At 75.0% G+C, this 57,671-nt stretch carries 44 protein-coding genes, 2 tRNA genes and 1 pseudogene (1 of these 47 only partly in view); 19 read left to right on the top strand and 28 right to left on the bottom strand.

Annotated elements, in window-relative coordinates:
- From E4N63_RS22995 to E4N63_RS22985, 3 genes are all read left to right on the top strand, one after another.
- A protein-coding gene (locus E4N63_RS22995) for a hypothetical protein (protein ID WP_228429878.1) crosses the window boundary here: on the top strand, positions 1-141 show its 3' end. 381 nt of this gene lie to the left of the window's left edge; the window shows 141 of its 522 coding nt (coding positions 382-522); the start codon falls outside the window, past its left edge; its stop codon occupies positions 139-141.
- Positions 142-342: 201 nt separating this feature from the next.
- On the top strand, positions 343-1,503 hold the full coding sequence (locus tag E4N63_RS22990) for an acyl-CoA dehydrogenase family protein (RefSeq protein ID WP_125623662.1): 1,161 nt from the start codon (positions 343-345) through the stop codon (positions 1,501-1,503).
- A complete protein-coding gene (locus E4N63_RS22985) occupies positions 1,500-3,569 on the top strand; it encodes a SpoIIE family protein phosphatase (protein ID WP_125623661.1) in 2,070 nt (689 codons plus the stop codon). The genes E4N63_RS22990 and E4N63_RS22985 overlap by 4 nt, the downstream gene beginning before the upstream one ends.
- Positions 3,570-3,669: 100 nt before the next feature.
- Here the strand turns inward: E4N63_RS22985 and E4N63_RS22980 are convergent, their stop codons facing one another.
- The 10 genes from E4N63_RS22980 to E4N63_RS22930 form a co-directional block, all read right to left on the bottom strand.
- A complete protein-coding gene (locus E4N63_RS22980) occupies positions 3,670-4,509 on the bottom strand; it encodes a nitroreductase/quinone reductase family protein (protein WP_230241593.1) in 840 nt (279 codons plus the stop codon).
- A 607-nt stretch (positions 4,510-5,116) separates the two neighbouring features.
- Positions 5,117-6,376 carry an ABC transporter substrate-binding protein gene (locus tag E4N63_RS22975; RefSeq protein WP_125623659.1) on the bottom strand — a complete coding sequence of 420 codons (1,260 nt, stop codon included), beginning with the start codon at positions 6,374-6,376 and terminating at the stop codon, positions 5,117-5,119.
- Positions 6,373-7,437, bottom strand: a complete 1,065-nt coding sequence (locus E4N63_RS22970) for a branched-chain amino acid ABC transporter permease (protein WP_230242608.1) — start codon at positions 7,435-7,437, stop codon at positions 6,373-6,375. Before E4N63_RS22970 ends, E4N63_RS22975 begins: the two co-directional genes overlap by 4 nt.
- 215 nt (positions 7,438-7,652) lie before the next feature.
- Positions 7,653-8,543, bottom strand: coding sequence for a branched-chain amino acid ABC transporter permease (locus E4N63_RS22965; protein ID WP_125623658.1), 891 nt, complete (start codon positions 8,541-8,543; stop codon positions 7,653-7,655).
- Complete coding sequence (locus E4N63_RS22960; protein ID WP_230242607.1) at positions 8,540-9,406, bottom strand: ABC transporter ATP-binding protein; 867 nt, start codon at positions 9,404-9,406, stop codon at positions 8,540-8,542. Before E4N63_RS22960 ends, E4N63_RS22965 begins: the two co-directional genes overlap by 4 nt.
- A 119-nt stretch (positions 9,407-9,525) precedes the next feature.
- On the bottom strand, positions 9,526-10,317 hold the full coding sequence (locus E4N63_RS22955) for an ABC transporter ATP-binding protein (protein ID WP_125623657.1): 792 nt from the start codon (positions 10,315-10,317) through the stop codon (positions 9,526-9,528).
- An 80-nt stretch (positions 10,318-10,397) separates the two neighbouring features.
- A complete protein-coding gene (locus E4N63_RS22950; RefSeq protein ID WP_125623656.1) occupies positions 10,398-12,176 on the bottom strand; it encodes a cation acetate symporter in 1,779 nt (592 codons plus the stop codon).
- Positions 12,177-12,643: 467 nt separating this feature from the next.
- Positions 12,644-13,897: a CdaR family transcriptional regulator gene (locus tag E4N63_RS22945; RefSeq protein WP_125623655.1), complete on the bottom strand. Its 1,254-nt coding sequence runs from the start codon at positions 13,895-13,897 to the stop codon at positions 12,644-12,646.
- A 113-nt stretch (positions 13,898-14,010) separates the two neighbouring features.
- The gene (locus E4N63_RS30740; RefSeq protein WP_268271043.1) at positions 14,011-17,775 is read right to left on the bottom strand and encodes a LuxR family transcriptional regulator; all 3,765 of its coding nucleotides are present in this window, start codon (positions 17,773-17,775) and stop codon (positions 14,011-14,013) included.
- A gap of 198 nt (positions 17,776-17,973) precedes the next feature.
- On the bottom strand, positions 17,974-18,960 hold the full coding sequence (locus E4N63_RS22930) for an NADPH:quinone oxidoreductase family protein (protein ID WP_125623654.1): 987 nt from the start codon (positions 18,958-18,960) through the stop codon (positions 17,974-17,976).
- A 514-nt stretch (positions 18,961-19,474) separates the two neighbouring features.
- Here E4N63_RS22930 and E4N63_RS22925 point away from each other — a divergent pair.
- The 3 genes from E4N63_RS22925 to E4N63_RS22915 all read left to right on the top strand — a co-directional run bounded on the left by E4N63_RS22925 (position 19,475) and on the right by E4N63_RS22915 (position 21,198).
- Positions 19,475-20,314, top strand: coding sequence for an alpha/beta fold hydrolase (locus tag E4N63_RS22925; RefSeq protein ID WP_230241592.1), 840 nt, complete (start codon positions 19,475-19,477; stop codon positions 20,312-20,314).
- A gap of 94 nt (positions 20,315-20,408) precedes the next feature.
- The gene (locus E4N63_RS22920) at positions 20,409-20,873 is read left to right on the top strand and encodes a universal stress protein (protein ID WP_125623652.1); all 465 of its coding nucleotides are present in this window, start codon (positions 20,409-20,411) and stop codon (positions 20,871-20,873) included.
- A 154-nt stretch (positions 20,874-21,027) separates the two neighbouring features.
- A complete protein-coding gene (locus E4N63_RS22915) occupies positions 21,028-21,198 on the top strand; it encodes a DUF5670 family protein (protein ID WP_019709161.1) in 171 nt (56 codons plus the stop codon).
- Positions 21,199-21,663: 465 nt separating this feature from the next.
- On the opposite strand, the gene E4N63_RS22910 is transcribed toward E4N63_RS22915, so the two are convergent.
- Entirely contained in the window at positions 21,664-22,524 is an 861-nt protein-coding gene (locus E4N63_RS22910; RefSeq protein WP_228429884.1) for a SigB/SigF/SigG family RNA polymerase sigma factor, read from the bottom strand.
- A 215-nt stretch (positions 22,525-22,739) separates the two neighbouring features.
- Between E4N63_RS22910 and E4N63_RS22905 the strand changes: the two genes are divergently transcribed.
- Positions 22,740-23,318: a hypothetical protein gene (locus E4N63_RS22905; RefSeq protein WP_125623650.1), complete on the top strand. Its 579-nt coding sequence runs from the start codon at positions 22,740-22,742 to the stop codon at positions 23,316-23,318.
- 349 nt (positions 23,319-23,667) lie between these two features.
- Here the strand turns inward: E4N63_RS22905 and E4N63_RS22900 are convergent, their stop codons facing one another.
- The 4 genes from E4N63_RS22900 to E4N63_RS22885 form a co-directional block, all read right to left on the bottom strand.
- Positions 23,668-24,396: an endonuclease gene (locus E4N63_RS22900; RefSeq protein WP_374112818.1), complete on the bottom strand. Its 729-nt coding sequence runs from the start codon at positions 24,394-24,396 to the stop codon at positions 23,668-23,670.
- Between the two features lie 374 nt (positions 24,397-24,770).
- Positions 24,771-25,640 (bottom strand): hypothetical protein, encoded by an 870-nt coding sequence (locus E4N63_RS22895; protein ID WP_125623649.1) that lies wholly within the window; start codon positions 25,638-25,640, stop codon positions 24,771-24,773.
- Positions 25,640-26,920 carry a VWA domain-containing protein gene (locus E4N63_RS22890; RefSeq protein ID WP_230241591.1) on the bottom strand — a complete coding sequence of 427 codons (1,281 nt, stop codon included), beginning with the start codon at positions 26,918-26,920 and terminating at the stop codon, positions 25,640-25,642. Before E4N63_RS22890 ends, E4N63_RS22895 begins: the two co-directional genes overlap by 1 nt.
- A 122-nt stretch (positions 26,921-27,042) precedes the next feature.
- A complete protein-coding gene (locus tag E4N63_RS22885; protein WP_230241590.1) occupies positions 27,043-27,276 on the bottom strand; it encodes a type II toxin-antitoxin system VapB family antitoxin in 234 nt (77 codons plus the stop codon).
- A 47-nt stretch (positions 27,277-27,323) separates the two neighbouring features.
- Between E4N63_RS22885 and E4N63_RS22880 the strand changes: the two genes are divergently transcribed.
- Complete coding sequence (locus E4N63_RS22880; protein ID WP_230241589.1) at positions 27,324-27,548, top strand: type II toxin-antitoxin system Phd/YefM family antitoxin; 225 nt, start codon at positions 27,324-27,326, stop codon at positions 27,546-27,548.
- 206 nt (positions 27,549-27,754) lie between these two features.
- Here E4N63_RS22880 and E4N63_RS22875 read toward each other — a convergent pair.
- Both E4N63_RS22875 and E4N63_RS22870 read right to left on the bottom strand, forming a co-directional pair.
- A tRNA-Ile gene (locus E4N63_RS22875) sits at positions 27,755-27,828 on the bottom strand.
- A gap of 186 nt (positions 27,829-28,014) precedes the next feature.
- Positions 28,015-28,087, bottom strand: a tRNA-Asn gene (locus tag E4N63_RS22870).
- Positions 28,088-28,246: 159 nt separating this feature from the next.
- Here E4N63_RS22870 and E4N63_RS30735 point away from each other — a divergent pair.
- From E4N63_RS30735 to E4N63_RS22835, 7 genes are all read left to right on the top strand, one after another.
- Positions 28,247-28,552 (top strand): hypothetical protein, encoded by a 306-nt coding sequence (locus E4N63_RS30735; protein WP_019709154.1) that lies wholly within the window; start codon positions 28,247-28,249, stop codon positions 28,550-28,552.
- Between the two features lie 192 nt (positions 28,553-28,744).
- Positions 28,745-30,214: an FGGY family carbohydrate kinase gene (locus E4N63_RS22860; RefSeq protein WP_230241588.1), complete on the top strand. Its 1,470-nt coding sequence runs from the start codon at positions 28,745-28,747 to the stop codon at positions 30,212-30,214.
- 264 nt (positions 30,215-30,478) lie between these two features.
- Positions 30,479-30,643 (top strand): hypothetical protein, encoded by a 165-nt coding sequence (locus tag E4N63_RS22855; protein WP_230241587.1) that lies wholly within the window; start codon positions 30,479-30,481, stop codon positions 30,641-30,643.
- Positions 30,644-30,655: 12 nt separating this feature from the next.
- Entirely contained in the window at positions 30,656-31,567 is a 912-nt protein-coding gene (locus tag E4N63_RS30730; RefSeq protein ID WP_308188733.1) for a DUF6338 family protein, read from the top strand.
- A gap of 10 nt (positions 31,568-31,577) precedes the next feature.
- Positions 31,578-35,117 (top strand): CHAT domain-containing protein, encoded by a 3,540-nt coding sequence (locus tag E4N63_RS31240; RefSeq protein WP_230242606.1) that lies wholly within the window; start codon positions 31,578-31,580, stop codon positions 35,115-35,117.
- Between the two features lie 353 nt (positions 35,118-35,470).
- Positions 35,471-37,234 carry an ABC transporter ATP-binding protein gene (locus E4N63_RS22840; protein WP_230241586.1) on the top strand — a complete coding sequence of 588 codons (1,764 nt, stop codon included), beginning with the start codon at positions 35,471-35,473 and terminating at the stop codon, positions 37,232-37,234.
- 60 nt (positions 37,235-37,294) lie between these two features.
- Positions 37,295-39,229, top strand: coding sequence for an ABC transporter ATP-binding protein (locus E4N63_RS22835; RefSeq protein WP_230241585.1), 1,935 nt, complete (start codon positions 37,295-37,297; stop codon positions 39,227-39,229).
- Positions 39,230-39,290: 61 nt separating this feature from the next.
- On the opposite strand, the gene E4N63_RS22830 is transcribed toward E4N63_RS22835, so the two are convergent.
- From E4N63_RS22830 to E4N63_RS22825, 3 genes are all read right to left on the bottom strand, one after another.
- Positions 39,291-39,878, bottom strand: coding sequence for a hypothetical protein (locus E4N63_RS22830; RefSeq protein ID WP_374112885.1), 588 nt, complete (start codon positions 39,876-39,878; stop codon positions 39,291-39,293).
- Between the two features lie 155 nt (positions 39,879-40,033).
- Complete coding sequence (locus tag E4N63_RS31585) at positions 40,034-40,792, bottom strand: FG-GAP repeat domain-containing protein (protein ID WP_374112817.1); 759 nt, start codon at positions 40,790-40,792, stop codon at positions 40,034-40,036.
- Positions 40,793-40,925: 133 nt separating this feature from the next.
- Positions 40,926-41,762 carry an RNA polymerase sigma factor gene (locus tag E4N63_RS22825; protein WP_374112816.1) on the bottom strand — a complete coding sequence of 279 codons (837 nt, stop codon included), beginning with the start codon at positions 41,760-41,762 and terminating at the stop codon, positions 40,926-40,928.
- 852 nt (positions 41,763-42,614) lie between these two features.
- Here E4N63_RS22825 and E4N63_RS22820 point away from each other — a divergent pair.
- Positions 42,615-43,523: a hypothetical protein gene (locus E4N63_RS22820; RefSeq protein WP_230241583.1), complete on the top strand. Its 909-nt coding sequence runs from the start codon at positions 42,615-42,617 to the stop codon at positions 43,521-43,523.
- Positions 43,524-43,536: 13 nt separating this feature from the next.
- On the opposite strand, the gene dnaG is transcribed toward E4N63_RS22820, so the two are convergent.
- From dnaG to E4N63_RS22795, 5 genes are all read right to left on the bottom strand, one after another.
- Positions 43,537-45,462, bottom strand: a complete 1,926-nt coding sequence (gene dnaG, locus E4N63_RS22815; protein ID WP_125625761.1) for a DNA primase — start codon at positions 45,460-45,462, stop codon at positions 43,537-43,539.
- 134 nt (positions 45,463-45,596) lie between these two features.
- Entirely contained in the window at positions 45,597-46,058 is a 462-nt protein-coding gene (locus E4N63_RS22810; protein ID WP_125625762.1) for a GNAT family N-acetyltransferase, read from the bottom strand.
- 118 nt (positions 46,059-46,176) lie between these two features.
- Positions 46,177-47,454, bottom strand: coding sequence for an FAD-dependent oxidoreductase (locus E4N63_RS22805; protein ID WP_125625763.1), 1,278 nt, complete (start codon positions 47,452-47,454; stop codon positions 46,177-46,179).
- A 220-nt stretch (positions 47,455-47,674) separates the two neighbouring features.
- Positions 47,675-49,102 (bottom strand): deoxyguanosinetriphosphate triphosphohydrolase, encoded by a 1,428-nt coding sequence (locus E4N63_RS22800; protein WP_230241582.1) that lies wholly within the window; start codon positions 49,100-49,102, stop codon positions 47,675-47,677.
- A 145-nt stretch (positions 49,103-49,247) separates the two neighbouring features.
- Positions 49,248-50,291, bottom strand: a complete 1,044-nt coding sequence (locus E4N63_RS22795; protein WP_230241581.1) for a sirohydrochlorin chelatase — start codon at positions 50,289-50,291, stop codon at positions 49,248-49,250.
- A gap of 445 nt (positions 50,292-50,736) precedes the next feature.
- Here E4N63_RS22795 and E4N63_RS22790 point away from each other — a divergent pair, with 445 nt between their 5' ends.
- Both E4N63_RS22790 and E4N63_RS22785 read left to right on the top strand, forming a co-directional pair.
- Complete coding sequence (locus E4N63_RS22790) at positions 50,737-51,366, top strand: ElyC/SanA/YdcF family protein (protein ID WP_230242605.1); 630 nt, start codon at positions 50,737-50,739, stop codon at positions 51,364-51,366.
- A gap of 183 nt (positions 51,367-51,549) precedes the next feature.
- Positions 51,550-53,661 carry a molybdopterin oxidoreductase family protein gene (locus tag E4N63_RS22785; protein WP_230241580.1) on the top strand — a complete coding sequence of 704 codons (2,112 nt, stop codon included), beginning with the start codon at positions 51,550-51,552 and terminating at the stop codon, positions 53,659-53,661.
- A 51-nt stretch (positions 53,662-53,712) separates the two neighbouring features.
- On the opposite strand, the gene E4N63_RS22780 is transcribed toward E4N63_RS22785, so the two are convergent.
- The 3 genes and pseudogenes from E4N63_RS22780 to E4N63_RS22770 form a co-directional block, all read right to left on the bottom strand.
- On the bottom strand, positions 53,713-54,192 hold the full coding sequence (locus E4N63_RS22780) for a gamma-glutamylcyclotransferase family protein (RefSeq protein ID WP_230241579.1): 480 nt from the start codon (positions 54,190-54,192) through the stop codon (positions 53,713-53,715).
- Positions 54,189-54,512, bottom strand: coding sequence for a divalent-cation tolerance protein CutA (cutA, locus tag E4N63_RS22775; protein WP_230241578.1), 324 nt, complete (start codon positions 54,510-54,512; stop codon positions 54,189-54,191). The genes E4N63_RS22780 and cutA overlap by 4 nt, the downstream gene beginning before the upstream one ends.
- Positions 54,513-54,729: 217 nt before the next feature.
- Positions 54,730-55,892 (bottom strand): annotated as a pseudogene (locus E4N63_RS22770) (S8 family peptidase).
- Between the two features lie 406 nt (positions 55,893-56,298).
- Between E4N63_RS22770 and E4N63_RS22760 the strand changes: the two are divergent.
- Positions 56,299-57,501 carry a LuxR C-terminal-related transcriptional regulator gene (locus E4N63_RS22760; protein ID WP_230241575.1) on the top strand — a complete coding sequence of 401 codons (1,203 nt, stop codon included), beginning with the start codon at positions 56,299-56,301 and terminating at the stop codon, positions 57,499-57,501.
- Positions 57,502-57,671: the final 170 nt, after the last annotated feature.

Genomic DNA, 57,671 nt, shown 5'->3' with positions numbered 1-57,671 from the left:
GCCCCGGCCACGCCGATGGAGGGCTCGGCCCCGACCCGCTGGCGGCTGGCGTTCACGGCACCGGACGCGGCGACCGGTGAACGGCGCCGGGTGATCGCCGAGTTCACCTGGGGCCTGCTCCAGCGCCTGCCGGAGCGCTGAGCGAGGGCCCGGGACCTCCGGGGTCTCCGGGGCGGCCGGTGCCGCCGTGCCGGAAGCCCTGGTACCGGTTTCCGCGGAAGCTCGCCTTCCCGTGCGATTTGACTCCGCGGCGGAAGTCGGCGGAAAGTCGGTGGGTTGACAGCCGGAGACGCCCGCCGAAGTCCTTCGACCGGGTCCCGTACACAGAAGGACGGTGCAGCGGTGGCGCGGATCGAGCTGGGCAAGGTGGTGGCCCTGGCACGGGAGGCCGCGGACGAGACCCTGGCTCCCCGTGCGGCGGAGACCGACGCCGGGCAGCGGTGGCCTCAGGAGGGCATGGCCGCGCTGCGGCAGCGGCTGGGCGGGCTGGTGGTGCCCGAGCGGTTCGGCGGACTGGGGCACGGTCTGCTGGCCGTGGCGCAGGTCGGCGAGGTGACGGGCCGGGCCTGCGCGTCGACGTCCATCTGCTTCGGCATGCATCTGGCCGGTTCCGCCGTGATCGCCGCCAAGGCCACCCCGGAGCAGCAGGAGCGGTATCTGCGGCCGATCGCCGCCGGGGAGCATCTGACGACGCTCGCCCTGTCCGAGCCGGCCACCGGCGGCGAGTTCTGGCTGCCGCAGACGCGCATGGAGCACAGCCGTCCCGGCCGGCTGCGGCTGACCGGCACCAAGAGCTTCGTCACCAACGCGGCCCACGCGGACTCCTATGTGCTCTCCGCGGTCGCGGCCGACCCCGGTATCCCGCCGGGCCTGTTCTCCTGCGCCGTGCTCGACGCCGGCACGGCGGGCCAGGTGTGGGGCGAGCCGTGGACCGGGTTCGGCATGCGCGGCAACTCCTCGCGCTCCCTGGAGCTGCGCGGGGTGGACATCCCGCAGTCCCGTCTGCTGGGCGAGGAGGGCGACCAGATCTGGTACGTCTTCAACGTCGTCGCCCCGTTCTTCCTGATGGCCATGGCCGGCACCTACCTGGGCGTCGCCGCCGCCGCTCTGGAGGAGGCCCGCGCCCATCTGCTGCGGCGCCGGCACGCCCACTCCGACCGGGCCCTGGCCTCGCAGCCGGTCGTCCAGCACCGGCTGGGGTCGATGTGGGCCCGGGTGGAGCGCACCCGGCGGCTGATCTTCCACGCGGCCGTCGAGGCGGAGGCCGGCGGCGCGGAGGCGCTGATGGGGCTGGCGTCCGCGAAGGCCGAGGTCGCCGAGGCGGCGGAGCGCGTCATCAACGACGCCCTCACCCTGGTCGGCGGCATCGGCTACGGCCAGGACTCCGCCCTGCACCGGTTGCTGCGCGACGCCCGCGCGGCCCATGTGATGGCCCCGACCACCGACGTGCTGCGCATCTGGACGGGCCGTGCCCTGCTCGACGAACCGCTGCTGGAGGGATGACGGTGCCGCCGGACAGACCCCGCGTCCTCCTCGTCGGCGTACTCCCGGGCGCGGTGTCGGCGCTGCAGGCGGTGCTCGGCCCGGGAGCCGACGTTCTCTTCGTCCCGCCCGAGCAGCTCGCGGACCACACCCAGGGGGTGCGCGGCGAGCGCCGCCCCACGCTGGTGGTGCTCGGCCAGGAGCTGCCGTCCCCGTTCGGCCTCGTCCACGCGGTGCGTCCGCACCCCGCCGACCTGGTGGTGATCGCCGTCTCCACCCCGGAGACCGAGGGTGATCTCGCCGCCCTGCCCCTGCTGTTCTCCGGCGACCGGGCGCGCCACCTTCCCGCCTCGCAGGCGGACCGGCTGCCCGGGGTGGCCCGGGAGATGATGACGGCGCTCGGCCGGCAGCGCGCCTATACGACGGTGCGGGCCGCGGCCCAGTACCGGCTCGGCGCCGGCACGGCGATCAGCCGGCAGATGGGGGACCACCTCTTCGGCGAGTTCCTCACCCAGGCGCCGGTCGGCGCGCTGATGCTGGACGCCTCCGGGGCCATGGCCGCCTGGAACAACAAGGCCGCGGACATCCTGGACCTCGGCGAGCCCGAGTCGCTCGGCCGGCCGCTGGCCTCCCTGTTCCCCGAGACCCTGCACGCCCGGCTGGAGGAGCATCTCGCCTCGTCCGGCGGAGAGCCCGGCGCCGACCCGGGCGCGGTCTTCGAACGTCTCCGCCCGGACGGCGCGGCGCAGGCGCTGCGGCTGGCTCCGCAGCAGGTCCTCGACCCCGAGGGGCGGGAGCGCCGGCTGCTGCTCGTCGAGGACATCACCGAACGGCTGCGCGCCCAGCGCCAGCTCGCCGAGCGGACGAGCCACGCGCTGCTCAGCGCGGAGGTCGCCGCGGCCATGACCGCTCCGGGTCCGCTGCCGGAGCGGCTGGAGCGGTGCGTCAAGGCGGCGGTGAACCGGCTGTCGGCCGTCTTCGCCTGCGTCTGGGCGGTGCGGACGCCCGCCGGTGACCGGCTGGACCACACGGTGTGCGCCGACGGCCCGGCCGACGGGCCGACCCCGGCGCACGTCCGGGTCCGCCGGGCGCTGATGGAACGCGTCGCCGCCGAGCGCCGGCCCGCCCTCGACGAGGTCCCGGGCGAGGACTCCACCGTCTGCGTGGGGTATCCCCTCGTCTCCGGCGGGGAGTTGCTGGGGGTGCTCGCCCTCGGCAGCACCGCCCCGCTGTCGTCCGCCGCCTCCGGCACCCTGGAGGGCATCGCCGACCAGATGGCCGTGGGCATCCAGCAGGACCGCCTGCTGCACCGGCTGCGCGCCACCACCCAGGCACTCGAACACCCCCTGCTGCCGCCCCACCTCCCGGCGCTGCCCGGCTTCGACCTCGCCGCCCGCTACCACCCCCACGGCAGCGGGCTGCACATCGGCGGCGACTTCTACGACGCCTTCGCCGCGGCCGACGGACGGCACGTCCTCGTCCTGGGAGACGTCTGCGGCAAGGGGCCGGCCGCGGCCGCCATCACCGGCCTGGTGCGCCACACCCTGTGGGCCGCGGCCCAGCACACCCCCGACCCGGCGCACGTCCTCGACCTCGTCGACCGGGCCCTCCGCCGTCAGAAGACCCCCTTCTGCACCCTGGCCTACGTCGTCGTCGACACCACCGTGACGCCCACCCGGCTCCACCTCGCCTCGGCGGGCCACCCCGCCCCGCTGCTGCGCCGGGCGAACGGCGGCACGACCGTCCTCGACGTGCGCGGGCCGCTGCTGGGCGCCCTGGGGCAGGTGCACCACCCGGTGACGGAGACCGAGCTGCTGCCCGGCGACACCCTCGTCCTCTACACCGACGGCTTCACCGAGGGCGCGGGCTCGTACCACCAGCGGGAGTCCGAGGACCTCGCCGCCGTCGTCGCCAAGCAGCCGCCCCCGCCCGGCACCGCGCGTCCGGCCGACCACATCACGGCGGTGCTGATGGAGGAGGCCCACGCCTGGTGGGGCGAGCGGCTCCGCGACGACCTGGCCGTCCTGGCGCTCACCGCCCTGCCGCCCGTCCCCGCCGCCGCCCCGGAGGGTTCCGCGGCCGGCTGAGGCCCCGGACGGCCGGGCGGCGGGCGGCGGGCGCCGTGACGCCCGGGCCGGGTGCGCGGGCGTCACGGCGTCTCCCCCGGTGGGCCGGGCGCCCGTGGGGTCAGGTGGTCGCGGCGTCGAGGAGGGGGATCAGGTGCTCCTCCTCGTAGACCAGATGGCTGTCGAGTTCGGCGGTGAGGCGGTCGAACTCGGGGAGGACGGCGGCCGGGTCCGCGTCCCCGGCGGAGACGAGGTCGCGGAGGGTGTCCAGCAGGGCCGCGATCCGCTCGTGCTCCCGGTACAGGCGCTCCGTCACCGGGGCCAGCCCCGGGTTCTGTTCGGCCACGGCCGGGAGCATCCCGGCGTCCTCGTTGGTGTGGTGGCCGTGCAGGTTCTGGCAGAACGTCAGGCAGTTCACGCGGAGCTGGGCGCCCAGCGCGCCCGGCCCCGAGTCCGCGAGTTCCCCGCGGATCAGGGTGAGTTCGCGGCGGAAGGCGTCGTGGACGAGCTTGAGGGCCGCGCCCCAGGACGACGCGTTCGGGCGCGGCGGGCCCGGGAGGGGGGTCAGGGCGACGACCGGCAGGGTCCGTCCCGCCCTGGTCTGGTAGTCGGCCCAGCCCTGGTCGGCCTCGGCCGCACGGGCGAAGAGGTGGTCCCGTTCGGCGCCCTCCAGGACGGCCGCCCCCGCCTCGTAGGTGAAGACGCCGTCCTCGACGGTGACGCGGGGGTGCGCCAGGACGTTGCGGTACCAGTCCGGGTGGTGCGGTGAGCCGCCGGCCGAGGCGATGACCAGCACCCGTTCCCCGTCGGGCAGGCAGCCCAGCGGAGTGGTGTGCTCCCGGCCGGACCGCGCGCCGGTGGTGGTCAGAAGGATGAGCCGGGCGCCCTCGAAGGGGCCGCCGACGCGGCCGCCGGCGGCGCGGAACTCCTCGATGATCTGCTGGTTGAAGTCGTTCGGCATGCTGGGGTGTGTCTCCGGTTCTCCGGCGGGCGCCGCCGCGGGCCGTCGGCGGCCGGACGCGTCCGTGTGCGTCAGGTGCCGGGAGGCGGGCGGTCGCCGCCGGTGAGTGCGTGGGATGAGGGTTGCCGTCCGGCCGGACGGGCCGGTGGCGGAGTCCCGGCCGGGTCCCCGGTGCGGCCGCGCGGTGGAGCGGCCGCGTCGGAGGACGGGCGGGGAGGCGCACCGTTCGGGCGGTGCGGAGGAACGCCGGGCAACGGCGGCGCGGAGTGCGCGTGCGTGCGCGGGTGCGCGTGAGCGCGGTGCACGGCGGCCGCCGGGCGGAGCGGGCAGGCGGGTCTCTGGCCCGCCCCGTCCTCACCTCGTGGCCGGGTGCCTCACTCGTGTGTGGCCCATGGCCGACCCGGTAGTCACGTGGGGCAGTCTCCCCGGAGCGGCACGGCGGAGGCAACGCTTCCGGGCGGTTTTCCCGATGCCGTGCGCCGGCGGGCGCGCATCACGGCCCCGGCGCACGGCGGAACGGCGGTCCGCTCGGCTCCCCGCGATGAGGGGCCGTGCGGACCGCCGTCCGTGTCAGTGCTTCCCGGGCTCCCGGATCCCGGGCAGCGGGTCAGGAGCGGTTCTTGAAGTACTCCCGCGCCTCCGGCAGTTCGTGCGCGTCCTCGACCAGCACCGAGCCGCCGACCTTCTTCGGGTCGGGCTTGGAGATGTACGAGGCGTACGTCGCGGGCTGCGAGGCGTCGCTGAAGTCCTGCGTCACACCGAAGCCCTTGTGCTCGCTCTGCGCGCGGTGCGCCTTGACCAGGCCCTCACGGGTGAGGTCCTTGGCCTCGCAGGCCGCGCGGAGGTCCGCGTCGAGCGCCGTGACGGCGCTGTAGCCGGAGAGGGTGCCGGAGTCGACCAGTTCCTTGGGGTACTTCTTCTGGTAGTCGGCGACCATCTTCTCCAGGTCCGGCAGGTCGTGGCTGACCGGCGGGGTGGCGCTGACGATGTGCAGCATCTTCTCCAGGGCCGGGCCGGCCGGTGTCTTCAGCAGCTGCGGGGCGTAGCCCGGGGCGCTGGTGAGGACGGGGACGGTGAAGCCCTTGGCGGCGGAGACGCCGACGAGCGAAGCCGTCTGGGTGGGTCCGGCGCTGATGAGGACCGCCTTGACCTTGGCCGCGCGCAGGGCGGAGACCTGGGCCGACAGATCGGTGTCGGTGGGCTTGATCTTCTGCTCGACGACGGTCAGGCCCCGCTCCTTCGCGGCGGCCTTGGCGCCCTCCAGGGCGCTCTGCCCGTAGTCGCCCTCGAAGTAGACGTGGCCGATCTTGTCGCCCTTCTTCACCCCGGCCTCGCGGTTGAGGAAGTCCACGGCGTTGATCATGTCGATGTCGTAGGTGGTGCCCAGGACCTGGATGGCGTCCTCACCGAGCAGGGACGCGGCCCACGCCATCGGATAGGTGAGGATCTTGTCCTTCGCCACGCTGTCCTTCAGCGCGGCGACCACCGGCGAGCCGATCACCTGCGGCATGGCCAGCACGTCGGGCGAGACCTCGGTGTAGGCGGAGCGGGCCTTCTGCACGTCGTAGCCGTGGTCCTTGACCACGATCTCGATCTTGCGGTCGCAGATGCCGCCGTCCTTGTTCACGTCCTCGGCCCACATCTTCTGGGCCTGGACGATGCTCTTGCCGAGGGTGGCGTACGGACCGCTGAGGTCGGTCAGCGCGGCGAGCTTGATGGTCTTCCCGGTGACACCCGGACCGGTCTTGACTCCGTCCGCGCCGGCCTTGCCGCCGTCGGACTCCTGGGCCTTGGTGCTGCAGCCGGTCCCGGCGAGGGCCAGGGCGACGACCGCCGCCGCGACGGCGGCTCTCCTGCTGTGCTTCATGAGGTGGGCTCCTGGGTTTCGTTGGTGGTACGGGGACGGACGCCGGTACGGAAGCGGCGGAGCTTGCCGCTGTGCAGCAGGCCGCTCAGCCCGCCGGGGGCGCGGAGGAGGATGAGGACGATGGCCGCGCCGTAGAGGTAGCGGGCGGCGTCTGCGGGGCCGACGGCGTTTCCGGGGGCCCCGGGCGGCTCGATCAGCGGTAGCTGGTCGGCGTAGCGGGCGATGACGAGCGGCAGGGCGCTGACGAAGAGCGCGCCGACGGCGGCGCCTCCGACCGAGCCGAGGCCGCCGATCACGATCATGGCGAGGTAGTCGATGGAGAGCGCCAGGCTGAAGTAGTCGGGCACCACGGTCTGGGAGATCAGGGCGATCAGCGCGCCGGCGAGACCGGCGTACATCGAGGAGACGATGAAGGCGCCGGAGCGGTAGCGGGCGACGGGCACGCCCAGCACGGCGGCGGCCACCTCGCTGTCGCGTACGGCGGTGAGCGCCCGGCCCGAGCGGCCGCGCAGCAGGTTGTGCGCGGTCCACCAGGCGAAGGCGAGCAGCACCAGGGCGAGGTACCAGAGGCGTTCGGTGGCGCCGAAGGGCACGCCCAGCACGGCCAGGTACGGGTCGCTGCCGGTGAAGGAGAAGCCGAAGATCTCCATGGGCGGTACGGAGCGGCCGTTGAAGCCGCCGGTGACCGGCTCGGCGTTCAGCATCACATGGTGGCCGAGGAACACCAGGGCGAGGGTGGCGACGCCCAGGTACATGCCGCGCAGCCGGCCGGCGATGGGGCTGAACAGGCCGCCCGCGAGGCCGGTCAGGGCGACGGCGAGGAGGAGCGCGAGCAGCGGCGGCAGCCCGGGGCCGGGATCGCCGCCGAACCAGGCGTAGCCGTAGGCGCCGACGGCGAGGAAGAAGGCGTGGCCCAGGGAGAGCTGGCCGGTGCTGCCGGTCAGCAGGTTGAGGCCGATGGCGCCGATGGCGGCGGCCATGGCGAACAGGCCGATCTGGAGCCAGGCGGCGTCGAGGTAGAAGGGGAGGACGCAGAGGAGGAGGGCGGCGGCGAGGGGCAGGACGCGGGCGGGGTGATCCGCCGGCCGGCCGGGGCCGGAGCGGCGGCGGCCCGGGGCCACCGCCGGCGCCGTCGCCGGGGCCGCCGGGGGCGGGCCCGGTCGCCGGCTCGGTCGCGGTCGCGGCCTCGGTCACGGTGCCGGCCGCCGCCGGGGCGGGCTCGGCGCGCTCGCCGCCGGCGGTGTCCGCGGTGGCGTCGTGCTTGTCGGTGGTGCGGTCAGACACGGACGGTCTCCTTCGTACCGAGCAGCCCGGTCGGGCGGAACATGAGGACCAGCACCATCACCGCGTACGGTGCGACGTCGCTGAAGCCGGAGCCCAGCGCGGAGAGTTCCGTCTGGTAGCCGGCGCAGAGGGCCTCGGTGACGCCGATGAGCAGGGAGCCGAGCAGGGCGCCCGTCGGTGAGGTCATGCCGCCGAGCACGGCGGCCGGGAAGGCGGCCAGCGCGATGTGCCCGGTGGTGCGCTCCAGTCCGGCGGACGGGAAGGCGGTCAGGAAGACCGCGGCGATGGCGGCCAGGGCCCCGGCGAGGCACCAGGCGAGCATCCGGATGCGTTCCAGCCGGATTCCCATGAGGGCGGCGGCCTCCCGGTCCTCGGCGGCGGCGCGCAGGGACAGGCCCCAGGAGGTGAAGCGGAAGACCGCGAAGACGGCGCCGATGACGAGGACGGCGGCGACGATCGAGGCGAGCCGGCTCTGCGCGACGGTGACGCCGGCGAACTCGACGATGCCGTTGCCCCACGGGTCGCCGAGGCTCAGCAGGTCGCCGCCGATCCGGCGGGCCAGGTCGGTCATCAGAACGATGTCCACACCGATGGTGATGATTGTCAGGGTGTGGGCGGCGTGCGGATCCGTGTTGCGCAGCAGCAGCCGTTCGATGGCGGCGGCCACGGCGGCCGTCGCGACGACGGCGACGGCCAGCGCGGCGGCGAAGCCGAGCCGTTCGTGCAGGACGGCGGTGAGGTAGCCGCCGAGCAGCAGCAGCGATCCGTGGCCGAAGTTGAAGACGGCGGATGCCTTGAAGATGATGACGAAGCCCAGGGAGACCAGGGCGTACACCGAGCCGAGGGCGAGCCCGTTCAGCACGATTTCCGCAGCCGTGCTCATGCGGAGTGCTCCTCTTCCTGTCGTTCCTGTGAGTCCGGGCCCGGGTCCGGGCCGGAGCCCGGCTCCGGGTCCGGATCGGGGTCGGGGTCGGGGTCGGGGTCGGGGACCTCTTCCCTTCCGGTGCCGAGGTAGGCCCGGAGCACGGCGGGGTCGTGGCGGACCTCGCCGGGCGCGCCGCCGGCGATGCGGCGGCCGAAGTCGAGCACCGTCACGGCGTCGGCGAGCCGCATGACCAGGCCCATGTCGTGTTCGACGATGAGCACGGAGAGGCCGAGCTCCTCCCGTACGGCCCGGACGGTCTCGGCGGTGCGCTGCCGCTCCGCGCTGTTCATCCCGGCCACCGGCTCGTCGAGGAGCAGCAGCCGCGGCTCCAGGCAGAGGGCGCGGGCCATCTCGACCCGCTTGCGGTCGCCGTACGAGAGCAGAGCCACCGGGGTGTCGAACAGCCGCCCGAGACCGACGAGTTCGGCGATCTCCCGGGCACGCTCCCGGTGGACCCGCTGCTCCCGTACGGCCGAAGGCAGCCGCAGGGCGGTCGCGGCGAAGCCGGCCCGGGTGAGGACGTGCCGTCCCAGCATCAGGTTGTCGGCGACGGTGCCCGCGGTCATGACGATGTTCTGGAACGTGCGGGCGATACCGAGGGCGGCGATCCGGTGCGGGCGGAGCCGGGTCAGCTCGTGGTCGCCGAAGCGGACGCTGCCGCTCGCCGGGCGGCAGACGCCGGAGAGGACGTTGAAGCAGGTGGACTTGCCGGCGCCGTTGGGCCCGATGAGGGCGTGGATGCTGCCGGGCTCGACGGTGAAGCCGACGCCGTCGAGGGCGGTCAGTCCGGCGAACCGCACCGTGACGTCCTCGACGCGCAGCGGGGGTGTGACGGTGCCGGGGGTGCCGGTACCGGTGGTGCCGGTGGTGCCGGTGGTGCCTTCGGCCCCGGTCGTCTTCCCGGCGGCCGCCGGACTCGTGCTGTGCCGCTTCACCCCGTTCACCGCCCCTTCTCCACGCCCGCCGCGACGGGCTCCTGCCGGGGGGTCTCCTCGCCGAGGTAGAGCCGGCGCACCTCGTCGGTGCGGGCCAGCTCGGCGGCGGGTCCGGACAGCCGGACCTCGCCGACCTCCAGGACGTACGCGTGTTCGGCGAGCTCGAGCGCCATGGCCGCGTTCTGTTCGACGAGGAGCACCGAGGTGCCCTGCCGGTTGATCTCCGTGACCACCTCGCCGATCCGCGCCACCATCTGCGGGGCCAGGCCGAGCGACGGCTCGTCCAGGAGCAGCAGCTTGGGGGCGGCCATCAGGGCGCGGCCGATGGCGAGCATCTGCTGCTCGCCGCCGGAGAGGAGCCCGGCGCGCTGGTTCGTGCGTTCGGCGAGGCGCGGGAAGAGTCCGAAGACCCGGTCGCGGGCGGCGTTGTCGCGGCGGGAGCGGTGCAGCCCGAGGCCGCCGGCGCGGAGGTTCTCGTCGACGGTCAGCGCCCCGAAGACGCGGCGTCCCTCCGGTACCTGGACGACTCCGGCACGGACGGCGGTCACCGGGTCGGAGCCGTTGAGCTTCCGGCCGGCGTACTCCACGCTTCCCGCGGTGATCGCGCCGCGGTGCATCCGCAGAGTGCCGGAGACCGTGCGCAGCAGGGTGCTCTTCCCGGCACCATTGGCGCCGAGCAGGGCGACCACGCTGCCGGCGGGGACGGTGAGGGTCACACCCCGCAGAGCGCGGACGGACTGTCCGTAGGACACGTCGAGGTCCTGGATGTGCAGGGCCTCGGGAGAGACATCGGGCATGGATTCTCCTCGGGGTCCGCGCGGGGGCGGTTCGGGGGAAGTGACGGATACGACAACACGGCGCCGGAGGCGGGTACAGGTCAGTCGGCCAGGTCGGGTCCCACTCCCAAGGGCCGCCCGTACCCGTTGTGCGTCCGCCCAGAGGGGGAGTGCCGCGGACCACGGCGTTCCGCGACGTGCCAGGAGGGAAACCGCTCGTCGGAGCGGCCGGCCGGGAAGGTGGCGAGGCCGTCCTCCTCCGGTTCCGCCGCGCCGTGGCCGCCGTCGTGACCGTCGCCGCCGCCCTCACCGGTGCCGCCGTCGCGCCACTGTCCGGGGCGGGAGAGGACGGAGCCGAGCCAGCCGAGGAGGAAGCCGGCCGGGATGGTGACGATGCCGGGGGTCTGGAGCGGGAACCACGCGAAGTCGCGGTCCGGGAAGATCGACACCGGCAGGCCGGAGACCCCGGGGCAGAAGACCGTCAGCACGGTCAGCAGCACCGTCGCGCCGTAGAGGCTGCCGTACATGCCGACCGTGGTGAAGCCGCGCCAGAAGAAGGTGTAGACGAGGGTCGGCAGCAGCGCGGAGGCGGCGACGCCGAAGGTGTAGACGATCAGCACCTGGGCGTTCCAGCCCTGGGCGGGGATCGCCAGCAGCACCGCCGTGGTGCCGACGCCGAGGACGGCCCAGCGGGCGTACCGGACCTCGCGGCCGCGGGACAGCCGGCCCCGGAAGACGGTCCGGGCGAGGAGGTCGTGGGCGACGGTGGTGGCCGCGGCGAGGGTGATGCCGACGACGGCGGCGAGGACGGTCACGAAGACGGCGCAGGCCACGATCGCGAAGAGCAGGCTCTGGTCGGCGGCGCGCGCCCCGCTGTCCAGGACCCGGGTGAGCGCGAGCAGGGCGGTGCCGCCGGTGTGGTCCTGCCGGTACAGCTCCTTTCCGCCGACCAGGGCGGCGGCGCCCATGCCGAGCACCACGATGGTCACCATGAAGCCGGCGACGGTGCCGACGGCCCACCGCATGGATCTGCGGGCGGCCTCGGCCCCGCGGTGGGTGTAGAGCCGCATCATCACGTGCGGCATACAGGCCACGCCGAGGAGGAGGGTGAGGTCCAGGCTGAGGAGTTCCACCCGGTTCAGCGCGGAGCGGCCGAACTGGACGCCGGTGGTCCAGTAGCCGTCCCCGGCCCCGCTGTTCCGGGCGGCGGTGGTCATCAGCCGGAAGGGGTTCCAGCCGAAGCGGTGCAGGACCATCGCGGCGAGCACGGTGGTCACCAGGGTCACCACCACGATCTTCATGATCTGGACGAGCCCGGTGCCGCGCATGCCGCCGAAGGCGACGTAGCCGACCATCAGCAGGCCGACGAAGACCGTGCTGATCGTGGTGGCGGCCTCGCCGGGCAGGTCGAGCAGGGTGGTCATCATGATTCCGGCGGCGGCGAGCTGCACCAGCAGGATCGGGAAGGTGACGATCAGCGTGACCAGCGCGATGGCGATCCGCGCGGGCCGCTCCCGCAGCCGGCGGGCCAGGATGTCGCCGAGCGTGTAGTGGCGCGGCCCCTCGGCCAGCGGCCCGGCCAGCCGCAGCTTCAGCAGGTAGAGGGAGAGCACCGTGGCGGCGGCGCTGAGCAGGCCGTCGGCGCCGGTGAGGGCGATCGCCCCGGTGGTGGTGAGCACGGTGGCGGCGGAGATGTAGTCACCGGCGATGGCGAGCCCGTTCTGGGCGGGGCTCATCCCGCCGCTGCCCGTGTAGAACTGGGCGGGTTCGTCGGTGTCGGTGGCCGCGAGTACGCAGAGGAGGAACGAGATGGCGACGCAGGCCGAGAAGATCACATAGGCCAGCGTTCCGGCGTCGAGGAAGGCGGAAGCGGAAGTCACCCGCGTCACGACAGCAGCGGGCCCGGCGGCCGTACAGGCGGGGACCGCACCTCGGTGACCGGGCCCAAGAGGGCCGCGCACGGACTGTGCGCTGTCACACCGTGCGCCATCGTCCGATTACGGAATGACTGTTCGGGCGCCGGGGCGAGCGTGCGTACGGGCCGGCGGATGCCGGGCGGAACGGGCGGAGGCCCGGAGCGGCAGGTCGGCGGGGCCCGTGTCCGAGCACGCGGGAGCAGGGAGGCAGGACCCCCGGCCGGACGATCCCGCGTGCCCCGCGCGCCGCGCACGCGCCCCGGGGACGGACGGCACGGACGGCCGTCATCCGGGGCGGCGGCAGCGGGCCGGCCGTACCCGAGGAGCCCGAACGAACTCGTCCGGACCGGGAGTCGCGGGCCGGCGCCGGGCCCCCGGGTCGCGGACGTGCCGGCGGCGGAGCTCCGGGTTCCGCCGCCGGGCGGGCGGCCTCAGACCCGGAGCAGCCGGCGCGCCGTCAGGGCCAGGGAGAGTTCGACCACGTCCTGCGGGCTGCCGAGGGAGCTCCCGGTGAGCTGCTCGTAGCGGCGCAGCCGGTTGAGCACCGTGTTGCGGTGGCAGAACAGCCGGGTCGCGGCGCGCACGGCCGACCCCTGCGCGGCCAGCCACACGGTGAGTGTGTCCAGCATGATGTCCCGGTCGGAGGGCTCCAGTTCGAGGACGGGCCCCAGGACGCGCTCGGTCAGCGCGGCCCCGAGCTCCGGGGAGGAGATGACCAGCGCGGCGGGCAGATGCTCCTCCAGCACCGCCACATCGCCGTCCCCGGCGGCGCAGCGCAGCGCGTTGGCGGCCAGTCTGCGCGCGTCCCCGACGGCGGCGAGGCCGTCGACCACGGAGCTGATCCCGGCCCGGCCGCCCGGGGGCGGTTTGATGCGGGCGGCGAGTGCGGCCGGGCTGCCGTCGCCGACGAGGACGATGCCGTGGTCGGCGTCGGCCCCGGTGTGCCAGACGACGCTCATCCCGTCCGGGACGGACAGCGGCTCCCCTCCCCCGTACGCGGCCCGCCGGCCGCCGGTGACCACGACGACGGCGTACCGGCCGGCCTCGGGCAGACCGAGGGCGGCGGCCACCTCGGGGAGGTCGGAGATGCGGGTGGTGCCGTCGAGCAGGGCCTCGGTCATCAGCCGGCGCCGGTTCTCGCGGCGCCAGGTCAGCTCGCGTTCGACCTGGCGGTAGGCGTCGGACACCAGTCCGCAGTGCTCGTCGACGAAGTTCCACACGTCGGCGGCGACATGGACGAGGAGGTGCGCGTCCTCCGGGTTCCGTTCGCTCGCCGCCTCGACCAGGCCCTGCCAGACGACCGAGCCGCCCAGCCGGAAGGCGTGCAGCACGGCGTCGAGCGGCATGCCCTGCTCGGCGCGCTCGGCCCCGATCCGCCAGGAGCACTGACGGGCCGACTCGCGGGACTCCTTGGGCCGCAGCAGGGAGCCGACGTTGTGACGGAGGGAGCCGTGGACCTCCTGCCAGAGGTCGTCCGGATCCGTGGTGGGGGCACGGTAGGCGGGCTCCTGCTCGCGGAGCAGGGTGACGACACGGTCGGTCAGCAGGGGCAGTTGGTCGATGAGCACGCGGGCGGCGCGGTGCAGCACGGTGACCGCCTCGGCGCTCGCCCGCGACCGGACCGGCTCGTCCGCCGCGGGCAGTCCCGGCAGGGCCCGCACTCGGGCCCGTACGACTGGGTGCATCTCGGTCCTCCACGGGTGCGGGGCCTGGGTGGGGCGGGCCGTGGCGACCGGCCCGCCCCCGGTGTTTCCGGGGTGGTGCGTCCTCTTGCTCCAAGGACATACCGTCCGGTCGGTCATTCGTCCATACCCATGCCCGCAACCGTGTCCGAATTGCGGCCCGGCCGCAGGGCCGCCGCAGTCCGCGACAGCCGCCCCGGCCGGCCCGTCCCCGCCCGGGCCGCACCCCGGTGAGCTGCGGCGGAGCCGGTCCCCGGGCCGGGAGCGGCCGGACTCGCCACCCGGGGGACGGACCGGTCCCCGGGCATGTTTCCGGTCACGGCCCCGGCCGGGCCGCCCGTCCCCGCCCCCGGGCCGTTCGCGGTCCCGGCTCCCGGCCCGGCCGCGGCGAGCAGCCGGGGCAGTTCCACCCGGGATCTGATGCCGAGCGCGGCGAACACATTGCGCAGATGGTGGTCGACGGTGCGCGGGCTGACGGACAGCCGGAGCGCCACCTCGCGGTTGGTCGCCCCCTCCGCCACGCAGCGTGCGATCCGCAGCTGCTGCGGGGTGAGGAGCCCGGCGACGGCGGGGGCCTCGGCGGCCCGGCCGGCCTCGCCGGTGGCCCGCAGCTCGGCCCGCGCCTGCTCGGCCCAGGCTCCGGCGCCGCACCGTTCGAAGGCGACGAGCGCGTCGCGCAGATGGTCCCGGGCCGCTCCGGGGCGGCGCTTGCGACGGAGCATCTTGCCGCGCAGCAGCTGGGTGCGGGCCCGCTGGAAATCACCGCCGGCCAGGTCGTGCAGTTCCAGGGCCCGGGCGAAGAGGGCGTCGGTCCCGGCCTTCGTCACGGCTCCGGTCCCGGCCGCCGTCACGGTTCCCGTCCCGGCCGCCGGGCAGCCGCCGGTCGCGGCCGGACCGGCCGTCTCCCCCGCCCCGGCCGTCCGGCAGGGCTGCGGCGCGGATTCGGCGCCGGGGACGGCGGAGACGGCCACCCGAGCCGCCGGCACCCCGTATCCGGCCGCCGCGACCCCACCGGCCGCACCCCCCGTACCGGTCACACCGGCCGCCGGCGCGCCGGCCGGGACGGCGTGCCGCCCCGTGCGGCCGGGCTCGCCCGCCGCCGGCTCCACGGCCAGCAGCGCGCGGCAGCGGGCGAGCTGCGCCGGGGCCTGCGGATCGGCCGTGTGCGCCGTCCAGATCTCGAACTCCGGCAGCACGGCCCGCGCCACGCCCGGCTCCCCCGCCAGCACCGCGGCCTCCACCAGGTCCGGTACGGCGATCATGCGCAACGCGAAGTGCCCACGCCCGGCGCCGGTGCCCACGAGCGGGCGCAGCCGGACCAGGGCTTCGCGGGGCAGGCCCCGGCCCAGGTCCGCGAGGGCGAGCGCCCACACGGCCAGCGTGGCGGCCACCCCGAGGCCGTGCGGGCCCGCGTTCTCGCCGGCCGCCCGTGCGTGCTCCTCGCAGGCGGCGGCGTCACCGCGGAGGGCGGCGGTCATGGCCAGGGCCGCGTGGTGGTGCGCGGCACAGTTCCGCTGGCCCGCGCGGCCCGCGGCCTTCAGCCCTTCCAGGGCGTGGGCGTGAGCACGGGTGTGGCGGCCCGCGCGCAGCTCCGCGTAGACCAGGTGTTCCAGGGTCTGCGGCACGAGGGTGTCGAGTCCGCGGACGCGGGCGAGGGCCAGGGCACGGGTGTTGATCTCGCAGGCCGCGCCGACCTCGCCGAGCACCAGGGCCGCCACTCCGGCGCGGATGAGGCTCTCGTGCTCCTCGGCGCCCCGGCCCAGCCCGATCACCCGGCGCAGCGGCTCCTTTCCGTCGGTGAACCGTCCGCTCATCACCGCGCGCATCCCGTCGCAGTAGGCGTCGAGGAGGGCGCTCCCGGCCGGACCGTGCGGCTCCGGTCCGCGCCCGGCCAGCGGGGCGGGCGCGCCCGTACGGGCGGGTGGGGCGGCTGCTGTCCGTACGCGGCGGTGGCCGGTGGCTCCGCGGCCCTCGCCGGGGTCGTGCTCACCGCCGTCACCGTCACCGGCGGCACAGGCCGCGGCGGCACGGTCACCGGCCTCACGGCCACCGGCGTCACCGTCACCGGCGGCCGTGCCGCCCGGGCCGGTCAGGGCCGTGGCCCGGCCGATGTCGGAGAGGTAGCCGGTCACGTCGCCGTCGGCCCAGGCCGCCTCCGCCGCGTGCAGCAGGGCACGGCGGGCCGCCGGCCGGTCGTGCGGTTCCAGCAGCCGGGCCGCGTGCAGCAGGACCTCGCGGGCGTCGGTGACCACGCCGTCCCGCAGTTCGAGGATGCCGCGCACCAGTTCGGCCCGGCCCCGTACGGCCTCCCGGGCGGGCAGTTCACGGCCCGCCGCGAGCAGGGAGCGCGCCCGGTGGGGACGGCCCGAGAGCCAGGCGTGCTCGGCCGCGGCGGCGAGCCGGGTGACCCGGGCGTCGGTGGAGACGGTGAGTTCGGCGGCCCGGGCCAGGGCCGGGTCCGGCTGGTCGGTGGCGGCCGCCCGGTGCCGCAGGGCCCGCAGCCGGTACGCCTCGCCGCGCGCGGCCAGCACTTCGGCGAGCAGCGCGTGCGCGGCGCGGCGGCGGGCCAGCGGTTCACCGCCGTAGGCGACGCGGCGCAGCGTCGGGTGGGCGAAGCGGACCCGGTCACCCTCGGTCCGTACGACACCGGCCGTCTCGGCGGGTTCCAGGGCGGCCCCGGCGAGCCCGGCCCGGCGCGCCGCGCCCAGCAGCAGATCGGCGTCGATGCCGGCCCCCGGGCCCGTGCATTCGTGCGCGACGGCGGCCAGCAGGAGCAGCAGCCGGGTGTCGGGCGGCAGCGCCCGGAGCCGCGCGGCTCCGTCGCGCAGCAGCGGCCCGTCCGCGGGCAGCGGCTCCGGCAGCGGGGCGGCCCCGGTCAGCTGGGCCGGGGTCAGGCCGGCCACCAGGTCGGTGAGCAGGCTGGGATTGCCGCAGCCCTCGTGGAGCAGCGCCTCCCGTACGGCGGGCGCGGCGTCACCGGGCAGCAGGTCGTCGAGCAGGGCCAGGGCGTCGGGCTCGGCCAGCGGTGCCGGTGACAGGGCCGGAACACCGGCGAACTCCGGTTCGCCCGCCCGCCCTTGCTCCACGCTCAACAGCAGCGCCACGGGCGGGCCGCCGTCGAGGCGGCGCGCGGTGAACCCCAGGACGGCACGCGAGTCGGGGTCGAGCAGATGGGCGTCGTCGACGCAGACGAGGAGCGGCCCGCGGCGTGTCAGCTCCCCGAGCCGGGCGAGGAGGGCGTCCGCGACGGCACCGGTGCCCGGGCCGGTGCCCGCGGCGGCAGCGGCGGGCCGGCCGGGGCGGAGCCCGGTCGCGCGTGCACCGGCCGGCCCGGCCACCGCCTCCGGCGGCACGGCGGGACGGTTCCCGGCCGCGCCCGGCCGCTCCCCGCCACCCGGCGATCCGCTCGCCGGAACCCGGTCCCCGCCCCGGGCGGACTCCGCGCCCCGGGCCGCCGTCGTGTCCTGCCGGCCCGGGCGGGCCAGGCGCAGCGCCTCGGCGAGGGGCGCGGTGCGCGGCGTGACCGCGGGGAGCAGGGACGCCGCCGGGGTCAGCAGGGCGTGCAGGCCGCTGTAGGGGATGTGCTGTTCCGCGGCCACCGCCCGGATGCGGAGCACCGTGGCCACGCACCCGCCGGCGGGCCCCGGCGCGCGTCCGGGAGCGGGCCGCCCCGACGTCCCCGAGGCGTGCGCCGCCACCCGGTCGAGCAGGGCGCTGCGGCCGAGCCCCGGCTCGCCCACGAGCAGCAGAGCTCCACCGGCCCCTCGCTGTGCCGCTTCCAGCAGCGCGCCCAGGGCCCGGAGTTCGGCCCGCCGTCCGTGCAGGCGCCGCGGCGGTCGTCCCGGTGCCCTGCCGCCGTGCTCTTGGTTCACCGATCTCATCAGGAACTCCTCGTGTGAATCCCCCGGTGCGGATCCCCCCGGTGTGCGTCCCCTGGAACCGGCCGGCCGTTCATGCGTTCCCCTGCCGGCCCCGTTCCCCCGCTCGCGCCGTTCCTCGGCTCCCCCTGCTTCTCTGCTCCTCCGCCGGTCCGGGCGTTCCCGCAGCCCGGTCCGTCCGCTCAGCACGGCCGGTCCCGGTCAGTCCGGCAGCATCACCGCCCGTCCGGCGGTCGTCCCGTCCGCGAGCCGCTGCAAGCCGTCGGCGACGTCCGGCAGCCGCAGCCGCTCCCCGAGGAGCGGGGTCACCACGCCCCGGTCGGCGAGCGCCGTCAGTTCCCGGTGTGCGCGCAGCACCTCGGGGCGGCTCCGCCGGGCGTACAGGCCCCAGTGCAGGCCGAGGATGGTGTAGTTGCCGAGCAGCGCCCGGCTGAGGTTCGGCCGGGGCACGACACCGCTGGCGAAGCCGACGACCACGATGCGCCCCTCGAAGGCCATGCAGCGCGCCGAACCGCTGTACGCGCTGCCGCCCACCGGGTCGTAGACGACGTCCGCGCCGCGCCCGGCGGTGACCTCCAGGGCGACGTCGGCGAAGTCCTCGCGGTGCCGGTCCACGACCACGTCCGCGCCGAGTTGGCGCGCGAGTTCCGCCTTCTCGGGGCCGCCCACCACGCCGATGACGGTCGCCCCGGCGGCCTTGCCGAGCTGGACGGCGGCGCTGCCGACACCGCCCGCCGCGGCGTGCACCAGCAGCGTCTCCCCGGGCTGCAGCGCGGCCCGCCGGTGCAGCCCGAACCAGCCCGTCTGGTAGCTGATGTAGAACGCGGCGGCCGCCGTGTCGTCGAGGGCGGCGGGGGCCGGGAGCGCGGAGTCGGCCTCCATCAGCGTCCGTTCGGCGAAGGCGCCGTGCGGGAGCGCGGAGAGTCCGACGACCCGTTCGCCGACGGCCGGGGTGGTCACGCCCTCGCCGGTCCGGATCACCTCTCCGCAGACCTCCAGGCCGGGGGTGAACGGCAGCGGCGGCTTGAGCTGGTACTGCCCGCGGCACAGCAGGGCGTCGGGGAAGTTGACCGCCGCCGCGAGCACCCGGACGAGGATCCGGCCGGGGCCCGGCACCGGATCCTCGACGTCCTCCAGGCGCAGTGCGGCGACGGGTTCCCCCGGTTCGTGGACCTGCCAGGCACGCAAGGGCCCTCCTCGTATGGCCGGATCGGGCCGTCACGACACCACGGGCGCGGAACCGCGGTCCATGGCCGGGGACGAGATCGGGGCGGGCTCCCAGAAGCGGTACGCGCCCCGTTGTGCGAGCCCACAGCGGGGGCGTGCCGGACCCGCTGCGCGCCGGGCACCCGCCACCGGCCGTACCGGCGTCCCGACCGGCGCCCGGAGCCGCTTCGGGAGCGCCCGGCGGGCCGGCGCCGTCTGGGCGGCCGTCCAGACCGGCCGGCTCCCCGCTGTGCTCCGGCACAAGAGGCTCGCCCCGCCGCGCCGCCCGCGGTTACGGTCGGCCCGGCCGGCGCCCTGGAACTCGCCGGGCGCCCCGGACCGTGGATCCCGGCGGCGGAGCCGGGCCGGGGAACAACCACGACGGCGCCCGCGGGAGCCGACGGCCGCGGCGCCGGTCCCCGGCCCGGAGCCACGGCCCCGGACACCGCCGCCCACACCCATGGCCACACCGACACCGACACGACGGGACGACGGCATGACACAGCAGGCACCGGCCGGCAGCGGAGACCCGGCCGGCCCGGAGGGGTATCCGCGCGGAACCGCCCACCGGTTCACCGGCGCCGACGGCACGCCCCTCACCTACCACGTCTTCGGCGCGGACACCGCCGCCCCGGGCACCCCGCCCGTGGTGCTGCACCACGGCTTCGTCGCGGACACCTTCGTCAACTGGGTGGTGCCGGGCATCGTCGGCGAGCTCACCGCCCGGGGCCACCGCGTCGTGGGCATCGACGCCCGTGGCCACGGGCGGTCCGGCAAGCCGCACGACCCGGCCGCCTACGGCGAGGCCGTGATGGCCCACGACCTCCGCAGACTCCTCGACCTCCTGGGCGCCGAGCGCGTGCACCTCGCCGGCTACTCGATGGGCGCCGTCGTCTCCCTGCTCGCGGCCGCCGGGGACGAGCGCGTGACACGCCTGGTGGTGGGCGGCGTGGGGGCCGGGGTCGTGGAGGTCGGCGGCCTGGACACCCGCGCCCTGCCGACGGGTTCGGTGATCGCCGCGCTCACCGCGGAGGACCCCTCCACCGTGGCGGCGGAGGCCGCCGGCTTCCGCGCCCTGGCCGACGCGGTCGGCGCGGACCGCGCTGCCCTCGCCGCCCACGCCGCCGCCATCCACCGGGCACCGATGCCCCTCACCGAGGTCACGGCCTCTACGCTGGTGATCGCCGGGGACGAGGACCCGCTGGCCGTACGGCCGGCGGTGCTGGCGGACGCCATACCGGACGCCCGGCTCCACACCGTCCCCGGAGACCATCTGACGGCCGTCCGCGACCCGGGATTCGTCTCGGCCATCGCCGGCTTCTTCGCCGGGAACTGACGGGGCCGGACGGGGCGGCGGGCGGCATGGACGGCCAGTGAAACGGTCATACGGAACAAGACAGACGCCTTACCCAGAGCCCAGGAGGCAGCCAGTGGCGGACCGGACGGAAAACCGGATCGTGGTGGGAGTGGACGGCTCGGAGCCCTCCCGGGAGGCCCTGCGCTGGGCCGTCCGGCAGGCGGAGCTCACGGGCGCCGAGGTGGACGCGATCACGTCCTGGGAGTGGCCGGGCTATGTCACCTGGGGCGGGATGATGCCGCCGACCGCCCCCACGGACGCGACCCTGGAGGAGAGCGCGCAGCAGACCCTGCTGACCGCCGTCGAGGAGACGGTCGGGAAGGAACCGCCGGTGCGGGTCCGCGCGCTCACCCAGGCGGGCGGCCCGGTACAGGTGCTCCTGGAGGCGGCCCGCGGCGCGTCGCTGCTGGTGGTCGGCAGCCGCGGGCTGGGCGGCTTCAAGGGCGCCCTGCTCGGTTCGGTGAGCCAGCACGTCACCCACCACGCTCCGTGCACGGTCGTGATCGTGCGGGCGCCCTCCGACGACCGCGAGGACTGAGCTCCGGCGGATCCCCGTTCCAGGAATTCCGCCGACCGGGTGGCGAGCGGAGAAAAAGGGGCGCCAGGATTCCCCCGAACCCGGAAAACTAACCGGAATGCGGCCGTGTGTACGGGAACCCCAGGGGCACAAGCTTCCATGGAGGTTGATAAACATGGTTCCGCTTCTACTCGTTCTACTCCTGGCCCTGATCCTTTTCGGGGCGGGATTCGCGCTCGAAGCACTGTGGTGGATCGCGGTGATCGTGCTGGTTCTCTGGCTCGTGGGCTTCTTCGTCCGGCCCGCGGGTGCGGGCGGCCGGCGAGGCCGCTGGTACCGCTGGTAGAACCGGGGTTCACCTCGGCTGAGAAGAATCAGGGGATGGCTCAGGGGGCCGGCCGGATGTTCCGGTCGGCCCCCTCGTCGTGCCCGTCGCGGCCCTCGTGCCCGTCCTGCTCGTCGTGCCCGGCTCGTCCGCGGAGGGTCGCCGCGGCCCGCCTCCGGCGCGTCCTTCCCCCTTGTCCCTGACCGGCTGACCGGGTCAACAGGACTCAACAGAACGGCGGACAGCGCCCGTTGCGGTGCCCGACGCGCGGCACCGCACCCGTCCATCCCTTCCCCTTTTCCCCGTTCACTCCTCGCCCGTTTCTCTTTTCCCAGCCCTTTCCGGCCGGCTCCGGGGCATGGGGAAACGGCGGTGCCGACCGGATCGATCCGGTCGGCACCGCCGCGAAGGAAAAGAAGGAAAGAAGAAGGAAAAGGAGCCACGAAACCCGGCCGGTCCGTTCACCGGCCGGGCAACGGGATCGGGTCAGGCCTGGTTCGGGACGAGCCCGGCGCGCAGCTCACGGAGCGTGCGGGAGAGCAGCCGTGAGACGTGCATCTGCGAGATGCCCAGCTCGGCGCCGATCTCCGACTGCGTCATCTCCTGGCCGAAGCGCAGTTCCAGGATGGTGCGGTCGCGCTCGCCCAGGTTCTCCAGCAGCGGCTTCAGGGCGTGCAGGTTTTCGATGGTCTCCAGCGCGGGGTCCACGTCACCGAGCAGGTCGGCCAGGGTGTTCCCGCGGGAGTTCTCTCCGCCGTCCTCGACCGGCATGTCCAGCGAGCCGGCGGCGTAGCCGTTGCTCGCGACGATGCCCTCGAGCACCTCGTCGACAGTCCGGTCCAGGTGCTTGGCCAGCTCGTCGGGGGTCGGGGAGCGGTCCAGCCGCTGCGACAGTTCGTCATTGGCCTTCGCCAGCTCGATCCGCAGCTCCTGCAGCCGGCGCGGAACGTGCACGGACCAGCTGGTGTCGCGGAAGAACCGCTTGATCTCGCCGACGATGTAGGGCACGGCGAAGGTGGTGAACTCGACCTCACGGCTCAGGTCGAACCGGTCGATCGCCTTGATCAGCCCGATGGTGCCGACCTGGACGATGTCCTCCATCTCGTCCGAGCGGTTGCGGAAGCGGCGGGCGGCGAACCGGACCAGGGAGAGGTTCAGCTCGATCAGGGAGTTGCGCGCGTACTGGTACTCGTGGGTTCCCTCTTCCAGCTCGGCGAGCCGGTCGAAGAACAGCTTGGAGAGCTCCCGGGCGTCCTGGGGCGCGACCTTCGTGGGGTCCTCGATCCAGGGCAGCTCCCCCACGGTCGCCGCGGCGCCGGACTCCGACTCGATCTCCGAGACCGCCATCGAAACCGTGCTTGCCGTGGTGTCCATAGTGGCCTCCATGCTCGTCTTGTCTCGTCCATCCGGGGGTGAAGGGGCGTCTACCCCGGCCCATTCGTCCTACACACCCGCACTCCTGCCCTTCTTTCCGGATCTCATGACAGGCCCGGGAAAGCGGGCGCCGGAGGTCCCGGGACAGCCACGCGTTTGTCGCTCTGGGTAGCGGTAAGGCGGAGGCCATGGCTGAGAACAAGGACGTATCCAACCAGAACGGCAAGAAGACGAACGCGGGCGGACGGGCGGGAGGCGCCAAATCCGCCGCGGCGACCACGACCGAGAAGGCGGGAACGCAGGCCACGAACGCCGCGAACGGTACGCAGACCGCCGCGACCAGCACCGAGAAGGCGGGCAAGGCCGCCCGGGACAACGCCGGGCAGGCCACCGACAAGACGGGTGAGCAAGCCCGCTCCGGTGCCAACGGCATGGTGAAGATGGCCGACAGCCCCGCCGCCAAGGCCGCTGCCGCGAAGGCGGCCGCGGCGAAAACCGCGGTCGGCGGTCTCGCCACCAAGACCGCGCAGGTGACCTCCGAGAAGGCAACCGCCACCGGGCAGGCCATGGCCGGTGTGCCCAAGAAGGCCGCGGCGGTGGCCGGTACGGCCTGGCTCGCCGTCAAGGCCCGCAAGGCGATCGCCGCCGGGGCGGCCGGGGCCGGTGCCGCCGCGGTGGCCGGTGCCGGGGTGCTCGTCGCGCGCCGTCGCGCGGCCCGCAGGCGCGGCCCGCTGGCCCGGCTGACCGGCGGCCGGCTGGGTGCCTGAGCGCGCCCCGCCCGCCTGCCGACCGCCCCGAGCCGGCCCCGGCCCGCTCTTCCGCGGCCCGGGGCCGGTTTTCGTCTCCGGGGCCGGTCCCTCCGGGGCCCGGTCGGGCCGGGCCGTGCGGCTCACCGGGGCGTGCTGCTCGCCGGGGCGCCGGGAGTTGCGAGGCGTGGGCGCGTGCTCGTCGGCGGCCGGGACGGTTGCCACCGGAGGACGGCGAGGACTCCTCTTTCTGCAGCCCTGCGGCGTAACCCTGCCGCCCGCCGCCGCTCCGGTCTCCGTCACGGAACGTCACAAGCGAAGTGACCGCCGAAGTGACCGGCTCACCCGCGCCCCGGGCCCGTAACAGGGATCACACGCCGGCCGCCTCCCGCACCCGCTCGGCCGCGCCCTTGTCGAGCGCGACACGCACCAGGCCCGCCGCGAGCCTCGGCAGGTCCTCCTCGCCGACGAGGCGCGCGAGGGCACCGGGCGAGTCCGGCAGGCCGAGCCGCGCGGCGCCGTCCAGCGCCTTGCCGTCGATATGGGGCCGGACCTCGGGCCAGACGCCCTGCACCTCCCGGAGGAAGATGTCCGCCCCGGCCGGGCCGATGCCGGGGGCCTCCTGCAGCAGTTCCCTCTCGGCCGCCGTCTCGTCCGCCCCGTCGCCGTCCGCCCGCCGCCGCGCCTCCTCGCGCATCCGCCGCAGGTCCCCGCGGTACTTCTCCAGCACCAGTCCGGCGCCGTCGCCGAGCTGGGTGGCCGTCCGCTCGTCATAGCGCCGGTAGTGGCCCTTGCCGAGCGCGTCCACCCGCTCCTGCCAGCTCGCTTCCGCCATCCGGCGCGGGGTGCGCATCCCGTCCTCGAAGAGCGCGCGGGCGGCGGCCACCGCGACATCGGCGCGGATCCGCGCCGACAGCAGATGGGACAGCACCATCAGCTGGTAGAGCGGCTGGGGCGTGTCCTTCAGCCGGACCCCGGCCTCCTCCGCGTATGTCCGCCCCTCCTCCTGCATCAGGGCCCGGACCAGCGCCTTCTCCCGTCCGCGCCGCCCGCGCCCGGCCTTGCCGCTCTCCCCCGCCTTTCCGTTCGCACCGCTCATGCCGGCATCACCGTCCACTCCTTGTCCGAGCGCGGCCCGGAGGCTGCCCCGCCTCGCCTGCCTCGCTTGCCCGCACGAGTGCCCACGACCGCGCGGGCCACGCCCCCGGCCGTCCGTCCTCCGCCGGGTGCTCACGGCGCGGTGGCGGATGCGGCCGGGGCAGGGGCGACGCAGGCGGTTCCAGTGGCGGCCCGGCGGAGGCGGTGACGGAGCCCTCCCGGCGACCCGGGAGGCCGGCTGTCCCCAGTGCTCACGGGTGCCCGCACGGCGGGGTGCCCGCGTTCCCGGAGGGAGGGGCACCCCGCCCTCCGGGCCCGTACGGCACCGGCCGGCGGCATCGCCGCCACCCCCGCCGTACGGGCCGGACCGGGGCGTCAGGCCCGGGGCGGGGTGCTCGGCCGACGGCCGGGACCACGGGCCAGGGAGTATCCGGCCGCGGTGGTGAACGCCGCGACCAGGCCCCCGGCGGCGGTCCAGATCCAGCGGTCCGTCCACCAGCCGGAGGACCAGCCGCCCTCGGGCGCGCCGGCGGCCTGCGCCGTCTCCTCCTGCTCCTGTTCCTCCTGCTCCTCCTGCTCCTCCTGTGCGGAGTCCCGGTCCTCCCGTTCCGGCCCGGTGACGGTCAGCGGGACGAGCGGCGTGGAGAGCCTCCCGTCCACGGCATGTGCGCCGCCCGCCTCCACCGAGGTGGCCTCGATCTCCGCCCGCACCGGCAGTCCGAGGTCCCGCTGCGGCAGATCGACAACCGTCAGCCGGATGTAGTAGCTGCCCGGCAGGGGGGCGTCGCCCCAAGGCTCCGCCCACGCCCGCACGGTCCGCAGGGTGCAGGCCAGCTGCACCGAGGCGGCGTCCGCCGGCACCGACCTGGTCTGGCTGCCGTGGACGCACGCCTGGCGGCGGCGCAGCCCGTCGTGGACGTCGATCCGCCAGCGGGACGCACCCTGGCGGTCGGCGGACTCGGGCAGCTTCACGGTGGCTGTCACGGTGACCCGCTGCCCGGCGTCGGCGGGGAAGACCCAGTAGAAGTAGTCACCCGCCGATCCCTCGGCCGCGGCCCGCTCGCCCTGCCGGATCGCCGTCGCCAGCCGGAAGGTGGTGCCCGCCGCCGTCGGCGCCCCGTCCTCACCGCCGGTGCCCGGACTCGCGGACGGGTCGTCGGCCGTGGCCGTCCCCGCCGTGGCGAGGAGGGCGGCCCCGGTCAGTACGGCACCGGCCAGGGCGCGCAGCGCTCTCGTCCTCCGCATCAGCTGCTCCTCCCGAGGTCGGTACGGCGGCGTGCGACCAGTCCCCACAGCAGCCCGGCGGCCAGGCCGGTGAGCGCGAGAACGCCCAGCAGCCACGGCCCCCGGCCGAGGCCGAAGGCGGCGGGGTCGGCCGCCTCGTCGGGACCGTCCACGAGATCGACGGTCAGTTCGAGGGGCAGGCCCGGTGTGGTCTTCACCGAGGCGGGCGCCGAGAAGGAGTTGCTGACCCGCAGGCAGACGGTCTCACTCGCCGGCTTGCCGTCCCCGTCTGCGTCCCCGTCCTCCGGGATGGTCGTGGGGTAGCGCAGCCCGGCCGAGATGACGTCCGTGCGCCCGTCGCCCGCTTCCGAGCCCCGGACGATCTCCCTGCCGTGCACGGTCACGGCCCGCAGCAGCACGCCGTAGTCGTTGTCGACCGCCCGGTCGGCGCCGATGCTCACCGAGGCGCGCAGCTCGCGGCCGGCCGGGACCTCCACCCGGTACCAGCGGTGCTCGCCGAACTCCTCGCGGTCGGTGTAGAGGCCCGGTTCGAGCGTGGGCGCCTTGGCGCACTCGTCCGCGCCCTCGGTGGGCTCGGGGGTGACGACGGGGGCGGCCGCGCGGTCCACCAGCTGTTTCACCCGGCCGGACAGCTCCTCGGTGTGCTGGACGGAGGTGTAGGTGCCGCCGGTGGCCTCGGCGATGCAGACGAGCTGCCGGCGGGTCTTGGCGTCGGGGACCAGGCCGAGGGTGTCGATGGTGAGGCCGATGCCCTTCGCCGCCAGCTCGCGCGCGACCTCGCAGGGGTCGAGCGGGGCGCAGGTGTCCTCGCCGTCGGTGATGAGCACGATCCGGCGGGTGGCGTCACCGCCCTCCAGATCGTCGGCGGCCTTCAGCAGCGCGGGGCCGATCGGCGTCCAGCCGGTGGGCGCCAGCGTGGCCACCGCGGTCTTCGCCTCGGTGCGGTCGAGGGGACCGACGGGGTAGAGCAGCTCGGTGTCCTTGCAGCCGGTGCGCCGGTCGTCGCCGGGGTAGTTGGCGCCGAGGGTGCGTATGCCGAGCCGCACCTCGTCCGGGACCGCGTCCAGCACCTCGCCGAACGCCTGTTTCGCCGCCGCCATGCGGGACCGGCCGTCGATGTCGCGTTCGCGCATGGAGCCGCTGACATCGAGCACCAGCTCGACCTTGGGGGCTTCTTTCTCCGCCGGTTCGTCCGCCGCCGCACCGGCCGGGACGAGCCCGGCGGCCAGGGCGGCGAGCACCCCGCACACCACGGCCGCCGGCCATCTTCTTCTGATCATCGCCGGATCCTATGGGGCGACGATCTTCACCCCCAACTCGGGTGCGCCGGAAGCCGGTTGTGCACCACGCACCCTCCGGGCACTCTGTCGTCGAGCAGCGGACGTGCCGAGGAGGTACGTGATCACTCGAAGGCTGCCCGACGGGCGCGCTTCGCGGCGGCATACGCCGCGGCCACAGCCGCGAACTCGCCCCGCTCACCCCGCGCGGCCGGCTTCTCGGCAGCCTCAAGCCTCTTGATGCGCGCCACATGGTCCCGCAGCGCCCCTTTGGCGGTCTCCTTCTTCGTCGGGGCGCCCATGAGTCGCATGGCCTCGGCCAGCACCTCGTCATCAAGATCGATCCGGGTAACGGACATGCCAGCCACTCCTCGCCCCGAGTCCACGATGCGCAAACATGTACTGCATGGAGAGCACTGCTCGCGAGTTCAACCGGAAGTGCTCCCAGATCCTCGCCGCCGCGGCCCGGGGTGAGACCGTCACCGTCACGAAGAACGGCACCCCCATCTCCAAAGGAGAGCTGCGGCCCGGGATGCGGATTCCTGGCGAGCTGGATCTCGCCGCGTTCTGGCGTAGCGAGGATGACGGCCGCCCGTGCGGTAACGGGAACCGAGGGAACGCGGACTCGTGATCACCGTGCGCGGCAAGGGCACGTTCGTGGTGGAGCAGCCACCCTCGAACGACGAGGAGTGGACACACCGCACCCAGGTCCGGATCAGACCGTCCCACAGTTCCGAGGCACCCACTCCACCTCGTCCGGAAGGGGGCCGGAGGGGATTCGGAGGGTCCCTCCCGAGGCCGGGAACCGGGCGGGAGTGTTCTCGCTGGTTCGCCGAGTGGGGCGGGTGGGACTCGAACCCACGACCGACGGATTATGAGTCCGCTGCTCTAACCGGCTGAGCTACCGCCCCTCACGGCGCGTCGCGCACATGTGTGCGCGCCGTCTGCCGCAGCATAGCCGCTCATACGATCTGCCGCCCGTACGGGCTGTGCTGGGCTGCCTGTGAGGACGATCTACGCCGCGCGGCGGTTCCACCCGCGTACGGCACAAGAAAAAGGGCCCCGAACCGGGGCCCTCCTGCTGTGCTCGTACAGTGCTCCCCCGACTGGACTCGAACCAGTAACCTGCCGGTTAACAGCCGGCTGCTCTGCCAATTGAGCTACAGGGGACTGCTCTGCTCGGTCCCGCCCGGACGGTTCTCCCGGGGGCGTTCCCTCGCCGCGAGCAATACATTAGCGCATGGCAGGGCGTGCTCCGAAATCCGTATTCGCATCAGCTCCCGGCGGCCGGGGCAGGAGCCCAGTACGCATCGAAGGAAGGTGGAAGCCATGCGGTACCGGCTCACGTTCATGACCGGACTGGCCGTCGGTTACGTCCTCGGCTCCCGGGCCGGTAGGGAGCGCTACGAACAGCTGCGCAGGATGGCGCGGCAGGCGGCGCAGAACCCGGCAGTCCGCAACGCGGCCGAGTCCGCCGCCCAGAGCGGCCGCCAGGCCGCCTCCAAGGCGGCCGTGACGGTCGACAGCAAGTTCGGCGACCGCCTGCCGGGCCCGGTCTCGGAGCGGGTGCGCTCGCTCCGGGAGCAGCGGGGCGGGACGGCGGCTTCGGCGGTGGAGGACGGCTGGGGCACCTGACCCCTCACCGGGGCGGCCGCTGCCGCGCGGGGCGGACTCCTCCGCCTCGCGCGGTGGCGGCCTTTCTTCTGGTCCGCTCTTCTTGCCCGCCCCTCCCCCGCCGGCGCCGCGCGGGTGCGTGCCGGGCCGGGGGCGGCGGGCCGGGTGGCGCCGACAGGTGGTGGTCACAGCGGTAGGGCATCATCTGGAGCCATGGGGATCGTTGCCGGATTGGACAGTTCGTCCGACTACACACGGATCGTCGTCTGCGACAGCGGCACCGGTGCCGTCATCAGACAGGGGTACGCGCCGCATCCCGGTGACGGATACGCCGGGGCCGGCGGGAAGCGGACCGAGATCGATCCCCAGTCCTGGCTGGTGTCGCTGGGCGAGGCGGCGGCGGGCGGTGTGCTCGAAGGCGTCCAGGCCATCGGGGTCTCCGCCCAGCAGCACACCCTTCTGACACTGGACGCCGCCGGCGAGCTCGTCCGGCCGGCTCTGCTCGGCAACGACAGGCGCGCCCAGGCCGCGGCCGCCGATCTGGTGGACGCGCTCGGCGGCCGCGCCGCGTGGGCGGAGGCCGTCGGCTCCGTACCGGAGGCGGCGCAGCCCGTGGCGAAGCTGCGCTGGCTGGCGCGGAACGAACCGGAGTCCGCGGCCCGGACGGCCACCATTCTCCAGCCGCACGACTGGCTGGTCTGGCAGCTGATGGGGCGGCCGCCGCGCAAGACGACCGACCGGGGCGGCGCCTCCGGCACCGGCTACTGGTCGGCCGCCACCGGCGCCTACCGGCCGGACCTGGTGGAACTGGCGCTCAGACGGCAGGTCGAACTGCCGGACGTCCTGGGCCCGGCCGAAGCCGCCGGCTACACCCCCGAAGGGCTGCTGATCTCCCCCGGGACGGGCGAGACGATGGCGGCGTCGTTCGGGCTGGGCGTCGGCCTCGGGGACGCGGTGGTGTCCCTGGGGGCCTCCGGGTCGATCTTCGCCGTCCACCACGAGGCGCTGGTGGACCCCACGGGGACGATCACCTCCTTCGCCGACGCGACGGGGATGCATCTCCCGGTGGTGCACGTCTCGAACGCCGCCCGCGTCCTGCGCGGCACCGCCGAGCTGCTGGGCACCGACCCCGAGCGACTCTCCCTGCTGGCGCTGAAGTCGACGCCCGGCTCGCACGGACTGGTGCTGCTGCCGTATCTGGAGGGCGAGCGCACACCGTATCTTCCGCACACCGCCGGCACGTTGTCCGGGCTGCGCCGGGAGAGCATGAAGCCGGAGCATCTGGCGCGCGCCGCGTTCGAGGGGATGCTCTGCGGGATCTCCGACGCGCTGGACGTGCTGCGCGGGCGGGGCGTCCAGGTACGGCGGGTGTTCCTGCTCGGCTCCGCCGCCGCGCTGCCCGCCGTCCAGGCCATGGCCCCGGCGCTGCTGGGGGCCCGGATCGTCATACCGCAGCCGGCGGACTACGCGGCGCTGGGCGCGGCCCGGCAGGCGGCCTGGGCGCTCGGGGTGGCGCAGGGCACGCTGTCGCCGCAGGAGCCGCCGCAGTGGCAGGGCGCCGCGGCGGAGGTGCTCGACCCGGGCGACGACCTCGCGGTCGGCCAGGCCGTGCGGCAGCAGTACGCGGCGGTGCGGGAGCAGACCTATCCGGGAGCGTTCGGCCCGTCCGGGCCCGCGTACTGATGCCCGTCCGGGAGCGGCGGGCCGGGGTGGGGCTGCCGTGGCGGACAGGGGCGGCCGGCCGCTCGCCGGGGAGTCGCACGCACTGCGCGCTGAGGGTGCGTCTTCCGCCGCCCGGTGCCGCTGACCGCCTGTCGCTCACCGCTCGCCGCACCGGGGCCCGGCCGCGGTGATCGGGTTGTCCGGGGTTGGGCGGGGTGGGTATGTTCCGGGCCTCTGGTGGACCGCGCGCGGCTGGCGCGTGGTCGGGCGGGCGGGAGGACGAGCGTGGCATCCGGGACTCCGGCCGGGGATCGGCCCGGCGACAGCGAGGACGACTTCTACGGCGACGGGGACGACCTCGACGGCGGCATTCGCGAGAAGGGCCCGGCGGACACCTCGGGCGAGATCGATGACACCGGCACCCCGGACGTCCCCGACAGCGGCGAGTAGCGGCGGATCCCCGTGACGGTCTTCACCGCCTCGGTGGCGGTCGTGGTGTTCGTCCTGCTGGTGATTCCCGGGATGGTCCACGAGTTCGCCCGGGAGCGGGGCGGCCGGTCCTACCCGGAAACCGCGTTCCGCGAGGCCTCCAGAATCCTGGTGGCCGGTGCCTTCTTCACCACGGTCTCGCTGTGCCTGCTCGCCCTGCTGGGCAGTGCCCGGCAGGGGCTGCTGCCGGACGCGGGTGCGTGGCTCGCCCGTCCGGCCGGACCGGACGGCTACCCCGCCCGGCATCTCCCCGTCATCGCCCGGACGGTGCTCCTCCATGTGGCGCTGGCGTGCGTGCTGGCCTGGGCGGCGGGGCGGTTGGGGGACCGGCCGTCCCGCTCGCGCTACCACCCGGTGCACCCCTGGCGGCTGGTGTTCGACAAGGACCTGCCGGAGGACCGGGTCCCCTATGTGTCCGTCCGGCTGCAGGACGGCACCCGGGTGTCGGGCTACGTCCGGCACTGGCCGGCCGCCTCGGCCGATCCGGCGGACGCCGTGCTGGTGCTGTGGAAGCCCAGACTGACGGTCAAGCCCAAGGGGGGCGCGGTGATTCCGCTGGACGACTGGGACCGGGTGGTCGTACGGCTCGATCAGTCGGCGTATCTGCAGGTCGCCTACCGGCCGGTGGCCGTGTCCCTCTCGGCGGCGGCCGGTTCTCCGCCGGTCCGGCCGCCCACCGCCGGGCCGTCCGGGCCTCCCCCACGGGCGTTACCGCCGCCTCCCGCGGCGCCACCCCGCCTCCCGCCGCACCGCCCCGGCCGTCCGCCGCACCGCCGGCCGTGCCGGCTCCCCGCCGTCCCACCGCGCCCCGCCGTCCCGCCGCGCCCCGCCGCTCCGCCCCGGGCCGGTGAGCCGCCCGCCGCGACCGCGGAGGCGGGACCGTGACGGGGCAGGGGTGACGCCCGGCGAGGCTGGGGCCTTCCTCGACCGGGTGTACGCCGCACCGGACTGGCCCGCCACCTGCCGCCTGGCCGCCTCCGACGGCATCCCCGTGCTGGAGGCGGCGGTCACGCTGCTGGACCGGTGGCTGGCCGACCCCGGACTGGCCGAGCGCCAGCGGCACTTCGAGCACCACCACGTCCTCGGCCGGGTCCTCGCCGTCAGTGCCGGCGAGGCGGCCCGCGAGACCGAGGCCTTCAATCCGGTGGGGCACTTCGCCATCGCGGACCTCACACGCCGCCTGGAGGAAGCCGCGTCGGCGGGTGACCGGGTGGTGTACGCCTCGGACCTCGGCGGATGGCTCGTCCAGCGTTTCGACGCGCTCGGTGACGGCGCCGACCTCGACCGGGCGCGGCGGGTCCTCACCGCCGTCCGCGACGCCGCTCCGGCCGCCCCGCACGCGGCCGGGGACCTGCTGCGCGCCCTGGCCCGTACCGAGATCCGGCTCTTCCGGTCGCGCAGGGACCACGACGCGCTCGACCGCGCCATCGGCACGCTCACCGACGCCCTCGCCATCGCTCCCGAGGGGGAGGACCGCGCGGTCACCCTCCTGGCGCGGGGCAACGCGCTCGGAGACCGGTATCCGTGGCGGGGCGATCCGGGGGATCTGCGCGCGGCGGCGGAGGACTACGAAGCTGCGTGGCTCGCGGCGGCCGGCGACCCGGATCTGCGGCACCGCGTTCTGGGCAACCATCTGGTGCTCCTGCACGACCTGTACCGGTTCACGGGGGACGAGACAACGCGGGCCCGCGCGGAGGATCTGAGGGCCCGCACGGAGGCGGAGCCGGCGGACGGGACGGCAGAATCCACCGGGTCGCCGGGCGGAGCGGAGGACGCCGGAAGACCGGAAGACGCCGCCGTCGAGGCGGTGCAGGCCGCGATGACCGAGGAGGACTGCACGCGGGCCGTCACCGTGCTGCGGACCGAGCTCGACCGGCTGCCGCGCCACTGTCCGCGCCGTGCCTCCCACTCCCACGACCTGTCCGTTCTGCTGATGCGCCAGTGGGGGCAGCAGCAGGACCCCGAGCTGATCCACGAGGCCGTGGCGGCGGCCGGCGAGGCCGTACGGGCGGGGGCCGGCACCAGCGACGAGTGGGCCTTCCGCTACCAGTACGCGGAGAGCCTGCGGGAGCGTTCGTACCTCACCGGGGCCCTGGAGGACCTGCGGGAGGGACGGCGGGTGCTGTTCACCGCCTCGGAGACCCTGCCGGAGAGCTCGCCGGAGCGGGCCTCGCTCCTCGGTGCCGTGTCGGGCAGCCATCTGACCGAGTACCAGCGCGGGGGAGACCGGGCCGAGCTGCGCGCGGCCGAGACGGCGGCCCGCACGCAGCTCGGTCTGCTGCCGGAGCGGCACGCCGAGCGCGCCCTGGCGATGGCCTCCCTGGCCAACCTGCTGCGGGCACGGCACCGGGCCACCGACGACCCGGCCGACCTGGAAGCGGCGCTGTCCCTGAACACCGGGGCGCTGGACTTCCCCAACACCGACGAGGACGAACGGGAGCGGATGCTCTCGGACCGCGCCGACATCCTCCTCAGCCTGCACCACCTGGGAGACACCGGGAACGGCAGAACCGGCGGCACCAGCGGGGAGGGCGGCGCCGGGCACCTGTCCCGGGTGGAGGAGATCACGCGGGCCCTGGCGGAGTCCTCCCCGCGCGAGAAGATCCGCCGCTCGGCCCGGATCACGCTGGTGGAGGCGCTGGGCTCCCGGGTCGGGGACGGCGACGAGGCGGCGGCCCGCGAGCTGATCGGGCACGGCCGGGAGCTGCTGCGCTCCGGGCTCGGGGTGATGTGCCTTCCGTCGCTGATGGCGCACATGGCGGCGGCCTGGCTCACCGTCTCGGACGGCGCGGGGACGCGGCGGGCCCGGGTGCGGGCCCGCCGGCGCGGTCACGCGTACTACCGCGACGCCATCCGGCTGGGGCACTCCGTCACCCCGAGCACCGCCTTCCGTGCGGCGCTGGATCTGGCCGTCCGGTCGGCGGAGCGCGGGTCCTGGGAAGCCACCGCCGCCTCCGCGCGGCAGGCGGTGGAGAGCGCCGGCCGGCTGCTGGCGGAGCAGCGGACCGACGCCGACCTGGAGAGCCGGCTCCGCCAGGTGACGGCCGCGTACGGGCTGGCCGGGTACGCGCTGACCCGTCTGGACCGGCCCGCCGAGGCGGCCGCCGTGCTGGAGCGCGGCCGGGCCCTGCGGCTGCGCTCCGCGCTGCTGACGCACGAGAGTGTCGACCGGCGGGCCCGCGCGGCCGGTGCGGCCGGGGCCGCGGACGAGCTGCGGGAGGTGCGGGCGCGGCTCGCCGGCCTCGCGGAGGCCGGAGACGACCCGTTCGCCGGGCTGCGCGGCGCGGAGGAGCACCGCCGGGACCGGGCCCGGCTCGCCGGACTGCTGCGCGAGGTCGGCACGGCCGCCGGTATGCCGCCGCCGGATCCGGGGGCCGGGGGCACCGCGCCGCCGCCCCCGCTTCCCGAGGGCAGCGCACTCGTCCATGTGCAGACCACCGGCTTCGGCACCGCGCTGATCGCCCTCCGCGCGGGGCGGTATACCGCCCGGATCCTGCCGGAGCTCCGTTCCGCCGAGCTGCTGGCCGCGCTGGAGCCCTATGTGGCGGCCTACCGGGACCGCCGCGACGAGCCCGCCGAGGAGTCGCACCGCCGGTGGCGCCGGCAGCTCAACGCGCTCTGCGGATGGGCCGGAAAAGCGCTCGTCGGGCCGCTGGCCGAGCTGGTGGGCGACGCGGCGGAGGTGATCGTGGTGCCCGGCGGTCTGTGGTCCCTGGTCCCCCTGCACGCGGCGGTGGTGCCCGCGCCGTCCGGTGGCCGTACGCCAGCCGCGCGGCGGCTGCTCCTCCGGTACGTACCGACCGCCGCGACCCTGTTCCGGCCGCTGGACGACGGTACGGAGCGCGACGGCGCGGGGGTCGTGTTCGTCGACGACCCCTCCGCCGGTACGCCGGACGCCCTCCGGGCCGGGGAGTCCGAACGCGCGGCCGTTCTCGGCGCCTTCCCCCGGTGCCGCACGCTCGCAGGGGCGGAGGCGCGGCACGCGGCGGTGCGCTCGGCCCTGCGCACGGCCCGGGTGGCCCATGTCTCCAGCCACGGCTACGTCAACATGTTCGAGCCCCGGGAGAGCGCCCTCGTGCTGGCCGACGAGGATCTGACCGTGGGGGAGCTCCTCGACGAACCGGGCGCGGCCCGGGGCGAGCTGGCGGTGCTGTCGGCCTGCGAGACGGCGCTGCCGGGTACCGGGCTGCCCGACGAGTGCACGGGCTTCCCCGCCGCCTTCCTGCAGCTGGGCTGGCGGGGCGTGATCTCCACGCTGTGGAGCGTTGACGAGGAGTGGACCGGCAGGCTGATGGGGCACTTCTACGCCGCGCTGACCGGGGGCCTCTCCCCCGCCGCCGCGCTCCGCGCCGCGCAGGAGGCGCTGATGACCAGGGAGGACGGGACGGCCCGGGCGCCCTATTACTGGGCCGGGTTCATCTACTCGGGCCAGTAGCTCCGGGGCCCGCCGTGCTCGCGGCGCTCGCCGCCTCACAGGGCCCCGGTCTGTGGGGGGCCGGCTCATTGAGGAAGACGGTTCCGGGCCGCCGGATGGTTGCCTCTGTACGCCGTGCGCGTAAGCAGCCCGGCTTTGCCGGAATTCGAGAGCGTTCGGAGGCCGGATGACGGAGGATTGCGACGCGCTTTCGACCGGCGCCCCCGGCTGCCCCGACCCGGGCCCGGCCTCCGCCCCCGCCCCAGGCCCCCGTCCGCCCGTCCGGTCCCCGCGCCCCGTGACCGTCCCGCCCCGCCGCCTCCGTCCCACTGCCTCCGCCCACCGCCCACCGCCCGCGCCGATGAGAGATTCCCGTGCTGTTCCGACTGATGCGCTCCCGCCTCGCCCCGTACCGGCGACCCGTGCTGCTGATCGTCCTGCTCCAGTTCACGCAGACGCTCGCGGCCCTCTATCTGCCCGCGCTCAACGCGGACATCATCGACAACGGCGTGGTGAAGGGCGACACCGGGCACATCCTGCGCACCGGCGGTGTCATGGTCGCGGTCACCCTGGTCCAGGCCGTGTGCACCATCGGCGCGGTGTACTTCGCCGCCCGGACAGCCATGGCCGTCGGCCGGGACGTCCGGGCCGCCGTGTTCGACCGGGTGCAGAGCTTCTCCGCGCGCGAGGTCGGCCACTTCGGGGCGCCCTCGCTGATCACCCGGACCACCAACGACGTCCAGCAGGTGCAGATGCTGGTGCTGATGTCGTTCACGCTGATGGTCGCCGCGCCCATCATGGGCGTCGGGGGCATCGTGATGGCCCTCGGCCAGGACGTGCCGCTGTCCGGCCTGCTGGTGGCCGTGGTGCCGGTGCTGGGGATCGCGGTGGCCGTGGTCGTGCGGCTGCTGCGCCCGCTCTTCCGCCTGGTGCAGGAGCGGCTGGACACCGTCAACCGGGTGCTGCGGGAGCAGATCACCGGCATCCGCGTCATCCGCGCCTTCGTCAAGGACGACTACGAGCGGCTGCGCTTCGAACGGGCCAACGCCGAGCTGACCGACGTCTCGCTGAGCACCGGCCGGCTGCTCGCCTTCATGTTCCCGCTGGTGATGACGGTGGTGAACGTCGCCGGGGTGGCCGTGCTCTGGTTCGGCGCCCACCGGATCGACAGCGGCGGCATGCAGATCGGCGCGCTGACCGCCTTCCTCTCCTATCTGATGCAGATCCTCATGTCGGTGATGATGGCCACCTTCATGTTCATGATGGTGCCGCGCGCCGAGGTCTGCGCCGAGCGGATCCAGGAGGTGCTGACCACCGAACCGGGCGTCGTCCCGCCCGCCGATCCGGTGCGCGTCCTGCGCCGGCACGGGACGCTGGAGCTGCGCGGCGCGGGCTTCAGCTACCCGGGCGCCGAGGAGACGGTGCTGCGGGACGTCACCCTGACCGCCCGGCCCGGGGAGACCACGGCCGTGATCGGCTCCACCGGCAGCGGCAAGAGCACGCTGCTGCACCTCATACCCCGGCTGATCGACGCCACCGAGGGCGAGGTCCTGGTCGACGGCGTGGACGTGAAGCGGCTGGACCCCGTGCTGCTGGCCGAGACGGTCGGGCTGGTGCCGCAGAAGCCGTACCTCTTCTCCGGCACGGTGGCCTCCAATCTCCGCTACGGCAATCCCGAGGCGACCGACGAGGAGCTGTGCCACGCCCTGGAAGTCGCCCAGGCCCGGGAGTTCGTCGAACGGCTCGGCACCGAGGCGGCCGAGGGGGGAACCGGCTCGGGTCTGGAGGCGCCGATCGCGCAGGGCGGCTCCAACGTCTCCGGCGGGCAGCGGCAGCGGCTGGCCATCGCCCGCGCCCTGGTGCGGCGCCCGGAGATCTACCTCTTCGACGACTCCTTCTCCGCCCTCGACTACGCCACCGACGCCGCGCTGCGGGCCGCTCTTTCGCGCGAGACGGCCGAGGCGACGGTGCTGATCGTCGCGCAGCGGGTGAGCACCATCCGCGAGGCCGACCGCATCGTCGTCCTCGACGAGGGCCGCGTCGTCGGCACCGGCACCCACCGCGAACTGATGGCGGGCAACGCCACCTACCGGGAGATCGTGCTCTCCCAGCTCACCGAAGAGGAGGCCGCGGCGTGACCGCGCAGCAGACCCCGGCGGCCCGCCGCCCCCGGCACCCTGCCCGGCCCGGCCGGGCGGATGATGGGCGGCCCCGTCGAACGGTCCATGGACTTCAAGGGCTCGGGACGGCGGCTGCTGCGCCGGCTGCGCCCCGAACGGGCGGTGCTCCACGCCATGCTGGCGATGAGCGCGGCCGGTATCGCGCTCTCCGTGATCGGGCCGCTCATTCTGGGCCGCGCCACCGACCTGGTGTTCGCCGGGGTGATCGGCCGGCGGACGCCGGAGGGCGCCACCCAGGAGGAGGTGGTGGAGAACGCGCGCCGCGCGGGCGACGGCAACATCGCCGACATGCTCTCCGCGATGGACTTCACCCCCGGGCAGGGCATCGACTTCGGCGCGGTGGGCGCCGTCCTGCTGACCGCGCTGGCCGTCTACGCCGCCGCCGGCCTCTTCATGCTCGTCCAGGGCAGGCTGGCCGCCCTCGCCATCAACCGCACCGTCTTCCGGATGCGGGAGGACGTGCAGTCCAAGCTGTCCCGGCTGCCGCTGGCGTACTTCGACCGGCAGCCGCGCGGCGAGGTGCTCAGCCGGGCCACCAACGACATCGACAACATCGCGCAGACCCTCCAGCAGACCATGAGCCAGCTGCTCAACGCGCTGCTGACGGTGGTCGGGGTGCTGGCGATGATGTTCTGGGTGTCGCCGCTGCTGGCCCTGGTCGCGCTGGTCACCGTGCCGGTGTCGGTCGCGGTCGCGGCGGCCGTGGGCAAGCGGGCACAGCCGCAGTTCGTGGCGCAGTGGAAGACCACCGGGCAGCTCAACGCGCACATCGAGGAGATGTACACCGGGCACGCCCTGGTGAAGGTCTTCGGGCGGCAGCGGGAGTCGGCGGAGGCGTTCCGCGAGCAGAACGAGGCGCTGTACCGCTCCGGTTTCCGTGCCCAGTTCATCAGCGGGATCATGCAGCCGGCGATGATGTTCATCGGCAATCTCAGCTATGTGCTGGTGGCGGTGGCCGGCGGGCTGCGGGTGGCCTCGGGCGCGCTGTCCATCGGGGACGTGCAGGCGTTCATCCAGTACTCGCGGCAGTTCAGCCAGCCGCTGACGCAGGTGGCGAGCATGGCCAACCTGCTGCAGTCGGGGGTCGCCTCGGCCGAACGCGTCTTCGGGCTGCTGGACGAGGAGGAGCAGGAGCCGGACGGGCCGTCGCCGTCCCCGCTCCCGTCCCCGGCGGGGCCCGGGCGGTCCGCGGCGCGCGGCGGCCGGGTCGCCCTGGAGCACGTCGCGTTCCGCTACCGGCCGGAGAAGCCGCTCATCGAGGACCTGTCGGTGACCGTCGAGCCCGGGCAGACCGTCGCGATCGTCGGCCCGACCGGCGCCGGCAAGACCACCCTGGTCAATCTGCTGATGCGGTTCTACGAGGTGACGGGCGGGCGGATCACCCTGGACGGCACGGACATCGCCGCCCTGCCGCGCGAGGAGCTGCGCTCCCGGATCGGCATGGTCCTCCAGGACACCTGGCTGTTCGGCGGCACCATCGCGGAGAACATCGCGTACGGGGCGGCGGACCCGGGGGCGGTGAGCCGGGAGCGGGTCGAGGAGGCGGCACGGGCCGCGCACGCGGACCGCTTCGTCCGCACCCTGCCCGACGGCTACGACACCGTGATCGACGACGACGGCACCGGCGTCAGCGCGGGCGAGAAGCAACTCCTGACCATCGCACGGGCGTTCCTGTCCGATCCGGTGATCCTGGTGCTGGACGAGGCGACGAGCTCCGTCGACACCCGCACGGAGGTGCTGATCCAGCACGCCATGGCCGGGCTCAGCGCGGGACGCACGAGCTTCGTCATCGCGCACCGGCTCTCCACGATCCGCGACGCCGACGTCATCCTCGTCATGGAGTCCGGCGCGATCGTCGAACAGGGCACGCACGAGAGCCTGCTGGCCGCGGGCGGCGCCTACGCGCGGCTGTACGCGGCACAGTTCGCGGAGGCGGTCGCGGAGGTGGACTGACGGGGGCGGTGGACCGACGTCGGGATGGGAGCGGCGCGTATTGGTCCCCGCCCCGGGTTCCTCAGCCGCCGGCGTCGTCCGGGAACGGCGTGGTCGTGAAGGCCGTCATGTTCCCGGGGCCGGTCCCCCGGGTGATCCACCAGTGCGTGGGGTTCTCGCCGTAGAGGCCGAAGAGAGGGCCGGCCGCCCAGTTCAGGACGAGTTCGTCCCGGCCGTCGCCGTCGAAGTCGGCGGCACCGTACGGGCGGGCCTCCCGTTGCCCGGCGGGCACCGTGCGGCTCTTTCCCGCCTTGCCGCTCCTGCCCGGCTCGCCGGGCACGCGGGCGGGGCCGAGGCGCAGCACCTCCGTGCGCCGGTCGCCGTCGCCGTCGAGCAGGTCGATCAGCAGGGCCCCGTCGTCGGTGGCGACCAGCAGCGCGTCCCGGCCGTCGCCGTCCGGGTCGGCCGCGCCGTAGCCGCCCGGCCCGTACGGTTTCCGGGTCTCCGGGAGCTTCACCGTGCGCGGGGAGCCGCCCGTGCCGGGATGGACCGCGAGGGAGGCGTGCACCTCCGGAGCCTCGGTGCGGTAGCCGGGCTCGTCGTTGCGGCTGCCGTCGTCGCCGACGGCCAGATCGCGGAGGCCGTCCCCGTCGAAGTCGCCGAAGGCCACGGCGTTGCCCTTGCGCAGCTCCCTGCCCGAGGCGGCCGGGCCGCTGCCCCGGCGGGCCGCGTAGTAGAGGCCGCCGACCTGCTCGCCGTCACCGCCCCGGTGCACCAGCAGGCCGGTGGCGCGGGGCTCGCCCGTGGGGTCGATGTCGTCCGCGATCAGCCGGCTCGCGTCGTCCGTGCCCGGACGGGTGTCGGTGCGCGCCGGGACGCCGGAGCGGGAGAAGGGGCCGTGGAGCAGGACCACGGCCGTGCCGTCCGGCCGCAGCGCCGCGAGGTCGTGGTGGCCGTCGCCGTCGAAATCGCCGCGCACCGCCCCGTCCAGACCCGCGGCGTCCCCGTTCCCTCCCGGGCGGACGCGCGTCGGCGGGGTGCCGTCGCGCGGTCCGGCCGGCCCATCGGCCCGCCCCAGCTCACCGCGAGGGCGGGGCGCCGGGTGGGGCCGTCGGTGTAGCGGGTGACGAAGTCGGGGTAGCCGTCGCCGTCCAGGTCGGCGGTGGTGATCTCGGCCGGGGTGATGTCGCCCGGGGGTTCCCCGTCCCGGTCCCGCGGCGGCGGCACCAGGCTCGCGCGGTCGTGGACGGTCCGCGTGACGGGGTCCGGGCCCTCGGCCGATCCGAAGACGACGGCCACGCGGCGCGGTGGCCGCTCGCCGGGCCCGGTGCCGCCGCCCACCGGGATGAGCAGGTCGCGGTGGCCGTCGCCGTTGATGTCGTCGGGATCCTCGGAGCCCTTGCCCTCGGCGGGCGGCCGGGATGCGGTCGGGGTGGCCACCGGATCCCCGTCCTCCGGGGCGCCGCCGGAGGAACTCCCGGACGGGCGCGCGGACTCGGCCGCCCCGCCGCAGGCAGCGAGGAGTGCCAGGAGGGCACAGACCGCCGAGGCGCGGACGGAGGCGGGGGCTTTGCGGCGTCTCATGCCCTCACCCCACACCACCGCCGCCGGCCGTCCAAGCGCGGGGACCGGTTGTTGCGGAGTCGTGGCCGCCGGCAGCCGGCCCGGGATCCGAGGGGAAACGGGCGGCGGGCGGCGGGGCCGTGGGCGGCGGGGCTCAGTCGAGGTAGCCGCGGAGCTGGTCGGCGTAGCTGTGCTCGCGGAGTCTGCCGAGGGTCTTGGACTCGATCTGCCGGATGCGCTCCCGGGTCACCCCGAAGATCTGCCCGATCTCCTCCAGCGTGCGCGGCCGGCCGTCGACCAGTCCGTAGCGCAACTGGACGACCCTGCGCTCCCGTTCGCCGAGGGTGGAGAGCACATGGTCGAGATGTTCGCGGAGCAGCAGGAAGGCGGCGGACTCGACGGGGGACGTGGCGTCGCCGTCCTCGATGAGGTCGCCGAAGGCCACGTCGTCCTCCTCGCCGACCGGCGCGTGCAGGGAGACCGGCTCCTGGGCGAGGCGGAGCACCTCGTCCACCCGCTCCGGGGTGAGGCCGAGATGGGCGGCGACCTCCTCGGCCGCCGGCTCGTGACCGCGCTCCTGCAGGATGCGGCGCTGCACCCGGATGACGCGGTTGATCAGTTCGACGACATGGACGGGGACCCGGATGGTGCGTGCCTGGTCGGCGAGGGCCCGGGACATGGCCTGCCGTATCCACCAGGTGGCGTAGGTGGAGAACTTGTACCCGCGGGCGTAGTCGAACTTCTCGACGGCGCGGATGAGGCCGAGGTTGCCCTCCTGGACGAGGTCGAGCATGGTCAGCCCGCGGCCGACATAGCGCTTGGCGACGGAGACGACGAGCCGCAGATTTGCCTCGATCAGCCGGCGTTTGGCCATCCGGCCGAGCACCACGAGCTGGTCCAGCTCGCCGGCCAGCCGGGAGTCGAGGTCGGGGAAGCGGCTCAGCTTGTCCTCGGCGAAGAGGCCGGCCTCCACGCGGGTCGCGAGCTCCACCTCCTCGGCGGCCGAGAGGAGCGGGATGCGGCCGATCTCGCGCAGGTACTGGCGGAAGAGGTCGGAGGAGGGGCCGGAGGGATCGGAGCGGGCGGTGCCGTCCCCGCGCGGGCGGGCGCGGGCGGGGCTCGGCGTCCGGCTCGGCCTCCGGGACGGTGTCCGGCTCGGCGTCCGCGACGGCGGGGTCGCCGGCCGGGATGTGCTCGGGGTCGGTGGGAGTCCCGGGCCCGGGAGGGCTCTCCGGCCCGGCGTCCCCCGGCGGGCCGTCCGGGAACACGTCCTCGGGCCCGTCCCCGTCCGGCGGCGGTTCGGTGTCCTCGGCCGGGTCGGCGGGACCGGCGGAGTCGCCGGGCGGCGTGCCGTCCGCCGCCCCGGGATGGTGCGGCGGGACGGTCAGCGGGGACACGGCCGCCGCCGTGCCGCTGAGGGTATGGGTCTGCACGGGGCGGCCTCCAGGAGGATCGCTGCCGGGTCGGGGCGGCGTGCGACGGCGGAACGGCCGCGGCCCAGCCGCCGGCCGTCCCGTACGCCAGGAGCGGATCCGCGGGGGCCGGGAACCGGTCGACCGGACCCGCCGCGCTCCGAGGAATCAGGCACCGCACACCAGTGTGAGGCACGGCACATGCCCCGTACGAGGGTCCTGCGCCCACTTTCTGGACGAAGCCGTCACCCTCCGCTCCCTCTTGGCAACCGAACGTCCGGACGCCCTCCCCCGTCCCGCATGGAGGGGTGATCCTCCGGGTAGCCGCGCTGCCGAAAGGGCATCAGATCGCCCTCTGCCGCGCCACCGGCGCACGCGCCGCGGCCGGATCCGCGAGGGCGTCTTCCGGACATCCACAGGGAGGCTCTGCGATGCGTACGGACAAGCGCGTTCGGATCACGGCGGTCGCGGCCGGCGGACTGCTGGTCACCGGGCTGCTGGCGGGCTGCGGCCCCGAGGACGGGGCGGCGAGCCCCGACGCCTCGCCCGGACCGGCCCGGACGGACGAGGACGGAGACAGGAAAGGCGGCGGTGACGGGGACGGCGCCGAGGGCGGCACGGTCGCCGCCGCCTACCAGAGGACGGCGGAGGCCCGGACGGCCGAGATCACCCTGGTCACCGAGGTCGAGACCGGGGAGGAGGACGCCGTCATGCGCGGCTCCGGCGTCATCGACCTCAAGAGCGGTACCAGCGAGATGGTCCTGAAGGCCCCGGGCGCCCGGATCGAGCAGCGCACCGTGGACGGCGTCGTCTACCAGAAGCCGCCCGCCGGGCAGCGGCAGCAACTCCCCGACGGCAAGACCTGGATGAGCTACGACCTCCGGAAGCTGGGCGCGCAGGCGGGCACCGGCGCCCAGATCGCCGACCCGGCCGCCGCCCTCGCCTACGCCAAGGGCATCACCGAGAAGGACGTCGAGAGGATCGGCGAGGAGACCCTCGGCTCCACGGCGACCACGCACTACGAGGTGGACGTGGACGTGCGGTCGCTGGTGCGGAACAACGAACTGATGGGCGAGGCACTGCGGGACACGGTCGGCGACACCCTGCCGCTGCACATCTGGCTGGACGACGAGGGGCGGCTCCGCCAGCAGAAGATGGAACTCGACGTCGACGCCTCCGCGCCGGGCGAGGGGCGGAGCGCGAGTCCCGAGCGGGTCACCGTCGCCACGACGCTCAAGCTCGGCGGCTTCGGCACGGAGGTGGACGTCGAACCGCCGCCCGCCGCCGACACGGCCGACATGACCGACAAGGCCGCGCGCAAGGGCGGGAAGGCGGAGTAGGGCGCGCCCCGGCTCAGAGCGCGGCGGCGCCCCGGTTCCGGAGGTCCTGCCGGTACTGCTCCAGCACCCACAGCTCCTCCTGCAGGGAGGCGTACGCGGACATGTCGCCGCCGGCCTCGCAGCGGCGCATCGAGCCCTGGATCTGCCCGATCCGCCGGTCCACGGCGGCCAGCCGCACGGCGGCGAGCTGGGTGCCGGCGTAGAAGTCGTCCGGCTCCTTGCGGGTCAGCAGCGGCTCGACGGCAAGCTCCGTGATCAGTGAACGCACCGTGTCGTCCGGCGCCGCCTCGCGGGCGCGGGTGAGGAAGCCGTCGTCCGCGCCGGTCGTGCCGCCCGCCTCGGCGATGGCCTCGCGCACCGTGGCGTACGGGGCGGCCGTGAACTCGTCCGCTCCGTAGGCGTCGAACACGGGGGCGACCAAGTCGGGCCGCTGGAGCGCCAGTTTGAGCAGCTCGCGCTCCACGCGGTGGGCCGGGCTGCGCAGATCCAGCCGCGGGCCCCGGGGCGCCGCGGGACGCTGCGCCTCCGGCTGCCGGCCCCGGCCGCCCTGCGGACCGCGGCCGGGCGCCGCGCCCGACAGGGCCGGTTCCGGCGCGCCGCGCTCGTAGCTGCGCGCCAGGGCGTGCACCCGGCGGCGCACGGCCTCCTCCTCGGCCGGGGAGGTGAGGCCGACCATGCCGCCGAGCCGGGTGGCGTACCGGTCACGCAGGCTGCGGTCCTTGATCCGCGCCACCACGGGCACGCCCGCGTTGAGCGCGGCCACCTGGCCCTCCTCGGAGGCGAGGTGGTACCCGGAGACGATCGAGCGGAGCGCGAAGGCGAACAGCGGGGTGCGGGAGTCGATCAGGCCGCGCACGGCCTCGTCGCCCTCGGCGAGGCGCAGTTCGCAGGGGTCCATACCGCCGGGGGTGATGGCGATGGAGGTCTCGGCGGCGAACTTCTGGTCGTCCTCGAAGGCGCGGAGCGCGGCCTTCCGGCCGGCCGCGTCACCGTCGAACGTGAAGACGACCTCGGCTCCGGAGTTGTCCATCAGCAGCCGGCGGAGGATCTTGATGTGCTCGCCGCCGAAGGAGGTGCCGCAGGTGGCGATGGCGGTGGTGACCCCGGCGAGATGGCAGGCCATGACGTCGGTGTACCCCTCGACGACGACGGCCCGGCTGCCCTTGGCGATGTCCTTCTTGGCGAGGTCGATGCCGTAGAGGACCTGCGACTTGCGGTAGAGCGGGGTCTCGGGGGTGTTGAGGTACTTGGGGCCGTTGTCGTCCTCGCGGAGCTTGCGGGCGCCGAAACCGATCACCTCGCCGGTGATGTCGCGGATGGGCCACATCAGCCGGCCGCGGAACCGGTCGATGGGGCCGCGGCGGCCGTCCTGCGCGAGGCCGGAGAGGATCAGCTCCTTGTCGGTGAAGCCCCGGCCGCGCAGGAAACGGACGAGGTGGTCCCAGCCGGCCGGGGAGTAGCCGACGCCGAAGTGCTCGGCGGCGGCCTGGTCGAAGCCGCGCTCGGCGAGGAACTTCCGGCCGATCTCCGCCTCGGGGCCGTCGAGCTGCTCGGTGTAGTAGCGGGCGGCGGCCCGGTGCGCCTCGACCAGGCGGATCTTCTCACCCTGCTGGCGGCCCGGGTTGTAGCCGCCCTCCTCGTAGCGCAGGGTGATGCCGGCCTGGGCGGCCAGCCGCTCGACGGCCTCCGAGAAGGAGAGGTGGTCGAGCTTCATCACGAAGTCGAGGGTGTCCCCGCCCTCCTGGCAGCCGAAGCAGTAGTAGAGCCCTTTGCTGGGGCTGACCTGGAAGGACGGGCTCTTCTCGTCGTGGAAGGGGCACAGTCCCTTGAGGTTGCCGCCGCCGGCGCTCCGCAACTGGAGGTACTCGGACACGACGGCGTCGATCGGGACCGCGTCCCGGACCGCCTTCACATCGTCGTCGTTGATCCTGCCTGCCACGCGGTGAAGTCTACGGTGGCGCTACGACACCCCGGACCGGCCGGTTCTCCGGCCGGATCCCGCGGTCCGGATCGTCCGGGGCACGCCCGGCGGGGCCGTGCGGGGCCGGAGGGCGGGGTGCCGTCCGGCGGCCGTCAGTCCGCGCCTTCTCCGAGCGCCCTCGTCAGGACCACGTGCGGGCCGACGCCCTCGATCTCGAACTCCTCACCGACCACCGTGAAGCCCTCGCGCTCGTAGAAGCCCCGGGCGCCGGTGCGGCCGTGGCACCAGACGGCACCGGCCCCGCGCGAGCAGGCCTCGGCGATCCCCGCGGCCAGCACGGCCCGGCCGAAGCCCCGTCCCCGGACCGACGGATCGCTCGCCATCCCGCGGAAGCGGTGGGCGGGCGTCCGGCCGCCGGAGCCGGGGAGGGGCTCCGGGAAGAAGGTGACGCAGGCCCGTACCGCCCGGGACCCGTCGTACGCGGCGATGTGGAAGGTGCCGGGAGCCGAGTCCTCCGGGAACACCGCGGTCTCCTCGGGGAGGCCGGGGCGGAGCACCTTCCACCGCAGCTCGAAGATCTCCGCCACCGGAGTGACGGCTGTGGGGATCGCCATGGGGCGACGCTACTCCAGCGCTCCCGCCACCGGCCACGCCGCCGGCCGTCGCGCCGCCGGGCGGACGGTTCCCGGCCCGCCCCGCCAGTCCCCTCCCCGGCCGCCTCCGGGGCCGCAGCTACTCGGCCGGCTGCTCCGTCAGCGATCCCAGTGGTACGGAGGGGTCGGCGAGCGCCGACGGGTCCACGGGCCGCCCGGCGCGGACCAGCCGCTGGATCTTGTCGGTGACGTCCCAGACGTTGACGTTCATACCGGCGAGCACCCGGCCGTCGGCGGACAGCCAGAAGGCGATGAACTCCCGGCGGCCCGCGTCCCCGCGGATCACCACCTGGTCGTAGCTGCCGGGCGGGGCGTAGCCGGAGTACTCCAGGCCCACGTCGTACTGGTCGGAGAAGAAGTACGGGACCCGGTCGTAGACCACTTCGCGGCCGAGCATCGAACGGGCCGCCGCCGGGCCCCCGTTGAGGGCGTTCGCCCAGTGCTCGACGCGCAGCCGGCCGCCGAGCAGCGGATGTGCCGCGGCGGCTACGTCACCGGCGGCGTAGATGTCCGGGTCGCTGGTGCGCAGGGAGGCGTCGACGGCGATGCCGCCGCCGGAGGCCGGGTCGGCCAGTTCCAGGCCGGCCGATTCGGCGAGGGCGGTGCGCGGAGCGGCCCCGATGGCGGCGAGGACGGCGTGCGCCGGGTGCTCCTCGCCGTCGTCCGTGCGGGCCGCGAGGACCATGCCGTCCTGGCCGGTGATCTCCGTGAGGCTCGCGCCGAAGTGGAAGCGGACGCCGCGCTCGGCGTGGAGATCGGTGAAGATGCCGCCCAGCTCGGGGCCGAGGATGCCGTGCAGCGGGGTGGCGGAGCGTTCGACCACCGTCACCTCGGCGCCGTAACCGCGGGCGGCCGAGGCCACTTCGAGGCCGATCCAGCCGGCGCCGGCGATGAGGAGGTGGCCGTTGTCCCGGCCGAGTGAGGCGAGGACGCCGCGCAGCCGTTCGGCGTGCGCCAGCCGGCGCAGATGGTGGACGCCGGCCAGGCCGGTGCCGGGGATGTCGAGGCGGCGGGGCTCCGCGCCGGTGGCGAGCAGCAGCTTGTCGTAGTGGCAGCGGGTGCCGTCGCCCAGGCCGACGGTCTTGGCGGCCGGGTCGAGGTGGACGGCGGACTGGCCGAGGTGCAGTTCGATCTCGGCCCGCGCGTACCAGGCGGGTTCGTGGACGAAGACGCTGTCCCGTTCCTCCTTGCCGATGAGGAAGCCCTTGGAGAGGGGCGGTCGCTCGTAGGGCTGGTCGCGCTCGTCACAGATGAGGATGACCCGGCCGGTGAACCCCTCGGACCGCAGGGTCTCGGCCGCCTTCGCCCCCGCCAGTCCTCCCCCGACGATGACGAAGGTCTGATGTGCGTCGACCACGTGATGCCTCCTCGCTACCGGCGTATGGGCCTGTGTTCATAGTCCCCCGGGCGTCCCGCCCCAAGCGAGCGTCCCGCAACGGGCGTGCCGGGTGAAGGGGAAGCGGCGTGAGCGGGGCAGACCTTCACGGGTCGTACCCATGAGGGCGGTCGCGGGCGGGGCCGGGCGGGGAGCGGGCGGGTGTTCTCCGTCCGGCCCGCCGTCGCCGACCGGCCGCCGCTCAGCCGTCGTGCGGGCCCGGCCGGGCCGTGAGCCGGGCGTGCAGGCCGCGGGCCGAGCTGTCGGTGAGCGAGGCGATCTGGTCGACGACCACCCGCTGCCGGGCCCGGTCGTCGCCGGCCGCCGCGTACTCCGCCCGGAACTGCGGGTCCATGCCGTCGGGCGCCCGCGCGCTCAGCGCCTCGGCCAGCTCCCCGAGGACGACGCGCTGGTCGGCGCGGAGGCGCTCCTGCTCGGGGTGCTGCATGACGTAGCGGTCGGCGACCGCCTTGAGCACGGCGCACTCCAGGCGTGTGGCACGGGGAACCACCAGCTCGGCGGCGTAGCGGGTCAGCCGCCCCGAGCCGTACGCCGCCCGCGTCGCGCCCTCGGCGGCGAGGCAGAAGCGGCCGATGAGCTGGCTGGTGGCGTCCTTCAGCCGGGCCTGCGCCACGGCGGAGCCGTCGTAGCCGTGCGGCCACCACTCCTGGTCGGTCAACCGGTCCAGAGCCTCGGCCAGTTCGTCCGGTTCGGCGCCCGGGGGCGCGTAACGGGCCAGCGCCACCCGGAAGATGTCCTGCCGCTCGGGCTCAGCGAGGAGGAGGTTGGGGTCGATGTGGCCGGCGTGGAGGCCGTCCTCGACATCGTGGACGGAGTACGCCACATCGTCGGACCAGTCCATGACCTGGGCCTCGAAGCACTGCCGCCGCGGGGGCGCGCCCTGCCGGAGCCAGTCGAAGACGGGCCGGTCGTCCTCGTAGACGCCGAACTTCGGGGAGGCCGGGCCGGCGGGGTGGGCGCCGCGCGGCCACGGGTACTTGGTGGCCGCGTCGAGGGCGGCGCGGGTGAGGTTGAGGCCGACGCTCACCAGGTCGCCGTCGTCCGTGCGGACGAACCGTTTCGGCTCGATGCGGGTCAGCAGCCGCAGGGACTGGGCGTTGCCCTCGAAGCCGCCGCAGCCCTTGGCGAAGTCGTTGAGCACCTGTTCGCCGTTGTGCCCGAAGGGCGGGTGGCCGAGGTCGTGCGCCAGGCAGGCCACCTCCACGAGATCGGGGTCGCAGCCGAGCGCCGCCCCGAGCTCCCGGCCGACCTGGGCGCACTCCAGGGAGTGGGTGAGGCGGGTGCGGGGGCTGGCGTCCCAGGCGGAGGTCCGGGCGGGCCCGGCTCCGGCGCCGCCCGCGGCCGCGGACTCCTGGGCGATACCGGGCGTCACCACCTGGGTCTTCCCTGCGAGTCGGCGCAGGGCCGCGGAGTGCAGGACGCGGGCGCGGTCGCGCTGGAAGTCGGTCCGGCCGGGTCGCTTGTCCGGCTCGGCCGACCAGCGCTCGACGTCCGCCCGGTCGTATCCCGGCACGGGGGTGCGGGAGGGCGGGGAACCCCGGTCCGCCGGGGACCGGGCAGTCGCCGGGGTCCCCTGGGGCAGGGGCGCTGGTGTGCCTTCGCCGTTCATACGGTGACCGTATCCGCAGCGGGCGGCGGCATTCATGCGCCGGGCGGGGCCCGGGCGCCCGCGTGCGGTCCGGCGGGCGACGGGCGGCAGCCGGCGGGCGGCAGGCCATGCGGTGCCCCGGTCGTCGGGGCGGGCCGGCCCGGGGTCACGCGGCCGAGGCGGAGCCCGGACCGGGGCCGGCGGCGCGGACCGGAGAGGTCCGGGCCGCCGGTGGTGCCGCGGCGGCGAGCGCCTCGTCGTAGCGGTGCAGGACCAGGCGGGCCATCGCGGTGTGCGCTCCCAGGGGGGCCGCCGCGAGGCCGTCCGGCGCGGCCTGCGCGCAGAGGGCGGCGAACCGCCCGGGCGCGGTGAAGTACGAGGCCACGGCCACACGGCGGCAGCCCCGGGCGTGCAGCTCGCGGACCGCTTCCGGCACGGTGGGCGCCGCGGCCGAGGCGTAGGCCGGGACCACGGGGATGCCGCCGAGGCGTGCGCCGAGCAGCCGCGCGGTGCGGCCGGTGTCGCGGGCCCCGTCCGGATCGCGCGATCCGGCCGCCGCCAGCACCACGCCGTCATAGCCGTCAAGACCGCCCTCGGGGCCGCGGGGGTCGCCGGCCGCCTCGGTCAGCCGGGCGTGCAGCGCCTCGGCGAGCAGGGGGTGCGGGCCGAGCGGCGCGGCGACGACGGCCCGCAGGGCGGGGGCCGAGTCGGCGAGGATCTGCGGGATGTCGTGCTTGACGTGGTAGCCGCGACTGAGCAGCAGGGGCACGAGGACGGCGCCGTGGGCGGCGGCGCCGCTGTCGCCGGTCCCGGTCCCGGCACCGGGGCCCGCGCCGGGAGCGGCCGGGCGGCCCGTCCGGAGGGTGGCTTCCGTCTCCGCCAGCGTTTCCGGCAGCAGGGGTTCGTTCAGCTCGATGTGCCCGAGGAGGACGGAGAGACCGGGGCGGAGCGCCCTGACCCGGTCGAGGAGCGCGGTGACCGTGCGCAGGGCCCCGGGGTCGCGGCTGCCGTGCGCCACGGCGACCAGGACGGGTGGCCGGGTCCCGGAGCGGCGGGGTGCGGGGTACGGGTGCCCGCCGCGGGCGCCGATGGAGTGGAGGGCGGTGCCGAGCCGGCTGCCGATCCGGTGCATGAGCTGCGCCGTGCTGTCGAGGTCGAGAGGGCCGGGGCAGCGGCCGTGGGGGCCTGGGTGCGGGGTCGACGCCGTCATGCGACGAGTCTGCCGGGCGCTCGTTGCCGTGCCGTTGCGCCGTGATGACGCCTGGTTTCCGCTGCTTCACCGGCGCAGGTGGGATCTGTGAGGGGCACTTCCGCCGCCCGGGCGCGGGAGCGGCCGGCGTTCGTCCGGAGGGAACCGGTGCCCGCCCGCCGGGCGTTGTGGTGATCGTACGTCTGTGCGGGGCTTGGCCGGTGGCGGCGAGAGAGCGGGGTGCGGTGAAGGCGGAACGGGGCCGGGCGGAGGATCTCCAGGGGACGGGGAGAGCGGGACCGGGGACCGGGAACGCGGGACCGGGGAGAGCGGGACCCCGCGCCGTCCGGGCTCGCCGCGGCCGGGTCCCGCCCCTCCCGGTTCCCGCGGATCCCGGGCCCCGGTTCTCCGTCCCCGCCTCCCGGGTTCGGTCCGGGGCAGACGACGGTGCGTCCAAGCGGCCGTACTGGGCTGTGTGCTGGGCCTGCTGCCGATGACGTGGATGACGGCGGCCGGCTCCGGCCGGGTGCGGACCGTCGCGGACGTCCCGCCCGCCCCGGTGGCCGTCGTCTTCGGCGCCGGCCTGCGGGACGGCACACCGTCGCCGTATCTGGCCCACCGTCTCGACGCGGCGGCCGAGTTGTACGGGGCGGGCACGGTCCGGGTGGTGCTGGTGACGGGCGACAACAGCACCCGCGACTACGACGAGCCCGACGCGATGCGCGCCTACCTCACGGCGCGCGGCGTACCGGACGGCCGGATCGTCAGCGACTACGCCGGGTTCGACACCTGGGACTCCTGCGTACGGGCGAAGAAGATCTTCGGCGTGGAGCGTGCGGTGCTCGTCACCCAGGGCTTCCACATCCGCAGGGCGCTGGCGCTGTGCGGGGCGGCGGGCCTCGACGCGTACGGCGTCGGCGTGGCCGAGCGACGCGACGTGACCTGGTACGCGGGCGGGGCCCGGGAGGTCCTCGCGGCGGCGAAGGCCGCGCTGGACGCCGCGGTCCGCCCGGACCCGCACTTCCTGGGCCCGCGGGAGCCGGGCGTGCGGGAGGCCCTGGCCTCGGCGGAGTCCCCGGACTCGCCGGCGCCGTAGGGCGGGCGCGGACCCGGCACGCGCGCGAGTGCGGGCACGGCGGCCGGAGCACCGGCGAGGACCCACCAGGGGCGTCGCGCCCCAGCACCTCACGGCGGCCCGCCGGCCGCGCTGAGGTCTCCGTCCGAGGCGCGTAACCCGGCGGGGAGCGGGGTGTAACAAGGGCGGCGCAGGCTGGCATGCATGAGTGCCACGCTTCCGGCAGCCGCCGCCCCGCCCCAGCGCACCGCCGTCGACACCCACTGCCCGTACTGCGCCCTGCAGTGCGGGATGGGGCTGCGGCCGGGCGGGCCCGGGGCGGTGCCCGAGGTGGTGGAGCGGGAGGCGTTCCCCGTCAACCGGGGTGCCCTCTGCGGCAAGGGTCGTACCGCCGCCGCCGTGCTCGACCCGCGGCTGCGGCTCACCGGGCCGCTGGTGCGCCGGGACGGCGAGCTGGTGCCGGCGGGCTGGGACGAGGCGCTGGACCGGGCCGCCGAAGGGCTGCTCCGCACCCGCGCGGCCCACGGCCCGGACGCCGTCGGGGTGTTCGGCGGCGGCGGGCTGACCAACGAGAAGGCGTACGCGCTGGGCAAGTTCGCCCGGGTGGCGCTCTCCACCTCGCAGATCGACTACAACGGCCGCTTCTGCATGTCCTCGGCGGCGGCCGCCCACCAGCGCGCCTTCGGGCTGGACCGGGGTCTTCCGTTCCCGCTGGAGGACGTGGCCCGCACCGGCTGCGTCATCCTCGTCGGCTCGAACCTCGCCGAGACCATGCCGCCCGCGCTGCGCTATCTGCGGGAGCTGCGGGAGAACGGCGGCAAGCTGATCGTCATCGACCCGCGCCGCACCCGGACCGCCGAGCAGGCCGATCTCCATCTGGCGCCGCGCCCGGGCACGGACCTGGCGCTGGCGCTGGGGATGCTGCACCTGGTGGTGGCCGAGGGCCGGGTCGACGAGGAGTTCGTGACGGAGCGGACGGCGGGCTGGCCGGAGGCCCGCTCGGCGGCGATGGCGCACTGGCCGGAGCTGGTGGAGCGGATCACCGGCGTGCCGCTGCCGGCGGTCCGGGAGGCCGTGGACATGTTCTGCGGCGCGGAGACCGGCATGGTGCTGACGGCGCGCGGCCCGGAGCAGCAGTCGAAGGGCACCGACACGGTGGGCGCCTGGATCAACTTCTGTCTCGCCACGGGCCGCGCCGGGCGCCCGCTGTCCGGCTACGGCTGCCTGACCGGCCAGGGCAACGGCCAGGGCGGGCGCGAACACGGCCAGAAGGCCGACCAGTTGCCCGGTTACCGCAAGCTGGTGGACCCGGCGGCACGCGCCCATGTGGCGGGGGTGTGGGGTGTCGATCCGGAGTCCCTGCCGGGCCCGGGCCGCAGCGCGTACGAGTTGCTGGACGCGCTGGGCGGTCAGGTGCGGTCGCTGCTGCTGATGGGGTCGAACCCCGTGGTGTCCGCGCCGCGCGCCGCGCATGTCGCCGAGCGGTTCGCCTCGCTGGATTTCCTGGTGGTGGCCGATGTGGTGCTGTCGGAGACGGCGGCGATGGCGGACGTGGTGCTGCCGGTGACGCAGTGGGCCGAGGAGACGGGGACGACGACCAATCTGGAGGGCCGGGTCATCCTGCGCCGCAAGGCGGTCGATCCGCCGGCGGGCGTGCGGTCGGATCTGGAGGTGCTGCACGGGCTGGCGCGGCGGATGGGCCGGGAGAAGGGCTTCCCGGTCGATCCCGAAGAGGTGTTCGAGGAGCTGCGGCGCGCGTCGGCGGGCGGCCCCGCGGACTACTCCGGCATCAGCTACCGGCGGATCATCGAGGAGGACGGCGTCTTCTGGCCCTGCCCGGACGAGGGGCACCCGGGGACGCGCCGGCTGTTCCTGGAGCGGTTCGCGACGGAGGACGGCCGGGCCCGGTTCGTCCCCGTGACGCACCGGCCCGCCGCCGAGGAGCCGGACGGGGAGTATCCGGTGTACCTGACGACGGGGCGGGTGGTCGCCCAGTACCAGTCGGGAGCGCAGACGCGGCGGGTCGCCGAGCTCAACGCCGCCGCGCCCGGGCCGTTCGTGGAGCTGCATCCGCGGCTGGCCGAGCGGATCGGCGTCGCGGAGGGCGAGGCGGTGGCGGTCACCTCGCGGCGCGGAAGGGCGGTCGCTCCGGCCCGGGTGACGCGGGACATCCGGCAGGACACGGTCTTCATGCCGTTCCACTGGCCGGGCGAGGGCCGGGCGAACACCCTGACGAATCCGGCGCTCGACCCGACCTCGCGGATGCCGGAGTTCAAGGTCTGCGCGGTCCGGGTGGAGGCGGCGGACGGGCCATAGCCGAGCGGCTCCCCCGCCGCCCCGGGCCGCGCCCGGACTCGGCCGCCGGCCTCAGCCGCGCGCTGAGCCGCCGCGCTCCGCACGCTCGGGCGGCCAGCGGCCGCCGGGGACCCGGGTGCCGGTGGCCCGCAGCCCGCGCGCCACGGGCTCGGCCGCGAAGTACACCCAGGCGCGCACGGCCCGCCCGTCGGCGCGCAGCACATCCCGCGCGCACCGCTCGTAGAAGGTGGCGGGCTCCCCGGGCGTGTAGCCCTCCAAGGCGTCCAGCCCGGCCAGCAGTTCGCCGTAGTCGGCGGCGCGCGGCGCGATGAGGTGGCCGTGGACCTCGCCGCCCGGCTCCTCGACGGCGTACGGGAAACCGGGCCCCTCGTAGAGCGTGGCGCCCGGGAGCCGGGCGGGCTCCTCGTGGTCGGTCCGGCCGCGCAGCAGGCGGGTGTGGTGGCGTCCGCCGGGGCGCAGGGTGCCGTAGACGAAGACGGGCAGCCGCGCACGCCGGTCCCCGGGAGCGGGCCGGGTCTCCCCAGGGCTCACCGGGACGACGTCTCCGCCGCGATCCAGGAAAGGTAGTCGGCGCCGCCCTGGGTGACGGGGGTGGCGATGATCTCGGGGACGTCGTAGTCGTGGGCGCCCCGGATGTAGGTTTCCAGTTCGCCGAAGCGGACGCTCGCGGTCTTGAAGAGCACCTGCCACTCGCGGGCCGTCTCGACCGCGCCGTCCCAGTGGTAGACGGAGGTGACCGGCGCGCTGATCTGCGCGCACGCCGCCACCCGCGCCTCCACGGCTCCGCGCGCCAGGGCCTCGGCCTTCTCGGCGCTGTCGGTGGTCGTCATGACGGTCAGGAATTCGGCCACGGCGGGGTCCTCCTCGTGCTCCCGGTGCGTTCACCCAGTGCGGTGCACCGTAACCGGCGGGACCGGACCGGCCGCAACAACGGCGCCCGCCCCCGCTCCGCGCGCTCCCGTGGCCGGCCACGGGTGCGGAGCGGGGGACGGAACGGGGAACGGTCCCGCCGCGGCCCGCGCCGCCGCCGGTTCCGTCAGCGGCGGCGGCGCCGGCCGGGGCCCCGGGTCAGAGGCTCGACTTGAACAGCAGCCGGTTGGGGGTGCCGCTGTAGTTGCCGCTGATGACGTTCGCCGTGGCGTTGGAGGTGATCCAGCTGTTGACCGTGGACGACGAGGCGTCGCCGTAGGCCGACTTGTAGAGCGCGGCGACGCCGGCGACGTGCGGGGACGCCATGGACGTGCCGCTCATCGAGGTGCTGCCGCCGCCCATCCGCGTCGAGGTGATCGACACGCCGGGGGCGTAGAGGTCGGTGCAGGAACCGTAGTTGCTGAACGACGCCTTGCGGTCCGAGCTGTCGGAAGCCGCCACGGTGATCGTTCCAGGGGCGCTGGCCGGGGAGACGTTGCAGGCGTTCTGGTTCTCGTTGCCCGCCGCCACGGAGAGGTGCACGCCCGAGTTGGCGAGGTTGGTCGCCGCGTTGTTGATGGCCGAGGAGTAGCCGCCGCCGAGCGAGGCGTTGGCCACGGCGGGCTTCACAGCGTTCTGCCGGACCCAGTCGAATCCGGCGACGACCCCGGCGGTGGTGCCGGAACCCGAGCAGTTGAGCACCCGGACGCCGCGGAGCTGCACGCCCTTGGCGACGCCGTAGGTGCTGCCGCCGACCGTACCGGCCACGTGGGTGCCATGGCCCTGGCAGTCCTGCCCGTTGCCGCCGAACGCGTCGAACACGTTGCGGGCCCGGCCGCCGAAGTCCGGGTGGGAGGTCTGGATGCCGGTGTCGATGATGTAGGCCGTGACGCCGGAGCCGTTGCGGCTGTAGGTGTAGCTGCCGCTCAGCGGGCGGTTCCGCTGGTCGATGCGGTCCAGGCCCCACGGGGCGTTGTACTGGGTCGCGTCGGCCGTGATCCGCTGGTCCTCCTCGATGGCGGCCACGGATCCGTTGCCGCGCAACTCGGTGAGCTGCGCCGGGGTGAGCTTGGCGGCGAAGCCGTTCAGGGCCTTGGAGTAGACGTGCCGGGTTCTGATGCCCTCGGCCCTGGCCACGTCCTTGGCCTTGGTGCCGGCCTTGAGGGTGACGATGTAGCTGCCCGTCACTTCCAGCTTCTGCGGGGCCTGCTGGACGGCGACCAGCGGGGCGGGGACTCGTCGGGGGCCGCGACCGCGCCGGCGGTGGGGGTGAGGGCCAGTGGCACGGCGAGCAGCAGTGCGCCGATGTGGGAACGCTTCATGGCGAAGAGACCCTTTCGTCTCGCGGCGGCAGGGGTGGCCGCCGCTGCTGTGGGGAGGCCTCCGGCACCCGTACGGACCGTGGGAGTCCGGGCAGGCGTCCGTGCTGGGGTGGCACGGCGGAGGGCCGCCCGTACGGCTCGGGCACGCGTACGGACGGAAGAGCCGCCGCGGCGCGCACGTTCCCGGAAAACGTGCGCGGCGCGGCACGCCGGTCGGCGGTTCCGGAGGGTTGGGGAACACCGCCGGACCGCCGGTGACCCGGCGCTGTGCGGCTCACGTTAAGGCCGGTTGGCGTGAGCTGACCCCGGCCGGATCAGGCATGGCCGGTCCCGGCCAGTCACCGCTCACCGGTGCAGGGCGTCCGACTTTTTGGCAAAGGCGGCATGGCGCCCTATCGTCATGCACATGTCTGCCGGAGGAGACCGGCCCGCCGGCCGGTCGGACGCCCCACGCACCGGACGGGGACAGCGCCCGCCCGGCGCCGCGCCCGCCCCTGCCGACGGCGGCACCGAGGCCCGGGCGCGGGCGGCCTATGCCGCGCTGCTGCGGCAGTTGACGGTACGGCAGCGGGCGGACGCCGCACCGGACGCACCGGGGACGGCACCGGCCGGCCGCGTGCCGCACGGCGCGGGTCCGGACGGGACGGGCCCGGGCGGCAACGGGCCTGACGGGAAGGAGCCTGACGGGGCGGAACCCGAAGGCCCCGGCGGCGCCGACGACGCCACAGCCGAGGCCCTGCCCGAGGACGTGGCCCGCTGGCTCACCGAGCGCCGTCTCCTCCATCCTTCCCGTGCGGGCGTCAGCTCACCCGAGCGCGCCATCACCGAACTGCTGTCCGAGCACAGGGAACGGCTGTTGAGCGCCTGCACGACCCTGCAGCGCGACCTCAGGGCCGTGGAGGACGTCGCGCGGCTGCTGCCGCCTCCCCGGCTGCACGGACACGACACCGTGCCCGTCGAGTTCTTCACCGACCGGAACCAACTGCGCAAACGCGTCGACGAGTTCCATCCCCTGACCCGGCACGAACTGCTGGCCATGCGCACCACCTTCCCCGAGCCGGAGGTGCTGGAGGAGAGCCTGGTCACCGATCTCCGGCTGCTCGCCCGGGGCGCCGCCTGCCGGCTGCTCGTCTCGGCGAGCGCGCTGCGCCGACCGGGCGCGGCCCGCTATGTGGAGAGCGTGGCCGAGGCCGGCGCCGAGGTCCGGGTCGCCGCCTCCGTTCCGCTCTACCTCCTGATCATCGACCGGGAACTCACCGTCATGTGGGCCGGCCTGGGCTCCGACCGCGACCGCGGAGACGTCGCCCTGCACGGCTCCCTCATCGCCGCGTGCTTCGTCCAGGTCTTCGAGCACAGCTGGGCCGCCGCCTCCCCGCACACCCCCGGCCCTTCCACCGACCGGGCGCAGACCGCCAGGGACTACACCCCCCGGGAACGCGAGGTGCTCGCCCTCCTGGCCACCGGCGCCAAGGACGAGAGCATCGCCCGCCGCCTGGGCATCTCCGAACGCACCCTGCGCCGCCTGATGACCCAACTGGTCGACAAACTCGGCGTGGAGAGCCGCTTCGCGGCCGGCGTCCGCGCCGCCCACCTCGGTCTGGTCGACTGAGGGGCGCCGACGGAGCGCTGGGACGGGCCGGTGGAAGCGTCCGCACTCGACCGGAGCGCAGCCGGCCCCCACACGCCGTTCTCGCCTCCTCGCACGGAGCGCGGCCGCGGGGAAGTCCGACTCCGGTGCGACGCCGCGTGAGGGGCACAAGCCCTGCGCCTTCCGGTTCC

This window comes from Streptomyces sp. MNU89, assembly GCF_020982505.1.
Classification (GTDB): Bacteria; Actinomycetota; Actinomycetes; order Streptomycetales; family Streptomycetaceae; genus Streptomyces; species Streptomyces xinghaiensis.
This window is presented reverse-complemented; position numbering and strand designations above follow the sequence as displayed.

What these genes read in the sequence shown, in the direction of transcription:
- E4N63_RS22955 (WP_125623657.1), bottom strand. Translation starts at nt 10,317, where the DNA reads ATGCCCGATGTCTCTCCCGAGGCCCTGCACATCCAGGACCTCGACGTG.
- E4N63_RS22925 (WP_230241592.1), top strand. Translation starts at nt 19,475, where the DNA reads ATGACACAGCAGGCACCGGCCGGCAGCGGAGACCCGGCCGGCCCGGAG.
- E4N63_RS22800 (WP_230241582.1), bottom strand. Translation starts at nt 49,102, where the DNA reads ATGAACGGCGAAGGCACACCAGCGCCCCTGCCCCAGGGGACCCCGGCG.
- E4N63_RS22965 (WP_125623658.1), bottom strand. Translation starts at nt 8,543, where the DNA reads ATGAGCACGGCTGCGGAAATCGTGCTGAACGGGCTCGCCCTCGGCTCG.
- E4N63_RS22915 (WP_019709161.1), top strand. Translation starts at nt 21,028, where the DNA reads ATGGTTCCGCTTCTACTCGTTCTACTCCTGGCCCTGATCCTTTTCGGG.
- E4N63_RS22895 (WP_125623649.1), bottom strand. Translation starts at nt 25,640, where the DNA reads ATGCGGAGGACGAGAGCGCTGCGCGCCCTGGCCGGTGCCGTACTGACC.
- E4N63_RS22835 (WP_230241585.1), top strand. Translation starts at nt 37,295, where the DNA reads ATGATGGGCGGCCCCGTCGAACGGTCCATGGACTTCAAGGGCTCGGGA.
- E4N63_RS22945 (WP_125623655.1), bottom strand. Translation starts at nt 13,897, where the DNA reads ATGCACCCAGTCGTACGGGCCCGAGTGCGGGCCCTGCCGGGACTGCCC.
- E4N63_RS22880 (WP_230241589.1), top strand. Translation starts at nt 27,324, where the DNA reads ATGGAGAGCACTGCTCGCGAGTTCAACCGGAAGTGCTCCCAGATCCTC.
- E4N63_RS22985 (WP_125623661.1), top strand. Translation starts at nt 1,500, where the DNA reads ATGACGGTGCCGCCGGACAGACCCCGCGTCCTCCTCGTCGGCGTACTC.
- E4N63_RS22785 (WP_230241580.1), top strand. Translation starts at nt 51,550, where the DNA reads ATGAGTGCCACGCTTCCGGCAGCCGCCGCCCCGCCCCAGCGCACCGCC.
- E4N63_RS22900 (WP_374112818.1), bottom strand. Translation starts at nt 24,396, where the DNA reads ATGAGCGGTGCGAACGGAAAGGCGGGGGAGAGCGGCAAGGCCGGGCGC.
- E4N63_RS22810 (WP_125625762.1), bottom strand. Translation starts at nt 46,058, where the DNA reads ATGGCGATCCCCACAGCCGTCACTCCGGTGGCGGAGATCTTCGAGCTG.
- E4N63_RS31585 (WP_374112817.1), bottom strand. Translation starts at nt 40,792, where the DNA reads ATGAGACGCCGCAAAGCCCCCGCCTCCGTCCGCGCCTCGGCGGTCTGT.
- E4N63_RS22795 (WP_230241581.1), bottom strand. Translation starts at nt 50,291, where the DNA reads ATGACGGCGTCGACCCCGCACCCAGGCCCCCACGGCCGCTGCCCCGGC.
- E4N63_RS22760 (WP_230241575.1), top strand. Translation starts at nt 56,299, where the DNA reads ATGTCTGCCGGAGGAGACCGGCCCGCCGGCCGGTCGGACGCCCCACGC.
- E4N63_RS22860 (WP_230241588.1), top strand. Translation starts at nt 28,745, where the DNA reads ATGGGGATCGTTGCCGGATTGGACAGTTCGTCCGACTACACACGGATC.
- E4N63_RS30740 (WP_268271043.1), bottom strand. Translation starts at nt 17,775, where the DNA reads ATGAGATCGGTGAACCAAGAGCACGGCGGCAGGGCACCGGGACGACCG.
- E4N63_RS22890 (WP_230241591.1), bottom strand. Translation starts at nt 26,920, where the DNA reads ATGATCAGAAGAAGATGGCCGGCGGCCGTGGTGTGCGGGGTGCTCGCC.
- E4N63_RS22910 (WP_228429884.1), bottom strand. Translation starts at nt 22,524, where the DNA reads ATGGCGGTCTCGGAGATCGAGTCGGAGTCCGGCGCCGCGGCGACCGTG.
- E4N63_RS22975 (WP_125623659.1), bottom strand. Translation starts at nt 6,376, where the DNA reads ATGAAGCACAGCAGGAGAGCCGCCGTCGCGGCGGCGGTCGTCGCCCTG.
- E4N63_RS22820 (WP_230241583.1), top strand. Translation starts at nt 42,615, where the DNA reads ATGCGTACGGACAAGCGCGTTCGGATCACGGCGGTCGCGGCCGGCGGA.
- E4N63_RS22980 (WP_230241593.1), bottom strand. Translation starts at nt 4,509, where the DNA reads ATGCCGAACGACTTCAACCAGCAGATCATCGAGGAGTTCCGCGCCGCC.
- E4N63_RS30735 (WP_019709154.1), top strand. Translation starts at nt 28,247, where the DNA reads ATGCGGTACCGGCTCACGTTCATGACCGGACTGGCCGTCGGTTACGTC.
- E4N63_RS22905 (WP_125623650.1), top strand. Translation starts at nt 22,740, where the DNA reads ATGGCTGAGAACAAGGACGTATCCAACCAGAACGGCAAGAAGACGAAC.
- E4N63_RS22885 (WP_230241590.1), bottom strand. Translation starts at nt 27,276, where the DNA reads ATGTCCGTTACCCGGATCGATCTTGATGACGAGGTGCTGGCCGAGGCC.